This is a genomic window from Pantoea sp. X85 (genome assembly GCF_029623675.1).
Classification (GTDB): domain Bacteria; phylum Pseudomonadota; class Gammaproteobacteria; order Enterobacterales; family Enterobacteriaceae; genus Pantoea; species Pantoea leporis.
The window spans coordinates 575185-631464 of record NZ_CP121109.1; the positions used below are offsets into that span (position 1 = coordinate 575185).

55 protein-coding genes and 2 pseudogenes (2 of these 57 cut by a window edge) are annotated in these 56280 nt (G+C 57.0%); 20 read left to right on the top strand and 37 right to left on the bottom strand.

Annotation, left to right across the window (positions count from 1 at the left end):
* Nucleotides 1-399, bottom strand: the 5' portion of a protein-coding gene (locus P6287_RS22245; RefSeq protein ID WP_277975061.1) for a type II toxin-antitoxin system YhaV family toxin. Its footprint begins 84 nt before the window's first position; the window shows 399 of its 483 coding nt (coding positions 1-399); it begins with the start codon at nt 397-399; its stop codon lies off the left edge, out of view.
* A gap of 17 nt (nt 400-416) precedes the next feature.
* Nucleotides 417-755 carry a type II toxin-antitoxin system PrlF family antitoxin gene (locus tag P6287_RS22250; RefSeq protein WP_277975062.1) on the bottom strand — a complete coding sequence of 113 codons (339 nt, stop codon included), beginning with the start codon at nt 753-755 and terminating at the stop codon, nt 417-419.
* 215 nt (nt 756-970) lie between these two features.
* Here P6287_RS22250 and P6287_RS22255 point away from each other — a divergent pair, with 215 nt between their 5' ends.
* From P6287_RS22255 to yahO, 5 genes are all read left to right on the top strand, one after another.
* Entirely contained in the window at nt 971-1537 is a 567-nt protein-coding gene (locus P6287_RS22255; protein WP_277975063.1) for a peroxiredoxin, read from the top strand.
* A 15-nt stretch (nt 1538-1552) separates the two neighbouring features.
* Entirely contained in the window at nt 1553-2782 is a 1230-nt protein-coding gene (locus P6287_RS22260; RefSeq protein WP_192413167.1) for a thioredoxin family protein, read from the top strand.
* Between the two features lie 17 nt (nt 2783-2799).
* Entirely contained in the window at nt 2800-3357 is a 558-nt protein-coding gene (locus tag P6287_RS22265) for a sigma-70 family RNA polymerase sigma factor (protein ID WP_192413169.1), read from the top strand.
* The gene (locus P6287_RS22270; RefSeq protein WP_277975064.1) at nt 3344-3973 is read left to right on the top strand and encodes an NrsF family protein; all 630 of its coding nucleotides are present in this window, start codon (nt 3344-3346) and stop codon (nt 3971-3973) included. The genes P6287_RS22265 and P6287_RS22270 overlap by 14 nt, the downstream gene beginning before the upstream one ends.
* Before the next feature lie 162 nt (nt 3974-4135).
* Entirely contained in the window at nt 4136-4405 is a 270-nt protein-coding gene (gene yahO / locus P6287_RS22275; protein ID WP_101761698.1) for a DUF1471 family periplasmic protein YahO, read from the top strand.
* Nucleotides 4406-4572: 167 nt separating this feature from the next.
* Here yahO and P6287_RS22280 read toward each other — a convergent pair whose 3' ends face one another.
* Complete coding sequence (locus P6287_RS22280) at nt 4573-5640, bottom strand: SDR family oxidoreductase (protein ID WP_277975065.1); 1068 nt, start codon at nt 5638-5640, stop codon at nt 4573-4575.
* Nucleotides 5641-5740: 100 nt separating this feature from the next.
* Here P6287_RS22280 and P6287_RS22285 point away from each other — a divergent pair, with 100 nt between their 5' ends.
* Nucleotides 5741-6643, top strand: coding sequence for a LysR family transcriptional regulator (locus tag P6287_RS22285; protein WP_217548416.1), 903 nt, complete (start codon nt 5741-5743; stop codon nt 6641-6643).
* A gap of 90 nt (nt 6644-6733) precedes the next feature.
* Here P6287_RS22285 and P6287_RS22290 read toward each other — a convergent pair whose 3' ends face one another.
* The 7 genes from P6287_RS22290 to P6287_RS22320 all read right to left on the bottom strand — a co-directional run bounded on the left by P6287_RS22290 (nt 6734) and on the right by P6287_RS22320 (nt 14820).
* Nucleotides 6734-7384: a methionine ABC transporter permease gene (locus P6287_RS22290; protein ID WP_049851713.1), complete on the bottom strand. Its 651-nt coding sequence runs from the start codon at nt 7382-7384 to the stop codon at nt 6734-6736.
* On the bottom strand, nt 7368-8468 hold the full coding sequence (locus tag P6287_RS22295) for an ATP-binding cassette domain-containing protein (RefSeq protein WP_277975066.1): 1101 nt from the start codon (nt 8466-8468) through the stop codon (nt 7368-7370). The genes P6287_RS22290 and P6287_RS22295 overlap by 17 nt, the downstream gene beginning before the upstream one ends.
* A 2-nt stretch (nt 8469-8470) precedes the next feature.
* The gene (locus P6287_RS22300) at nt 8471-9277 is read right to left on the bottom strand and encodes a MetQ/NlpA family ABC transporter substrate-binding protein (RefSeq protein ID WP_110866772.1); all 807 of its coding nucleotides are present in this window, start codon (nt 9275-9277) and stop codon (nt 8471-8473) included.
* A 20-nt stretch (nt 9278-9297) separates the two neighbouring features.
* Nucleotides 9298-10659 (bottom strand): LLM class flavin-dependent oxidoreductase, encoded by a 1362-nt coding sequence (locus P6287_RS22305; protein WP_277975067.1) that lies wholly within the window; start codon nt 10657-10659, stop codon nt 9298-9300.
* Nucleotides 10656-11858, bottom strand: coding sequence for an SfnB family sulfur acquisition oxidoreductase (locus tag P6287_RS22310; protein ID WP_277975068.1), 1203 nt, complete (start codon nt 11856-11858; stop codon nt 10656-10658). Before P6287_RS22310 ends, P6287_RS22305 begins: the two co-directional genes overlap by 4 nt.
* Before the next feature lie 9 nt (nt 11859-11867).
* On the bottom strand, nt 11868-13073 hold the full coding sequence (locus P6287_RS22315) for an SfnB family sulfur acquisition oxidoreductase (RefSeq protein ID WP_277975069.1): 1206 nt from the start codon (nt 13071-13073) through the stop codon (nt 11868-11870).
* Nucleotides 13074-13389: 316 nt separating this feature from the next.
* Entirely contained in the window at nt 13390-14820 is a 1431-nt protein-coding gene (locus tag P6287_RS22320; RefSeq protein ID WP_277975070.1) for a hypothetical protein, read from the bottom strand.
* 275 nt (nt 14821-15095) lie between these two features.
* Between P6287_RS22320 and P6287_RS22325 the strand changes: the two genes are divergently transcribed.
* On the top strand, nt 15096-16490 hold the full coding sequence (locus tag P6287_RS22325) for an amidase (RefSeq protein WP_277975071.1): 1395 nt from the start codon (nt 15096-15098) through the stop codon (nt 16488-16490).
* A 118-nt stretch (nt 16491-16608) separates the two neighbouring features.
* On the top strand, nt 16609-17556 hold the full coding sequence (locus tag P6287_RS22330; RefSeq protein WP_192413196.1) for a helix-turn-helix domain-containing protein: 948 nt from the start codon (nt 16609-16611) through the stop codon (nt 17554-17556).
* On the opposite strand, the gene P6287_RS22335 is transcribed toward P6287_RS22330, so the two are convergent.
* From P6287_RS22335 to P6287_RS22365, 7 genes are all read right to left on the bottom strand, one after another.
* Nucleotides 17545-18123, bottom strand: coding sequence for an ANTAR domain-containing protein (locus P6287_RS22335; protein ID WP_277975072.1), 579 nt, complete (start codon nt 18121-18123; stop codon nt 17545-17547). The two genes, P6287_RS22330 and P6287_RS22335, sit on opposite strands and share 12 nt — an antisense overlap.
* A 155-nt stretch (nt 18124-18278) precedes the next feature.
* Entirely contained in the window at nt 18279-18983 is a 705-nt protein-coding gene (locus P6287_RS22340; RefSeq protein ID WP_192413198.1) for an ABC transporter ATP-binding protein, read from the bottom strand.
* Nucleotides 18976-19707 (bottom strand): ATP-binding cassette domain-containing protein, encoded by a 732-nt coding sequence (locus tag P6287_RS22345; RefSeq protein WP_137387268.1) that lies wholly within the window; start codon nt 19705-19707, stop codon nt 18976-18978. Before P6287_RS22345 ends, P6287_RS22340 begins: the two co-directional genes overlap by 8 nt.
* Nucleotides 19704-20732: a branched-chain amino acid ABC transporter permease gene (locus P6287_RS22350; RefSeq protein ID WP_277975073.1), complete on the bottom strand. Its 1029-nt coding sequence runs from the start codon at nt 20730-20732 to the stop codon at nt 19704-19706. The genes P6287_RS22345 and P6287_RS22350 overlap by 4 nt, the downstream gene beginning before the upstream one ends.
* Complete coding sequence (locus tag P6287_RS22355; RefSeq protein WP_192234635.1) at nt 20732-21601, bottom strand: branched-chain amino acid ABC transporter permease; 870 nt, start codon at nt 21599-21601, stop codon at nt 20732-20734. The genes P6287_RS22350 and P6287_RS22355 overlap by 1 nt, the downstream gene beginning before the upstream one ends.
* An 11-nt stretch (nt 21602-21612) precedes the next feature.
* Nucleotides 21613-22854, bottom strand: a complete 1242-nt coding sequence (locus P6287_RS22360) for an ABC transporter substrate-binding protein (RefSeq protein ID WP_110866760.1) — start codon at nt 22852-22854, stop codon at nt 21613-21615.
* A gap of 291 nt (nt 22855-23145) precedes the next feature.
* Nucleotides 23146-24366, bottom strand: coding sequence for a lactonase family protein (locus P6287_RS22365; RefSeq protein ID WP_277975074.1), 1221 nt, complete (start codon nt 24364-24366; stop codon nt 23146-23148).
* A 280-nt stretch (nt 24367-24646) separates the two neighbouring features.
* Between P6287_RS22365 and P6287_RS22370 the strand changes: the two genes are divergently transcribed.
* Nucleotides 24647-25285 (top strand): LysE family transporter, encoded by a 639-nt coding sequence (locus tag P6287_RS22370; protein WP_192413203.1) that lies wholly within the window; start codon nt 24647-24649, stop codon nt 25283-25285.
* A gap of 36 nt (nt 25286-25321) precedes the next feature.
* On the opposite strand, the gene P6287_RS22375 is transcribed toward P6287_RS22370, so the two are convergent.
* From P6287_RS22375 to P6287_RS22390, 4 genes are all read right to left on the bottom strand, one after another.
* Nucleotides 25322-26122 (bottom strand): inositol monophosphatase family protein, encoded by an 801-nt coding sequence (locus tag P6287_RS22375; protein WP_101761717.1) that lies wholly within the window; start codon nt 26120-26122, stop codon nt 25322-25324.
* 14 nt (nt 26123-26136) lie between these two features.
* Nucleotides 26137-27198: an ABC transporter ATP-binding protein gene (locus P6287_RS22380; protein WP_061719127.1), complete on the bottom strand. Its 1062-nt coding sequence runs from the start codon at nt 27196-27198 to the stop codon at nt 26137-26139.
* Nucleotides 27195-29417 (bottom strand): iron ABC transporter permease, encoded by a 2223-nt coding sequence (locus tag P6287_RS22385; protein WP_277975075.1) that lies wholly within the window; start codon nt 29415-29417, stop codon nt 27195-27197. Before P6287_RS22385 ends, P6287_RS22380 begins: the two co-directional genes overlap by 4 nt.
* A 140-nt stretch (nt 29418-29557) precedes the next feature.
* Nucleotides 29558-30586 (bottom strand): ABC transporter substrate-binding protein, encoded by a 1029-nt coding sequence (locus P6287_RS22390; RefSeq protein ID WP_101761718.1) that lies wholly within the window; start codon nt 30584-30586, stop codon nt 29558-29560.
* A 217-nt stretch (nt 30587-30803) separates the two neighbouring features.
* Between P6287_RS22390 and P6287_RS22395 the strand changes: the two genes are divergently transcribed.
* Nucleotides 30804-31838 (top strand): LacI family DNA-binding transcriptional regulator, encoded by a 1035-nt coding sequence (locus tag P6287_RS22395; protein WP_277975076.1) that lies wholly within the window; start codon nt 30804-30806, stop codon nt 31836-31838.
* Here P6287_RS22395 and P6287_RS22400 read toward each other — a convergent pair.
* Complete coding sequence (locus P6287_RS22400; protein WP_277975077.1) at nt 31796-32731, bottom strand: LysR family transcriptional regulator; 936 nt, start codon at nt 32729-32731, stop codon at nt 31796-31798. The genes P6287_RS22395 and P6287_RS22400 overlap by 43 nt on opposite strands.
* Before the next feature lie 132 nt (nt 32732-32863).
* Between P6287_RS22400 and P6287_RS22405 the strand changes: the two genes are divergently transcribed.
* Nucleotides 32864-33544: an SDR family NAD(P)-dependent oxidoreductase gene (locus P6287_RS22405; RefSeq protein WP_192413207.1), complete on the top strand. Its 681-nt coding sequence runs from the start codon at nt 32864-32866 to the stop codon at nt 33542-33544.
* Nucleotides 33545-33574: 30 nt separating this feature from the next.
* On the opposite strand, the pseudogene P6287_RS22410 reads toward P6287_RS22405, so the two are convergent.
* Nucleotides 33575-34046 (bottom strand): annotated as a pseudogene (locus P6287_RS22410) (LysR family transcriptional regulator).
* Nucleotides 34047-34128: 82 nt separating this feature from the next.
* Here P6287_RS22410 and P6287_RS22415 point away from each other — a divergent pair.
* Both P6287_RS22415 and P6287_RS22420 read left to right on the top strand, forming a co-directional pair.
* Nucleotides 34129-34950: an MBL fold metallo-hydrolase gene (locus P6287_RS22415; RefSeq protein ID WP_277975078.1), complete on the top strand. Its 822-nt coding sequence runs from the start codon at nt 34129-34131 to the stop codon at nt 34948-34950.
* A gap of 4 nt (nt 34951-34954) precedes the next feature.
* Nucleotides 34955-36277 carry an amidase gene (locus P6287_RS22420; protein ID WP_277975079.1) on the top strand — a complete coding sequence of 441 codons (1323 nt, stop codon included), beginning with the start codon at nt 34955-34957 and terminating at the stop codon, nt 36275-36277.
* A 63-nt stretch (nt 36278-36340) separates the two neighbouring features.
* On the opposite strand, the gene P6287_RS22425 is transcribed toward P6287_RS22420, so the two are convergent.
* Genes P6287_RS22425 through P6287_RS22440 form a run of 4 tightly spaced genes read right to left on the bottom strand, consistent with a single transcriptional unit; the run spans nt 36341 to nt 39918 of the window.
* A complete protein-coding gene (locus P6287_RS22425; RefSeq protein WP_277975080.1) occupies nt 36341-36748 on the bottom strand; it encodes a DUF2000 family protein in 408 nt (135 codons plus the stop codon).
* A 34-nt stretch (nt 36749-36782) separates the two neighbouring features.
* Complete coding sequence (locus tag P6287_RS22430) at nt 36783-37640, bottom strand: AraC family transcriptional regulator (protein WP_101761724.1); 858 nt, start codon at nt 37638-37640, stop codon at nt 36783-36785.
* A 21-nt stretch (nt 37641-37661) separates the two neighbouring features.
* Nucleotides 37662-38960: an SLC13 family permease gene (locus P6287_RS22435; protein ID WP_277975081.1), complete on the bottom strand. Its 1299-nt coding sequence runs from the start codon at nt 38958-38960 to the stop codon at nt 37662-37664.
* Between the two features lie 58 nt (nt 38961-39018).
* The gene (locus P6287_RS22440) at nt 39019-39918 is read right to left on the bottom strand and encodes a LysR substrate-binding domain-containing protein (RefSeq protein WP_277975082.1); all 900 of its coding nucleotides are present in this window, start codon (nt 39916-39918) and stop codon (nt 39019-39021) included.
* Between the two features lie 99 nt (nt 39919-40017).
* On the opposite strand from P6287_RS22440, the gene P6287_RS22445 reads away from it, so the two are divergent.
* On the top strand, nt 40018-40788 hold the full coding sequence (locus P6287_RS22445; protein WP_110866747.1) for a 2OG-Fe(II) oxygenase: 771 nt from the start codon (nt 40018-40020) through the stop codon (nt 40786-40788).
* On the opposite strand, the pseudogene P6287_RS22450 reads toward P6287_RS22445, so the two are convergent.
* From P6287_RS22450 to P6287_RS22465, 4 genes and pseudogenes are all read right to left on the bottom strand, one after another.
* Nucleotides 40783-41843: pseudogene (locus P6287_RS22450) on the bottom strand (DUF2817 domain-containing protein). The gene P6287_RS22445 and the pseudogene P6287_RS22450 sit on opposite strands and share 6 nt — an antisense overlap.
* Before the next feature lie 73 nt (nt 41844-41916).
* Nucleotides 41917-42687, bottom strand: a complete 771-nt coding sequence (locus P6287_RS22455) for a transporter substrate-binding domain-containing protein (protein WP_277975083.1) — start codon at nt 42685-42687, stop codon at nt 41917-41919.
* 277 nt (nt 42688-42964) lie between these two features.
* Entirely contained in the window at nt 42965-43618 is a 654-nt protein-coding gene (nfsB, locus tag P6287_RS22460) for an oxygen-insensitive NAD(P)H nitroreductase (RefSeq protein WP_277975084.1), read from the bottom strand.
* A 115-nt stretch (nt 43619-43733) separates the two neighbouring features.
* Complete coding sequence (locus tag P6287_RS22465) at nt 43734-44735, bottom strand: zinc-binding alcohol dehydrogenase family protein (RefSeq protein WP_277975085.1); 1002 nt, start codon at nt 44733-44735, stop codon at nt 43734-43736.
* A 142-nt stretch (nt 44736-44877) separates the two neighbouring features.
* On the opposite strand from P6287_RS22465, the gene P6287_RS22470 reads away from it, so the two are divergent.
* From P6287_RS22470 to P6287_RS22480, 3 genes are all read left to right on the top strand, one after another.
* Nucleotides 44878-45798: a LysR family transcriptional regulator gene (locus P6287_RS22470; protein WP_277975349.1), complete on the top strand. Its 921-nt coding sequence runs from the start codon at nt 44878-44880 to the stop codon at nt 45796-45798.
* A gap of 149 nt (nt 45799-45947) precedes the next feature.
* Nucleotides 45948-46361: a type II toxin-antitoxin system RelE/ParE family toxin gene (locus P6287_RS22475; RefSeq protein WP_137387249.1), complete on the top strand. Its 414-nt coding sequence runs from the start codon at nt 45948-45950 to the stop codon at nt 46359-46361.
* Complete coding sequence (locus P6287_RS22480; RefSeq protein WP_222234281.1) at nt 46303-46602, top strand: helix-turn-helix domain-containing protein; 300 nt, start codon at nt 46303-46305, stop codon at nt 46600-46602. Before P6287_RS22475 ends, P6287_RS22480 begins: the two co-directional genes overlap by 59 nt.
* Before the next feature lie 110 nt (nt 46603-46712).
* Here P6287_RS22480 and P6287_RS22485 read toward each other — a convergent pair whose 3' ends face one another.
* From P6287_RS22485 to P6287_RS22500, 4 genes are all read right to left on the bottom strand, one after another.
* Nucleotides 46713-47486, bottom strand: coding sequence for an FCD domain-containing protein (locus P6287_RS22485; protein ID WP_036650080.1), 774 nt, complete (start codon nt 47484-47486; stop codon nt 46713-46715).
* 78 nt (nt 47487-47564) lie between these two features.
* Entirely contained in the window at nt 47565-47882 is a 318-nt protein-coding gene (locus P6287_RS22490) for a PTS sugar transporter subunit IIB (protein WP_008110135.1), read from the bottom strand.
* A 9-nt stretch (nt 47883-47891) separates the two neighbouring features.
* Nucleotides 47892-49319, bottom strand: a complete 1428-nt coding sequence (locus P6287_RS22495; RefSeq protein ID WP_277975086.1) for a glycoside hydrolase family 1 protein — start codon at nt 49317-49319, stop codon at nt 47892-47894.
* Nucleotides 49320-49328: 9 nt separating this feature from the next.
* Complete coding sequence (locus P6287_RS22500; RefSeq protein WP_277975087.1) at nt 49329-50663, bottom strand: PTS transporter subunit EIIC; 1335 nt, start codon at nt 50661-50663, stop codon at nt 49329-49331.
* 168 nt (nt 50664-50831) lie between these two features.
* Here P6287_RS22500 and P6287_RS22505 point away from each other — a divergent pair, with 168 nt between their 5' ends.
* A complete protein-coding gene (locus P6287_RS22505; protein ID WP_277975088.1) occupies nt 50832-51143 on the top strand; it encodes a PTS lactose/cellobiose transporter subunit IIA in 312 nt (103 codons plus the stop codon).
* Nucleotides 51144-51236: 93 nt separating this feature from the next.
* Nucleotides 51237-51866, top strand: a complete 630-nt coding sequence (locus P6287_RS22510) for a LysE family translocator (RefSeq protein ID WP_277975089.1) — start codon at nt 51237-51239, stop codon at nt 51864-51866.
* Between the two features lie 69 nt (nt 51867-51935).
* Here P6287_RS22510 and P6287_RS22515 read toward each other — a convergent pair whose 3' ends face one another.
* Together P6287_RS22515 and P6287_RS22520 are read right to left on the bottom strand one after the other, a co-directional pair.
* Nucleotides 51936-52421, bottom strand: a complete 486-nt coding sequence (locus P6287_RS22515) for a hypothetical protein (RefSeq protein WP_101761737.1) — start codon at nt 52419-52421, stop codon at nt 51936-51938.
* A gap of 173 nt (nt 52422-52594) precedes the next feature.
* Nucleotides 52595-54781, bottom strand: coding sequence for a TonB-dependent siderophore receptor (locus P6287_RS22520; RefSeq protein ID WP_277975090.1), 2187 nt, complete (start codon nt 54779-54781; stop codon nt 52595-52597).
* A gap of 278 nt (nt 54782-55059) precedes the next feature.
* Here P6287_RS22520 and fes point away from each other — a divergent pair, with 278 nt between their 5' ends.
* On the top strand, nt 55060-56280 hold the 5' portion of the coding sequence (gene fes / locus P6287_RS22525) for an enterochelin esterase (RefSeq protein ID WP_277975091.1). 138 nt of this gene lie beyond the right edge of the window; only the first 1221 of its 1359 coding nucleotides appear in the window; its start codon is at nt 55060-55062; the stop codon falls past the right edge of the window.

Below are 56280 nucleotides of genomic sequence, written 5' to 3' on the forward strand. Positions count from 1 at the left end.
GGCATCCAACATCCTCTTAAATGTTTTGTACGCATCAGTCTTACTTTCGTAAGCGCGTAATGTGCCAAAATCATTCACCCAGCCAAGAATGATGGTTTTACTCTGTTCGCTACAGCGGAAAAACAATCGAAACTGCTGCAAAAATTTCGCGCGAAACCAATATCGATTTTCATCCCCTAAAGTTCCCCCTTGTCGAAACTGAGGATTCAGCGGATCTCGCGCAATAACTTCTGTAACGACCTTATAAATTGCTGCCAGCAATTTCGTCTGTTTCTTTTTATGGTATTCATGCGGTTTTTCAACTCTAAGCTGCAACACTTCCTGCGCTAAAGACGTTACCTGAGCACTAAAACAAGCGTGGAAATAAAATTTCCATCCGTTGATTTCCATGTAATCCACACCCTTTCTCCCGCAGTTTAGTCATCCGTGAGCGGAGCATCTAAATCAACATCAATTCCAGCGACCAAATTTTCCAGACCTGACCACAATTCGACAGGAACTGAGTGAATATGCTGGGGATTACTCACCATATCTCGTTCGAGAAAAGTCAGAAAATGCTGTACGGCGGGATCATCCTGCTCGTCATTTTGCTTAGACATGATGACCTTGCCGCCAGACAACAGGGAATATTCGATAATTTCACCCGGTTTAAGCTGTAGAGCATCGCGAATTGCCGCTGGAATAGTTGTTTGACTCCGTTCTGTCAGCCTCGACTCTGCACGGAGTGATACATCCACTAGATCAAATTTGAACACTTCTTTCTCCTCAGCCGCTCACAAAGCAACATCGCTTATAAAGCCGCCTATCCGCCAAGATGCCCCACAGTAATGCATTTGCATTGTGCAATGCAAATGCATTACTGCACCTTTTTAAATTATTTTTCCCAGCACCGAAACTTTCCTCCCTGCCCCAGCGAACTGAACTAATGAGATATCCAAATCGGAACTCCCATACATCGCAGGAGCAGAAAATGAAACGCATCAAATCCCTCGTTTGTACCCTGACCATGACCGCAGCGCTGGGTCTTTCGGCCGTTAACGCCAGTGCCGCATTGCCGGTGGGCGCGAAAGCGCCGAACTTCGAACTGCAGGGCGCGTTGGCCGGTAAGCCGTTGACCTTCTCGCTGGAAAAGGCGCTGCAAAAAGGTCCGGTGGTGCTCTATTTCTTCCCGGCGGCATTTAGCGCGGGTTGTACCATTGAAGCGCACGATTTTGCTGAAGCCACAGACAGCTTCAGCAAAATGGGTGCCACGGTAATTGGCGTGACCGCGGGCAATACCGATCAGGTCAGCGATTTCTCTAAACTCGAGTGCCGCGATAAATTCACCGTCGCCGCCGATCCGGGTGCAAAAGTGGCGGCGCAGTATCAAACCACCATGCAGATGAAAGGCAAAATCCTGTCCGATCGCACCTCTTACGTGATCGCGCCCGATGGCGATATTCTGCTGAGTTACACTGACAGAAATCCGGACACACATATCGAGAAAGCGCTTGCCGCCGTTAAGCAGTACGACGCTTCTCACCCACAAACTCATTAAGTAAAGAGGCCAGCGATGTTAACCGCCATGCTGGCCGCCTTCATCGGCGGCATCATTCTGAACTTAATGCCCTGCGTGTTTCCGGTGATCTCGCTGAAAGCGCTCGGCCTGTTGCGCCATACCGATAACGCCGCCAGCGCGCGTCGCGAAGGCTTGGGCTTTTTACTCGGCGTTGTGGTGACCATGATGGCGCTGGCGGGCATCCTGCTGGCGGCACGCGCTGGTGGTGCGGCGGTTGGCTGGGGTTTCCAGCTGCAATCGCCGTTGGTGATCGCCTTGCTGTCGCTGGTGATCCTCGCCGCCGCGCTCAATTTGCTCGGCGTGTTTGAAGTGGGCTTATCCGTGCAGCGCGTCGGCTCGGTTGATGTTGGTCGCGGTGCCTTTACGCGTTCGGCGTTGACCGGTGCGCTGGCGATCGTCGTCGCCACGCCGTGCGCCGCACCCTTTATGGCGAGCGCCATTGGTTATGCGTTGGTGCAGCCGCCTGCCGTCGCCTTAGTGATCTTCTTTGCGCTGGCCATCGGCTTCGCCGCACCGTTCACGCTAGTTTCACTGTTCCCGGCGCTGGCGAAATTCCTGCCGCGTCCCGGCGCATGGATGGATGTATTGAAACGCGGTCTGGCGTTCCCGATGTTTGGCGCGTATGCCTGGCTGGTGTGGGTGCTGGCGCAGCAAGCGGGAAGCGCGGCGCTGGCCACCTTGCTGGCCGCTTCCGTGGTGGTCGCCTTCGCCGGCTGGTTGTACGGCATGGCGCAACATCGCCACTTTGCCGGTAAAAGTCATAAGGTGCTGTTTGCCGTTACTGCGCTGCTGATTATCGCGGTGATCGCCCCGTTGCCAACGCTGATCAAACCCGGCGCAGGCCTGGCGGGCGATCAGTTGACGGCGGAAGTGACCAAAGCCAAATGGACGCCGCAGGCGGTTGAAGCGCAGCGCGGTCACGGGAAAGCGATCTTTGTCGATTTCACCGCATCCTGGTGCATCACCTGTCAGGTGAACGAGAAAACCTCGCTCTCAACCCAGGCGGTTAAAGAGGCCATCGCTAAAACCGGCACGCTGTACATGGTGGCAGATTCCACTAAATTTAACCCGGACGTGGATGACACCATGAGTGAGTTTGGTCAGGGCGGATTACCGATGTATCTGGTCTATCCTGCCGACGGCGGACCGCCCAAAGTGCTGCCGCAGGTGCTGACACCGAGTATTGTGGTGAACGCACTGAACCAGGCGAGCAAGAAGGCGTAAGAACAACAAGGCGGATTATGCAAACAAGCGATAGCGCGCGTGAAGGTTGGCCCGCGCTAATGGAACAGGCGCAGGCGGGCGATCAGCTCGCCTATACCCGACTGCTGAAAGCGCTGGTGCCGGTGATTCGTTCGCAAACACGCAAACAGATCGCCGATGATGCACTGGTAGAAGATGTGATTCAGGATGTGCTGCTAACGGTGCATCGGGTGCGTCACACCTATGATCCTGCCTACCCTTTTTTACCCTGGCTGATGGCGATTATCTCGGCGCGCGCGATTGATGCGCTGCGGCGACGTGGCCGCCATCAGCAGTGGGAAGTTAACAACGATATCGTGCCGGAAGCCGTCAGTGCGCCAGACGCACCGCAGCAGGACTCGCAGGAAGAGTTGGCCGGATATCTGCGTCAGCTCCCTTCGCGTCAGCGCGAAATTGTCGAACATGTGCATCTGCGCGAAATGAGCCTGACGGAAGCGGCCGCGCATAACAATCTGAGTGTGGCCGCGGTGAAATCGCTGCTGCATCGCGCGCTGACCAATCTGCGCCGCTTTGGAGCCAATCATGACCGATCATGACCTGTTAATTGAAAAACTCGGGCGCGAGATGCGACCGGTTAAACCGCCGCGCTCCACTAGCTGGCGCGTTATCACCTGGCTACTGCTGGCATTGCCATGCGGCATTGCCGCCAGCTTCCTGGTGCAGCGCAGTGTCACAGACTGGGCGCAGCCGGGCGCACTGCAGGCCATCCTGCAGCTGGTGCTGGCCTTTGTACTCGGCACGCTGGCAATCCGCAGCGCCTTCAACATGAGCATCGCCGGACGCCGCAGTATCAGCTGGAAAGCGCTGCTGCCGATTGGCCTGCTGTGGCTCGGCATGAGCATCAGCCAGATTCCCGGTGAAGTGCCAATCGAACATGACAATGACAGCGCACGCTGCTTTACCTTTCTGCTAGTGGTCAGCACGCCAATGATGGTGCTGATGATCGCCAGCCTACGCCGCACCCGCGCATTGCATCCGGTGCGCAGCCTGGCAATGGCCGGTTTGGGCGTCTCCTGCATGGCGGTCACGCTGCTGGCATTTTGCCATCCGGTGCATCTGCATCCGCTGGATTTTGTCATGCATCTGGCGGCGATAGCGACGATTGTGGCGATGACGGTGCTGGTGGGGAAACGTTGGGTGACGTTGAAGTGAGTCGAGTGAAAGAGTGCAATGGTTAAGTTAATTCGTTGGTGTGATATTTCCGCGAAAAAGATTAAAAATCAGCTCACTCACATTGTAAATACGCTATTTCTAAACTATAGAATAATAGCAATATAATTCCATTCCCATCAATTACCTCATTCAAGGATACGTATGAAAAAGTTAATTTTCGTATTATTAGCAAGCTCGGTATCTTTCAGCTCACTCGCCGCAGACCTGATGAGCAAAGTTGAGTTTGAAAAGGTAAAAGATCAATATGTAGAGGTAGGGAACATTTCCACCTCAGGCGAAACGGATCCCGCCAGCGCCAGAGAGGAACTGTCTAAATTGGCTGAAGAAAAAGGCGGCGATATCTTTGTCGTAACCTCCGCGAATACCAATAACAAAATACATGGTACCGCCATCGTTTATAAGAAAAAGTAAGTTTCCATTTTGCCTCAGTATAAGCTTAAAAACCTGGCTTATGCTGGGGCATTATTTTCAATAAATTAAATTGTCTATCCGGTTGCCTGACAATAAAGCGGATAGTGAGTCGCTATATTTTAATTATGCAAAAGCGGCCCCTATGAGCCGCCCTTTTCAATCAAAATTTACTGCGGAATCACTTTCTCCGCTTTCAGTCGATCAAATAACTGCGTAAATGCATCCAGCGTTGAACGATAACCGGTGAAGCCCGCTTTGCGGCTCTTGCTCATATCGGTGAACGCTTCCATCGGGCGTCCCAAATCCGCGTCGGTATGCCACCAGGATGCCAGTTTAGTGATGTCCGCTTCACGCAATTGATAACGTGCCGCCACCTCGCGCCACGTTTCAGCCGCATCCTGCATGCGTCCTTCCAGTGGCATCATCTGCGCCGGATACTCCGCCGCTTCCACACCAAAGTAAGCCGCCAGACGTGGCCACAACCAGTTCCAGCGGAACACATCGCCGTTCACCGCGTTGAAGTCCTGATTGGCCGCTTCTGCCGCAGTTGCGGCCCACAGCAGCTGTTCCGCCAGCAAACCCGCATCGGTTACGTCGGACACACCGTTCCACTGCTCTGGCGAACCCGGGAAGATAAACGGCAAACCTTGCTCGCGGCACAGCGTGGCATACACCGCCAGCGTCTGGCCCATATTCATCGCGTTACCCAGCGCAAAGCCCACAATCGAGTGCGGACGATGTACGCTCCAGCGATAGCCATATTTCTCCGCACCGGCAAACACTTCGTCTTCCTGCGCGTAATAGAAGTTATCGACCGGCTGGCGTCCCTGCTCTTCGCGGAATGGCGTCACCGGCACTGCGCCTTTACCGTAGGCTTCGAACGGGCCGAGGTAATGCTTCAGGCCGGTCACCAGCGCCACATGCGATCCCTTCAGACGCTCGCCCAGCGCTTCGATGACGTTACGCACCATACCGCCATTGACGCGGATATTCTCTTTCTCATTTTCCTGGCGCGACCAGACGCTGAAGAACAGCGCATCCGGCTGCTCTTCTGCCAGCGCAGCACGCACTGCGTCTGCATCCGTCAGATCGGCGGTCAGGCTGCGGCAACCTTCCGGCACTGCGCCACGTCCGCGCGATAAACCGCTGACCTGCCAACCTTCGCGCTGCAATTTTTCCGCCAGCGCACGTCCAATCACACCGCTGATGCCTACAATCAATGCCTGCTTTTGCATTTCAATTCTCCTCGGTTTCAGTAATGATGAGTTTAATAGAGAATTTAATTCCTATCATTGGCATTAATTCACGGCATTCATAACCTGAGTTCACGAATCCATGCACGATCAGCGCCTGAAAGATATCGTTCCTTTTGTTGCCAGCGTCGAGGGCGGCAGCTTTGCCGCCGCCGCTGAGCGCCTGCATCTCACGGGTTCGGCGGTGAGCAAAAGCGTGACGCGGCTGGAAACCCGCCTGGGTTCGCGCCTGCTGGAGCGTACCACCCGCAGCCTGAAACTCACCGACGCCGGAAACGCCTATTACCAAACCTGTTTACGCATCATGGAGGAGCTGGCAGAAGCCGAAGCGGTGCTGGCGGCGCAGCGCACCATTCCTTCCGGGCGCTTGCGATTAGCGGTGCCGAACACCTATGGACGCCTCGGCGTGATGCCGCTGCTGATTCCGTTTTGCCACCAGCATCCGGATGTGGAGCTCAATCTGACTTTTTCCGATCGCTTTATCGATCTGTTTGATGAAGGGATTGATGTTGCGGTGCGCATTGGTGGATCGCCGGATCTGCCCGCCTCGCTGGGCTGTCGCCAGATGGGCCGCGAACGCATGGTGTTTTGCGCATCACCCGATTATCTGGCGCGCGTGGGTCGGCCCAGCAGCGAAGCCGAATTGTTGCAGCATCAGGCGATCATGTATGAACGCGTCGATGGCAGCACCAAGCCGTGGCTGTTCACCACTGAAGATGGCTATCCGCACTGGCGTAACCTGCCGCACCGCATGGCGCTGGGTGATGTGGATGCGCAGATGCAGGCGCTGTGTGCCGGATTAGGCGTAGCGCAGATGCCATCGTGGCTGGTGCGGGAGCCGCTGGCGCGCGGCGAGCTGGAGATTATTCTGCCCGAGCAGCAGCCGGATGGCTTGGCCTTAACCCTGATTTGGCCGCGCCGCAAGCAGCTGTTACCCAAAGTGGATGCGTTGCTGGCGGCGTTAGAGGGATTGCAGATCAGATAGAAACATAAGATCAAAAGCGCGCGATGAATTGCGCCGCTATCCCTCTGAACACCTGGCGTAGCGGCGCAATTTATTGCGCTTTTCTTGATATCAACGGTGATTCAACCGGCGCGACAACCTGTCGCCAAAGAACTGCAGCACCGTCACCAATGCCACCAGCACCACAATCACCGTCAGCATCACCTGCATATCAAAACGCTGATAACCATAACGATACGCCAAATCGCCCAAGCCGCCCGCACCAATCGCGCCGGCCATCGCCGAGGCGTTAATCATCGTCACCAGCGTAATGGTAAACCCGCTCACAATGCCGGGCCGCGCTTCGGGTAGCAGCACATGCCAGATAATATGCCAGCGATGAAAACCCATCGCCTGCGCCGCTTCGGTCAGCCCTTTATCCACTTCGCGCAGGCTCACTTCGGCGATACGCGCAAAGAACGGCGTCGCCGCCAGCGTCAGCGGCACCACCGCCGCCCACACGCCGTAGGTGGTGCCGACGATCCAGCGGGTAAAAGGAATCAGCGCCACCATCAGAATCAAAAACGGGATCGAGCGGAACAGGTTCACCACCCAGCCCAGCACGCGATTCAGCAGCGGACTGGGAAACAGATCGCCGCGTCCGGTTACCACCAGAATCACCGCCATCGGCAAACCCAGCGCCAGCGCCAGCAGCGACGACACGCCCACCATCAGCAGCGTATCCAGCAGCCCAACCCATAAACGATCAATAGCCAGTGACATAACCCGGTATCTCCAGTTGATCCGCAATCGGGGTTAAAAGCGTCCGCGCGGCATCAGCGTCATGCTGCGCATCAAGCAGCAGCAACATTTGCCCGGTCGGTTTGCTGTCCACCCACTCCACCGCGCCATAAATTAACGTCAGTTCCCCGCCAACTCGTGCGCTTAGCGCCGCCAAATCCGGCTGTGCGCCCTGTCCGGTGTAGCGCAACCGCACCAGCAGACGTGAATCGCCACGCTCGCGCGTCGGCGTCAGCAGCGGTTGAATCGCTTCCGGCAGCGCGCTGAACTGCGGATTGAGCAGCTGCCGCGTAGTCTCTTGCTGCGGATCGCTATACACCTGCCACACCGGCCCGCGCTCAATGATTTCGCCCTGATCGATCACCGCCACCTGATGGCAGAGATCGTGCACCACGTCCATTTCATGGGTAATCAGCACAATGGTGATGTGACGCTGTTGATTGATCTTCTTCAGCAGCGCCAGTATCGAGCGCGTGGTTTCCGGATCGAGTGCCGAGGTGGCTTCATCACACAGCAGCAATTCCGGATCGTGCACCAGCGCGCGCGCAATGCCTACGCGCTGCTTCTGCCCGCCGGACAATTGCGCGGGCCAGGCGTGCTGGCGCTGCTCAAGGCCCACCAGCGCCAGCAGTTCATCCACTTTGCGCCGCCGCTCCGCCGCAGGCACGCCCGCCACTTTCATCGGCAGCTCGATGTTTTCCCGTACCGTTTTCGCCGACAGCAAATTGAAGTGCTGGAAAATCATGCCGGTACCGCGTCGCCAATCCACCAGCTGACGATCGCTCAGCGTACCGAGGTCAATCCCGTCAATCACCACCTGACCGCGAGTAGGCTTTTCCAGCCGATTAAGGCAGCGGATCAGCGTCGATTTACCGGCCCCGCTACGGCCAATGATGCCGAAAATCTCGCCGCGCTTAACCTGCAGATCGACCTCTTTCAGCGCATCCTGGGCTTGGCCGGGATAGCGTTTACTCAAGCCACGAATCTGCACGTGGATTTTCCCTGCCGTCTCGGCCGTCGGTGACAGCAACGCATCGCGCTCGCCGGGTAGCGTCAGGCTCACCATGCTTACTGGCTCCAGCCCGGCTGATACAGCTTGCCGTAAAAGTCATCCAGCTTGGCGCGCACCACCGGCGAATGCTGGTAGATATCAACGAACTTCGCCAGGCGCGGATCGTTCTGATGACCGTCGCGGATCACGAACTGAATTACGTATTCCGGATGTTCCAGGCCATCGAACAGCAGCGCGTTGTTCGGATCGATGGTCTTCGACAGGCGCAGATAGTGCGGATAACCCTGCGCTAAATCGACTTCATCCAGCGAACGCGACAGCTGCACCGCTTCCACTTCGATAATCTTCAGATGCTTTGGATTACTGACAATGTCATCCACGGTAGATTTGAGGCCCGCGCCCGGTTTTAAGCTAATCAGCCTGGCTTTTTGCAGCAGCAGCAGGCCGCGCGCGCCGTTAATCGGATCGTTGGCAATCGCCACCGTGCCGCCATCGGGAATCTGGTCAATCGCGGTATGTTTCTTCGAATAGAGCCCGATGTTATTGATGATCGCCGGCGCGTACGGCACCAGATGGAATCCGCCCTGCTGATTGGCGTTTTCCAGGAACGGTTTGTGCTGGAACAGGTTCACATCGATATCGCCATTTTCCACGCTTACGTTCGGCGCGGTCCAGTCGGTGAACTCCACCAGCTCAACGTTCAAACCCTGTTTTTTCGCCTCAGCCACCGCGGTTTCCAGCGGCGGCGCAAAGGCTGCTGTAGTACCGACTTTCAGCGGCCCGCTGTAGTTTTCGGCGGCGACGGCGCTAAACGCCAGCAGTGCGACGCTGGCAGCCAGCGCAAAATGACGTGCAATGTTCATATCAGATCCCTGAGGTTAAATTAACGAAGGTTAACGCCGTCGCGCCAGCGCGCCGCCGGATGGCGATCGGGCAAGCGGTCCTGCTGTTGAAAAATTTTCTGCCGTAACGAACCGGGCTGATACGCGGTCTTGAAGCGGCCGCGCTGCTGTAATTCCGGCACCACCAGATCGATAAAATCGCGGTAGCTCTGCGGATTAAGGATGCGCGTCAGGTTAAAGCCGTCGATATCGCCTTCATCGATCCACTTAATCAGCGCATCCGCGACCTGGCTCGGATTGCCGACGATCAGCGGATAGCGGCTGCCCATCGCGTGCTGCTCCAGCAAACGACGCCGCGTCCAGCCGCTGAAGGCTTTGCTCACCGATTCTATGGCGCGCGTGTCGCCGGTCTGAATTGGCTCATCGAGTTCGAATGCCGCCAGATCGAGGCCAATCGAGCTGGAGAAGTGCGCGATGCCGGCTTCCGGGCTGGCGTAGGCGAGGTAGCTTTGATGCTTCTCCTGCGCTTCACGTTCGGTAGGCGCGACAATCACGCTGACGCCCATAAAAATGCGCAGATCGTCAGGATGGCGTCCGGCCTCCACCGCCGCCAGGCGCAAGCGCGTCGATTGCTCGCGCATCGCTGCTAGTGACGCAGCATTCACAAAGCTGCACTCGGCGTGACGTCCGGCGAACTGTACGCCGCGCGCCGAGGAACCAGCCTGGAACAGCAGCGGCGTGCGCTGCGGCGACGGGCTGCTCAGGTGATAACCCTGCACCTGATAGAACTCGCCCTGATGATTGATTTGGCGGATTTTATTGGCATCGGCGTAGCGACGATTGGCTTTATCCTGCACCAGTGCATCATCCTGCCAGCTGCCTTCCCACAGCTTGTAGGTGACATCGAGAAACTCATCGGCCTGATCGTAGCGGCGATCGTGCGCCAGCAGCTGTTGCTGGCCCATGGCACGCGCGGCGCTATCAAGATAACCGGTGACGATGTTCCAGCCGAGGCGCCCTTTGGTCAGGTGATCGAGCGTGGAAAGGCGGCGCGCGAACGGATACGGCGCTTCATAACTCAGATTGGCGGTGACGCCAAAACCCAGATGCTGCGTAACGCTGGCCATGCCGGAAATCAGCATCAGCGGATCGTTCACCGGCAGCTGAATCGACTCTTTGGCGGTCAGACCAATGCCTTGCTGATAGACGTCATATACGCCGAGAATATCGGCGATAAACAGCCCATCAAACAGCCCGCGCTCCAGCAAACGCGCCAGATCCAGCCAGTAATCCAGCGAGTTGAAATCCACTGAACGATCCTGTGGATGCGTCCACATACCGTGATGAATGTGCCCAACGCAGTTCATATTGAAGGCGTTAAGCAGAATCTGTTTTTGACTCATATTGTCCCCCGACGCGGCGGCAACACGCCATTCAGCAGGTAGTTGCCGATGGCCGGATATTTCCAGCGCACCGGATCGTGCAAGGTGTGGGTACGCGCATTGCGCCAGTGGCGGTCAAAGTTGTGCTCGCGCAGGCTGGATCGCGATCCGCCAAGTTCAAACAGCAGGTTGCTGGCCTCCAGCGACACGTCCGTGGTCCAGGCGCGCGCTTTGGCGACGTCTACCGACGCCAGCGCCACGTTTTCGGCGCTGGGATCGCGCTGCGCCACGTCAACCGCATCACCCGCAATCGCCAGCAACGCATCGCCGGCGCTCAAACGTGCGGCCAGACGACCGGTGCGATCAAGCGTCAGCGGATCGTCGCTCGCACGGTCGACGCCGCTGTCCGGCCACGGCCGCGCGCGCTGACGCAGGAAATCGAGCATGTCGTCAAACGCCGCCCGTGCAATGCCCTGATCGATAGCCGCATGCATAATCTGCGCAAAGGGCCCAACGGTGCTCGGACGCTCAAACGCCGTCTGGAACGGCACCACATCTTCCGGCGCAATCGCTACGTCGCGGAATTGCACGCTGCCGCTGCCGGTGGTGCGCTGACCGAAGCCGCTCCAGTCATCAATCACGTTGACACCGTGCTGATGACGCGGCACAAACACCAGCTGCTCCTTGCCATCATCGGCTATCGCCAGCGTCGGAATGCGATCGGCATACAGCGCGCCGGTGCAGTAAAACTTATTGCCGTTGAGGCGCAATCCTTCCGCCTGCTGCGAAACTGCCGTAGAACGCTGATGCGCGGCGGGCGAACTGAATTCCGCCAGCGCGTTGCCGTGATGCACGCCTGCCAGCACTTCGGCATAGAGCCGCTGTTTCTGCGCCTCGCTGCCGTTGATGCGCAGCACTTCCAGCGCGTAAAAATGGTTCTGCGGCACCTGACCAATCGAACCGTCGGCGGCGCTCAAAAGCACGAAAATCTCTGCCAGTTCGGCAGTTGAAATCTCAATGCCGCCAAAGTCACGCGGTACGGTGATGGCGCCGAGCCCGGATTGAAAAAGCTGCTGTAACTCGGTGTGCGGCAGTTCACGTTCGCGGTCGCGCTGGGCAGAACCGGCACGAAAACGCTCCGCCAGCTCTTGCGCGACCTGCAACGCCTGCTGGGCATTCTCAATGCGCGTCGCGCGCTGTTTAGGCGATACCTGCGTCATGGTTGCTCCTTAAATCCACGCATGACGCGCAGGCAGCGCATCATTGAGGTAATAGTTGCCGATGGCATGAGTTTTCCAGCGCACCGGATCGTGCAACGTGTGGGTACGCGCATTGCGCCAGTGACGATCGAGACCGTGGCGCAGCAAGGTGCCGCGACTGCCGCCCCATTCCAGCAGCTTCTCACTGGCACGCAGCGCCACTTCGGTGGTCAGCACTTTGGCTTCCGCTACCGCAATCGATGCGCGTGCGCAGTTTTCAGCCGTCAGCGCCTGTTGATCGATGCTATCGAGTATCCGGGCAGCACGAGCCAGCAGCGCATTGGCGGCGCTCAGTTCGGTGCTGATGCGACCCACATCGGCGAGGATGTAGGGATCGTCGGCATTGCGGCTGACATTGGCATCCACCCAGGGTCGCGAGCTGCTGCGCACAAACTCCAGCGCCTCATCCAGCGCACCTTGCGCAATGCCCGCATCAATCGCCGCCTGAATCAACTGGGAAACTGCGCCGCGCAGCGTCGGCTTTTCAGCGGGAGGCAACGACATCAATAACGCGGGATCAACCACAACCTGATGCAACTTCACCGTACCGCTAGCGGTAGTGCGCTGGCCAATACCGGACCAGTCATCCACAATTTCCACGCCCGCCGTCGGCAGCGGAATAAAGGCCATTTTCGGCTGCTGATCGTGCATCGCCGTGGTGACCAGAATGTCGGCGAACAGCGCGCCGGTAGAGTAAAACTTCTCGCCGGTGAGCTGCACGCTGTGTGACGTTGTCACTAGCTGCGCCTGTACGTCTCGCGTATGTTTGGTGTTTTTCTCCGGTCCGCCGTTACCCAGACGTTTGCCCTGCACCACCGCGCTCAGCAGCCGCTGCTGTTGCGCGGCAGAACCTTCGCCAAGGATGAACTGGATCAGACCAAAGTGGTTTTGCGGCATTTGCCCCAGCGACGGATCGCTGGCGGAGATCAGACGAAACACTTCGGCCATGGTCTGGTACGACAAACCCGCACCACCCAATTCACGCGGCACGCTGATGCTGCCAAGTCCCAACGCGGTGAACTGGTTGAGCAGCGCGATGGGGTAAATGCGCTGCTGGTCGCGCTCGACTGCGCCGCCTTTCGCCTGCCCGGCCAGATGGCGTGCGGCGGCGATGGCTTCTTCATCGCTGTTTAATACCGCTGCGCGGTTAATAATCTCGTCACTGTTTTGCGTCATAGCTGATTTCACTTTTACTACACAGCGAAGTGTAAGCCTGCACTGAAAAACTCAGTAGGCCGTGGAATGAATAACGAATTGAAAGCGATGATAATCAGCGGGGTTAAAGCAAGTAAATAGCGCGGTTATGCTATATCCGGCAATGCGTTGCCATTATTAAGCTATGGATTTATTGAAGCACAACAATAGGCTAGCGGCGGCGCTGCAGGCAATTAGCAAGTATAAAAAAGCGGCGAGTAATTCTTAAGATCAAATAACGCTAAGAAAAGTTTAATTCCGCAAATAATGTAGCGGAATTTAAAAGCGGCGCGAAATATTAATTATTTAATTGCGCATCAAACTGCGCGGCAGCGAAACTGCGGGTGGATTCGCTCTTCACACTATGCGGAATCTGCACGCTATCGATCAACTTCGCCAACTGATAGGTTTTCACCGTCTCATTTTGCGTTAGCTGCTGCGCATAATTCGCGGTCAAATCCCCTTTCTTATTCTGCGTCACCGAGGTCTGGCTGCGCTCTTCATCATCGATCAAATGATACTTATAGTTTTGCGACGACTTCTGTTCGGTCAGCTTCGCCGCTGAGACAGAATCCAGCGCGGTGTGGAAGCTGGCCTTGAGTTTAAACAGCGTTTGCTGGGTCAAATCCTGGGTATCACCATGCGTTTGCGTAGCGGTTTTTTGCGCCACGTTCAGGGAGAAGGTGTCTTGCTCTTCCGGCTTATACGGATTACCGGAAACCGGCGTCTGCTGATAGCTCGCCGAGAAGTCCGCCAGTCCACTGATTGCGCCGTTCTTCGCCGCATTGGCATCAATCGACTTCACACGCTGCGTGTTGATGCTTTCAGCCGCTTTGCCTTCGGTGGTATTGAGCGCGCGGAAGCTGGCTTTAAACAGCGTCAACATGTCGCTATCGCCGTGACCGCGCGAAGCGGCCTGATCAAATTTGCTGCTCCACTGATCCAGCGCCGCTGCCTGCTGTGCCGCGCTGCCCGCCTGCGTCAGTTTCGAAACATCGGTATCGAGTTTGATGCTGACATCGCCGTTGTGGAAGCCGAGCCAGCGCGCCTGATCGTCGGCATGCAAGTTCAGCGACTGCGTGACGTTATTGCCATTACGCAGATCGGTCTTCAAATCGACGCTTTTCAACACTGAAGTGTCGAAGTTCATCAGATCGCGGATATCGAGTTTGGTGGTGCTGCCATCCAGGCCATCCAGCGCCTTCTGCAAACCGGCGGATAGCTGACCCATCGCCGCCGCTTCAACGTTGTTAAGCTGGCCGCCGCTGGTTTTCAGCTCCACTACCAGGCCGCCCTGTTGACGCGTCATCTGCAAACTCACCTGCACACCAGATTGGGTAGTGATGGTCAGCGCCAGCGCACTTTGGCTGCTGCTCTGCGCGCCGTTCAGCGCTTGCGTCGCTGGCACGCTTAAGGTTACGTCGCCGCGATGGCTGGCCAGATTACTCAATAAGGTGCTGCCGAGACCGTTCATGCCGACGCCGCTGGCGTGCGCGGCACCGTTGAGCTGCGCTTGCAAGCTGCTGGTGACATCGACGGAACTCTTGACCTGCGCGGGCTCGATTTTGTAGATCGCGGCGATGGCATCACTCGCCTCGCTGAAGGTGACTTTGGTCGACGCTTCCGCCGTCAGGGCGTTTTGCGCGGATTTGTTGTTCCCCGCCGGCGTCACCACCGCATTCGATGCGATTAAATTTCTCAGTACGCTGCTGCCAATCCCATTTAGCATGAAAATAATCCTCGTTGTGTACTATTCCTGAGAGTTATCGGCGAAATGTTCAGCGGCTTTAATGGTTTTTGCCCTCACCTAACCCTCTCCCATAAACGGGTGAGGGAACCGATTGTGCACCGTCTGCTCTCTCTCCCGCCTGCAGAAGAGGGCTGGGGTGAGGGAAATGTATTGGCAGTTCTGACATAACATCTGTCCGCCTAAACACAGCCGTACTTTGCGCAGTGACTTAGGTTATTCATCAACACATCTCTCACTCACGAGGTAAGGTCACGATGAATAACCTGCATTACAAAAGCTTGCTGGAAATTGGCCGCTTGATTCAGTCGGGCGAAATCTCTTCGGTAGACGTCACGCAAACCCTGCTGACGCGCATTGATACGCTCGATCGCGACTTACACAGCTACTTCTACGTGATGCGCGACAGTGCACTGCAACAGGCGGCTGAAGCCGATGCTGAAATAGCCCAAGGCAAAATGCGCGGTCCACTGCACGGCGTGCCAATCGCACTGAAAGATCTGATCTGGACCAAAGACGCGCCCACCAGCCACGGCATGATCATCCACAAAGATCGTTACCCTTCAGAAGACTCCACCGTGGTGGAGCGCTTCCGCGCGGCGGGTGCGGTGATTCTCGGCAAGCTGACGCAAACCGAAAGCGCCTTCGCCGATCACCATCCCGACATCACCCGGCCGAATAATCCGTGGGGCAGCGCGCTGTGGACCGGCGTCTCCTCCAGCGGATCCGGCGTCGCCACCGCCGCAGGGTTATGCTTCGGCTCAATTGGCACCGATACCGGCGGATCGATTCGTTTTCCCTCCAACGCCAACGGCCTGACCGGCATTAAACCGACGTGGGGCCGCGTCACGCGTCACGGCGCCTGTGAACTGGCGGCATCACTGGATCATATCGGCCCGATGGCACGTAACGCCGCCGATGCCGCCGCCATGTTGCAGGCGATTGCCGGTCGCGATGATAAAGATTCCACCTCCAGCAGCGAGCCGGTGCCCGATTATCTGGCGCTGATGACGCGCGGCATTAGCAAGATGCGCATCGGCGTAGATAAAAGCTGGGCGCTGGAGAAAGTCGACGAGGAGACGCGCGCTGCGCTGCAATCGGCGATCGCCACCTTGAGTTCGCTCGGCGCGACGCTGGTAGATATCACCTTGCCCGATACCGAAAAAGCCGCCGCCGAGTGGAGCGCACTCTGCGCCGTGGAAACTGCGCTGGCGCATGAAGACACTTATCCGGCGCAGAAAGATCACTACGGTCCGGGCCTGGCTGGTCTGCTCGATCTCGGTCACAGCGTTACCGCGCTGGAGTATCAACGTTTGCTGCTCAGCCGTGCGGCGCTGCGCGGCGATATCTCCGCGCTCTTTACTCAGGTTGATCTGATTCTGGCACCGGCTACCGCGTATGCCGGATTGACCTGGGACACCATGACCCGTTTTGGTACCGATCAGGCACTGTTTAACGGCGTGCTGCGCTATACCAGTGCATTCGATGCCAGCGGTCATCCCACCATCACCCTGCCGTGCGGCAAAACCGCAGGCGGCGCGCCGATTGGCTTCCAGTTGGTGGCAGCACATTTCGCCGAAACCACCATGATTCAGGGCGCGTGGGCCTTCCAGCAGGTCACCGACTGGCATAATCAGCATCCTGCGTTATAAATCTGCGTTGTTTGCCGCCCCGATAGCTTCGGGGCGGTCATTTCACCCGCTCATGGCCTGAAACTTGCTTCAACTTCCTGACTTCCGCCCTTTTTCGCCATGTTTAGGGGATGCTGATATGAAAGAGCTTTTCACCACCGACGATCTCGATAACCGTCATCGCTTCGATGCCTGGCGTGATGCGGTGTGCTCGCGTCTGATCAACGCCCAAGCGCGACAGATGCATTCAGGCACTTTTTCCGGCAGCTTTGCCTATTCGACGCTCGGTCACATGGATATTGCCAATCACGTATCGCATACCGCGCTGATGTGGCAACGCACAGCAGAATGCATCCGCCGCCATCCTAATCACGATTTCTATCTGGGCTATGTCTGCGCCGGCAGCGGCACGCTGCGGCAGAATGGCCATCAATCACGCGTCAGCGCCGGCGATGTGGTGATTTACGATGCTGCCACGCCGTTTGATTTTGCGATGGAAAAGGTGGCGATCAATATCGTGCATCTGCCACGTCACATCATGGAGAAGGAAGCGCCTGCCACCGCCAAACTGGCAGGCAAAACGCTGGATCTCACGCGCCCCGGCATGGCATCGCTCAAGCTGCTGCTGCAGGAAGCGTTCGTGTTTAATCCCGACCGCGAGAACCCGTTTCTGGCCGAGCAGTTTGCTAACACGCTGCTGAATATGATTTCGGTGAGCGTCAATTTGCAGCACAGCGAAGAGGCGCTGAAGCCGGATCTCTACTCACGCGTGGTGAGTTTTCTGCGTCACAACCTGCAGGAGCCAGAGTTGTCGGTGGCGCAGATCGCCAATGCGCATCATGTCTCGCCGCGCACCATCAGCCGGGTGTTTGCCGCGCACGGCACCACGCCGATGAACTTTCTCTGGCAGGAGCGTTTACAGGCGTGTCATCGCATTCTCGCCGAAGGCAAAGCGCGCAATATCACCCAAGTGGCGTTGGATCACGGCTTTAGCGATATGTCGCACTTCAGCCTGGCGTTCCGCAAAACCTTTGGTTATACGCCCAGCAGCCTGTTACGGCAGCCGGACGCGCCGCTACTTTTGTAGCGTGGTGATCACGCGCTCGGCGGTGTATTCCATGCTGCTGCGCGTGTTCATCGCTTCACTGCGCATCAAGCGGTACGCCCCCGATTCATCCAGCCCGAAGGTTTGCATCAGCACGCTTTTGGCCTGCGCCAGTCGCTCACTACGCGCTTGACGCGCCTGCTGTACCGCACGCAACCGCTGCTGGTGACGCACGGTCTTTAGCGTGCCAATCATTTGCACAATCAAGGCAAACGGATTGAGTTCACGCGCAGCGATGGCATTCGGCTGGAGTTGCAGCAGTAGCGGAAACAGCCGCGCGTTGTGGCTATCCGCCATCGCGATGATGGGAATATCCCTTTCGCGCGCGCTGATAAACAGCGAGGTTAACAGTGGCTGCTGATGCATATCGATCGCCACCAGCAGCAGCTGCGTATCCGTGGAGAGTGACGCGGCAGGCGGCCAGCTGTGCTGCGCGTGACAGCCCAGCTGCGTCAGCGAGACGCAAAACGCGCGCACGCTCTGTGAATCAGGATGGAAAATATGCAGCCGGACACCAGAAAGCGTTGCCAGTAATGATTGTTCAGTCATGGTTCACCCTATGCGCATCCCGAATGAGGAAAGCTCACAGTAAGCGAGCGGATGGGTTAACGCTGTGCTGATGCTGCCGGGTGCTGTGTCAGGGCGGACAAGGATGAGGAACGGTTTTGTAGGGTGCGCATTCATGCGCACCTTTTAAATGATGCTCAAACATGAAACCCCAAAAACGGCTCCGCCACGCTGGCGCTCGACTGGGTTTTCGGATCGATCTTCTGCACAATCTGCCCCTTTTCAATCACATGAATCTGGTCAGAAAGAGCGTAAAGAAACTCAATATCCTGCTCCACCAGAATGATTGAAATATCCATCTCATGGCGCAGCCGCCGCAATGTCTCGATAATCTCCTCGCAGATATTCGGTTGAATCCCTTCCGTTGGCTCATCCAGCAGCACCAGCTGCGGCTGGCCGCACAGGCAGCGCGCCAGCGCCAATAGCTGCTGCTCGCCGCCTGATAGCGCACCGCCGGGCTGCGCCAGCAGGCGTTTCAGGCGCGGAAAATACGCCAGCATCTGCTCGATAATCTCTCCGGCGCGGGAAAAATGTTTCACGCAGCCCATGCGCAGATTTTCCTCCACCGTCAGCTGCGGGAAAATCTGTCGCCCTTGCGGTACAAAACCGATGCCCGCCACCGCCCGCTGGTGCGCCTGATAACGGGTAATATCGATGCCGTTCAACGCGATCTGGCCTTGCCAGGCCGGCAGTTCGCCCATAATGGTGCGCAGCAGCGTGGTTTTGCCCATGCCGTTGCGGCCCAGCACGCCGGTAAACGACTTCGCGCCGACAAACAGCTCGGATAAGTTCAGCACCGGAATCTTGTTGTAACCCGAGACCATCTCTTTAATTTCAAGCATGTTTAATCTCCAGATTGCCGAGATACGCCTCTTTCACCCGCGGATTTTGCGTCACCTCGCGGAAGCTGCCTTCCGCCAGCACCGCGCCCTGGTTAAACACCGTCACCTGCTGCGCAATCATGCTGATGAACTCCATGTCATGCTCCACCACCACCACCGTGCTCTGCTGATTAATCGCCTTGATCAGCTGCGCGGTTTTGCGCACTTCCTGATGCGTCATACCCGCCGCCGGTTCATCCAGCAGCACCAGCTGCGGTTTGGAGATCAGGATCATCCCCAGCTCCACCCACTGCCGCTGACCATGCGCCAGTTCCGAGAGCACCGCATGTTGCAGATCGACCAGACCGATATCCTCCAGCACCTGTTCTATGGCCGCCGGCAGCGCCGCTTTCGCCAGCTTATTCGCTGCCGCCTGCCACAGGTTTTCCCGCACGCTTAAGCCTTCGAACACGCTCGGCACCTGAGTTTTAATGCCAATCCCCAAACGCGCGATTTCCCATGGCCGTTTGCCGGAGATCACCTGTTCGCGATAGCGGCACTCGCCGCGCGTCGGCGTGACCTGGCCGCTCAGCATCTTGAAGAAAGTGCTTTTGCCTGCGCCGTTAGGGCCGATCAGGCAGCGCAACTCACCTTCACGTAGGGTGAAATCCACCTCTTTCACCGCATGCACGCCGCCAAAACTGACGCCCATTTTGCGGGTTTCCAGTAACACGTTGGCCGTCATGGTTTCACCTCACTGACCTGCGCGCGGCTGGCGGGCGCGGCGGGACGCTTGCGCCGCCACAGACGCTGCAACCTTGGCAGAATGCCGCCCGGAATCAGCAACACAAACACCGCCAGAATCACGCCGAGCACTAAATTGACATCCACGGTTTGCTGCGCGCCCAACCGCGTCACCATCCACTGCAACAGCACGCAGCTGATCACCGGACCCAGCAGCGTGCCGCGGCCACCGACAATCACCCAGATGATGATCTGCGCCGACTGGCTGATGCTAAAAACGCCGGGACTAACAAAGGCGCCCCAGTTGACGTACAAACAGCCCGCCAGTCCGGCAATGGCCGCGCCGATGGCGAAGGTTGCCAATTTATGCGCCGGCACGTTGTAGCCGAGCAATCCGGCGCGCTGCTCGTTCTCACGAATTGCCACCACGGTTTTGCCAAAACGGCTCAGCAGCACGAACTTCAGCAAGGCGTAGCACAGCGCCAGACATCCGGCGGTGACCATAAAGATCGCCTCGGGCGATAAAATCGCCTCCGGCTGGAACGGCAGGTTAAGCGTCGGCACCGAAGGAATGCCGTTAAAGCCGCCCAGCAACGCCTCGCCGATGTGGTATTCGCTGCCGGAGGTGGAGTTGACCCAGTTAAACAGCACCAGACTCACCGCCAGCGTGATGGCGCCGAGATAGACATCGCTGACGCCGCCATAAAAAATCACATAGCCGAGCAACAGCGAGAACAACGTGGGCAGCAGCACCGCCATCACCACCGCCCAGGTCGAATCGCCCCAGTTGATAGCGCAAATCGCATAGGTGTAGGCCCCTAAACCGAAAAATGCCGCCTGACCAAAGCACAGGATGCCGCCGTAACCCCAGATGAACGCCAGGCTGAGCGACAACAAACCCATCACCAGAAACACCGTCAGCGACAGCAAGGTGTAGAGCTCAATCGCGCCTGACAGCCACAGCGCCACCAGCACCATCGCCAGTGAGATGACGATAATCTGGATCTTTTCCGAGAACAGTTTCATTACAGCGATCTCCTGAAGAAGCGTCCTGTGATGCCCTGCGGCAGCAAGCGCAGCAGCACAATGGCGCTCAGCAATAGCGCGACGGCACCAAAAACCGGCGTGGAGAAGTACGTCACCAGCTGCGAAATGGTGCCGAATAGCGTCGAGGCGGAGAGCGTTCCGGCGATGATGGCGCTACCACCGCCAATCACCGTGATAAAGGCTTTGGCGATAAAGCTGACGCCAATAGTCGGGATCACGCCGGTAATCGGCGCTAACAGCGCGCCGCCTAAACCCGACAGCGCTGCGCCCAGGCCAAACGTCAGGCTGTAGATTTTGCCCGGATTGCTGCCGAGCGCCGCCGCCATGCGCGCATTCTGCATGGTGGCGCGCGCGCACAAACCTAAAGTGGTGAAGCGCAATAGCAACCACAGCGCGCCGAGCAAGCCGATCGCAAACACAATCATGAACAGCGAATAACCGCTGGTGCTGTAGCTGCCGATGCTGACGCTGGGCAGCGGTGAACTGATGCCCAGCGTGGTGTTGCCGAACAGCATGGTGGCGGCACCAATCAGTGCCAGACTCAGCCCCCATGTCGCCAGCATGGTGTCGATCATCCGCCCGTACAGATGACGGATAATTACGCGCTCGATTACCGCGCCAAACACCCCCACAGTGAGCGGCGCAATCACCAGCATCGAGATCCAGATCGGCACGCCCCACTGATTGGTGGCGAGAATGGCGCTGTAGCCGCCCAGCATCATGAATTCGCCGTGCGCCATATTGACGATTTTCATCATGCCGAACACCACCGCCAGCCCGACGCTCATGATCACCAGCACGGCGATGGCATTGAGCACTTCAATGGCGTAGATAATGAACAGATCCATAGCGGCTCCTGTCACAGCTCAATTTGATACTGTTTGGTATCGCGCGGGTTTTTCTTCAGATCGCACACCATCGCGGTATCCACCGGCGCTTGATCGGTGAAGGTTTGCAGAATTTTCATCTGATGGTTTTCCACTTCGGCGATATGCACATCCAGCGAACAGTGATGCGTCGCCGGATCGACGCTCAGCTTGCCGCTCGGCGAGGTCAGCGTGACGCCGGACTCCAGCGCCTCGATCACCTTCATGCGATCGATATCGCCCGCTTTGCGCACCCCTTCCGCCCAGATCAACATGCCCTGATAAGCGCCCATCGCCAGGTCGCTGATGTAGGGCGTATTGGCGCCGTAGCGCGCATGGAATCGCTCAACGAAAGCTTTGTTTTCCGGCGAAGGGATTTCCTGCATATAGTTGGCGGCAACCAGAATGCCGTTGCTCTCTTCCGGCGACAGAATGATATGTTCATTGCCGCCGCCAAACACCGTGGAGGCAATCGGGATCTTGCCGCTCATACCAGCCGCATGCCACTGGCGATAGAAGGAGATGTGCGCGCCACCGACCAGCGCTGACCACACCATGTCGGGTTTGGCGCTCTGGATTTTAGAGATCGCCGCACCAAAATCGGTAACATCCAGCGGGAAGAATTCAACCGTTACCACTTCACCGCCATTATCGTGCACCGACTTTTTCACCCACGCCGAGACGATTTGGCCGTAGTTATAATCCGCCGCCAGCACGTAGACTTTTTTGCCCCACTTCTTCACCGCGTAAGGCACCAGCTTTTCCACGGTTTGTGCCGGCGTAGAACCGGATGAGAAGTAATTGCGATCGCACACGCCGCCTTCATATTGCGCCGGATAAAAATAGAGTGAACGGAAACGATCCAATACCGGACGAATAACCTCACGCGAGGCCGAGGTAATACCGCCATGCACCACCGCCACTTTATCTTTCAGCGCCGCCTGCTGCGCATATTGCGCATAAAGCTGCATATTGGATTGCGCATCGTAATTAATCACCTGCAACGGTCGACCTAATAAACCACCCGCCGCGTTGATCTCTTCTGCCGCCAGATTAATGGCGTTCGACATCGGCTTACCGTAAATATCGAGCCCGCCGGATAAGTCGAGAATACTGGCGATTTTGATGGCGTCTTTGCTGTCGGCGGCGAAAGAGAATTGAGGCGCAACGCCTGCAGCCAAGCCTAATGCCGAAACGGCTGAACCCTGGATAAATGAACGACGACTAATAGCCATAGCAACCTCTTGAAAAGAGAAGGATCAAACAGGAGTGTTTCCGGGAGGCCGGAGAGAATAAAAGCGATCTACAGACGGCGCTGTCTGCATTGACAAGAGGGTTGCCACATCGTTGGGGCGTTATTTTGTATGAAGCAAGAAGTGGGCCAAATTAATTAGGCTCTGCACATTCACATAGCGGCGCGATTCATTGCGCGATAAATCGCGCCGCTACGACAACGTGCGCACTGTTAAATGGCAATTAGCACCAATTAGGTGCGAGGTCGCCCTTCATGGCGACCTCAATAAAACTCAGTTAAAAAACTTAATATCCGTCGGCGTGGCAATCTTCGCCACTTCACCCGCGGCTTTCAGCACACCGCTCTGTTCATCGAAATGGAACAGGGTGATGTTATTGGTAAACACGTTCGCCACATAAAGGTATTTGCCGCTGGCATCAAAGGCGAAAGCGCGCGGTTCAATGCCATCCGCTTTATAGCGCACCGGCGATCCCAGTGAACCATCCTGCTCAATGCGGAACACCACTAAGCTGTTATCCGATCCGCGATTAGCCGCAATCACAAACTTGCCGTTCGGGCTGAGGATAATGCCGCCGCCGCTGCGATACTCGGCGCTGCTGTTTTCCGTATTCAGTTTGACGCTAGATTGCTGCTGCAGACGATCGTCCTTAACCGCAAACACCACCACTTCACCGGCCATTTCGGTTATGACATAGGCGTGTTTACCATCTGGTGAAAACACCATGTGGCGCGGGCCAGAACCGGCCGGGAAGGCGACATCGCGCGAGGTATCCGCTTGCAGCGGCTGAGCATTGCCGGCGTGATAGGCATAAGCGTGCAGTTTATCGCCGCCGAGATCTGCAGCGTAAAGGTATTTGCCATCATGAGTGAAGGTGGTGGAGTGCGCATGCCCGCTATCCTGACGATCTTTCACTGCCCCGCTGCCGCTGGCGAACGGGAAATTCTGTACCTGCTCGCCGAGCGAACCGTCGTGATGAATCGGGAATACCGCCACGCTGGCACCGCCTTTAGCCACCGAGTAGTTGGCGACAAACAGGAATTTCCCGTCCGGGCTAATGGTGGCATGCGTCGGCTGCTGGCCGTGGCTATCCACCGCGTTAATCACGCGCACTTCGCCGCCGTGATCAATCGCCAGCGCAGTGACGGCACCGGCGTTTTCTTCGTTAGTGGTATAGGCAAAACGTCCATCGTGCGATTTCACAATCCACGATGGGCTTTTCATTTTGATGAAATCGAGCGGCGTCAGCGTGCCGTCGCTATTGACCTTCAAACGGTATAAACCTTCGCTGGGATGACCTGGATTTTGCACTAACGGCGCATCCGGGATGCTGGTCCATGTGCCCACTAAAGCCGTTTGGTTGTGATGTTCCGCTGCAGTTGCCATTGCACTTCCCGCTAATGTGAAAACAGCTAGCGATAATGCCACGCTTAGACGTGACGCCATACCGCCAGACACCGTTTTATTGTGATTTTTCATTGTGGTACCCACCATAATCGGAATGTTCTTTATAAAAATCGTTCGCAGAGTTGGATTTTTTATTGTGATTGCGGCCAATGCTGCAGGCCGCATAACGACTATAGTGGGATTGCTTTGATTCGCGGCGAACAGGCGTGATCGTGTTCACATTATCGGGGATTTATCCGCCGGTAGAGCACGATTACCTCCAAACGTGGCAGCCGGAATAGCACAAATGCGTAATTCTTATTATTACTGCGTTTTCCTGCATGCTTTAATACAGCCCTATTAACATGCCAGGGATGCTGACGTTGCTATGCTGCAGTTTTCAAATGGTTTTCTGCTGAGTTTGTCGTTATGCCTTGATATTGGTCTCGCCAATATCGCCATGATCACGCTGGCGATGCAGCGCGGCTATTTTCACGGTTTTTGGTTGGGGATTGGCACCTGCATTGGTGACTTAGTCTATGCGGTGCTGGCGCTGGCGGGCATGGCGATAGTGCTGCAATTCACCGCCGTGCGCTGGATATTGTGGATTGGCGGCGGTGTGATGCTGCTGTGGTTTGCCGGAAAAATGCTGTATGCGGCGTTGCAAAAGCAGGCTGCACTGCCGGAAACCGAACAACAGCCCTATCGATCGCTGCTGCGCGAGTTCAGTCGTGGCGTAATGCTGGCGATGTCATCGCCGACCGCGATTTTGTGGTTTGCCAGCGTCGGCGGTGCGTTGATTTCCCGCATGGGACACGGCAGCGCGGCGGCAACCTCATCGTTTCTTGGCGGCTTCTTTATCGCGGGCGTGGTGTGGACCTGCGTGCTGTGCCTGGTGGGGAGCATGGGCGGCAAGCTGCTGGGGCAGCGTTTATTGAAGTATTCCTATCTTGCTTCGGCGTTGATTTTTGTTTATTTCGCCATCTATGTGATTTGGTCGGGTTACCGGGAATTTATTCTGGTTTGATAGAAGGTCGCCATTTAATGGCGACCGCAACCAACATCACAATCCGGCAATCCGCTTCAAATCCGCTTCCGCACCTGGCGCAACCGCCAATACCTGTGCGCCTTTCAACAATCGTTCACCTTCGGTATTGAACGGGTGATACCAGCCGCCCGCTTCCTTCACCAGGCAATAACCGGCCAGGCAATCCCACGCATGCATATAGGGTTCGTAATAACCGACCACGCGCCCAGCCGCGACCCACGCCAGCATCAATGCGCCGGACCCAATGCGGATAAAATTCCCACCCGCCGCCAGCAGCGATGCGAGGATTTTTCCTACTTCATCCGGGCTGACGTGGCTGTTGGCACCAAAACCGGTGACGTGGTTTTGCAGCGTGCGCGACGCATCCACCTGCAAGCGCTTGCCGTTGAGCGTGGCACCCTGACCCATCGCCGCCACGTAACACTCCTGATAAGTGGGCGCGAAAATCACGCCAATCACCGGCACGCCGTCATGCAGCACCGCCACGGACACGCACCAGTTCGGCATGCCGTTAAGGAACGGGCTGGTGCCGTCGATCGGATCGACCACCCACGTATAACCCGATGAACCTTCCTGCAATCCGTACTCTTCGCCGAGGAAACCGTCGTCGGCAAACTGCGCGCGAATTTGCTGGTCGATCATCTGCTCCACTTCGCGGTCAGCGCGCGACACCACATCCTGCAAATCGTATTTGGTCTCCACCACCAAGGTTTCACGCTGATGGAAATACTCCAGCGCCTTCGCGCCGCCGGCGCGTGCCACCTTCTCCGCCAGAATCAGGCGCGATAACAGCGGGTCATTGTCTAATTCACTCATCATCCATCCTTACATTAACCGGCAATCAGGGCCAAACCCTGAGGTTTAAAATCAATCGCGACGTTTGAGGCCAGCGGCAACTGCTGCTCCATCTCGGCATCGACAATAAACAGTGAACCCAATTCGGTGGCGACTTCATATTCGATATGGTCGCCGAGCCACGTGCTGTGCGTCACTTCGCCGCGCAGTGCACCTGCGCCTTCTCCGCGCAGAGTGATGAATTGCGGTCGCACCGACAGCTGTGCTGCGCCGGTTTTCAGGCCGTTGCCGCGCACGCGATAGCGCTGGCTGCCGAGTCGCACCAGCGCTTCGCTGCCATCAAGCTGCTCCACTTCGCATGGCAGAATGTTAGCTTCGCCCATAAAGTCGGCGATAAACACCGAGTTCGGCGCGTGATAAAGACTTTCCGGCGCGCCCTGCTGTGCAATATCCCCCTCTTTCATGACAATAATCTTATCGGAGACCGCCAGCGCCTCTTCCTGATCGTGCGTGACGTACACCGCGGTGAAGCCGAGTCGCTGTTGCAGATCGCGGATATCGGTGCGCACCCGGCGACGCAAACGCTCATCGAGATTCGAGAGCGGTTCATCCAGCAGCAGCACCTGCGGCTCCAGCACCAGAGCGCGCGCCACGGCAATGCGCTGTTGCTGCCCGCCGGAGAGCTCAGATGGCAATCGCTGGCCCTGATGTTCGAGGCCCACCAGCTTCAACCCTTCGCGCGCGCGGTCCTGCGCTTCACGCTTATTCATGCCCGACGACTGCAAGCCATACATGATGTTGTCGAGCGCGCTCATGTGCGGGAACAGTGCGTAAGACTGAAACACCATCGCCACGTCGCGCTCGTTGGCGGGCAAGTTGGTGACATCTTTGCCGCCAATCAAAATGCGCCCGGCGCTGGGATGCTCGAGCCCGGCCAGCAGGCGCAGCGTGGTGGTTTTGCCGCAGCCGGATGGACCCAGCAGCGTTACCAGCGTGCCGGGCTCCACCGTCAGCGAGAGATCGGGAATGGCATCAAATCCGGCAAAGCGTTTCGAGACGTGTTCAAACACCACAGATCCAGCGGTTACGCGTGTCATACGGCTCTCTCCTGCGTTAATGAGGTTGTTGCGGGCGGCACCGCAATATCGACCGGACGGGCCACGCGGCGCAGACGCCGTTCGCCCACCAGCCACTGGAACATGCCGATGATCAGCAGCATCACCACAATCAAGACGGTTGAGTAAGCAATCGCCACACCGTATTCGCCGTTTTCCACCAGCCCGACGATGTAAGAGGTTGCCATGTTGTATTGCGCGCTCACGAGGAAGATCACCGCACTGATTGAGGTAATGGCACGCACGAAGGCGTAGACCAGCGCGGCGCTGATGGCGGGTTTAAGCAGCGGCAGTACCACTTTGCGCAGCGTGCGGAAGCTGTTGGCCCCGAGCGTTAATGACGCTTCATCCAGACTTTTATCCAGCTGGCTCATCGCCGCGATGCCGCCGCGCACGCCGACCGGCATGTTGCGGAACACAAAGCAGGCTACAAGGATCATCGCGGTACCGGTGATCTCCAGCGGCGGCAGGTTATAGGCCATCACATAACTCACGCCGATCACCGTGCCGGGAATGGCGAAGCTCAGCATCAGCAGGAACTCGAAGGTCTGACGACCGGCAAACTTCTGTCGCACAATTAGCCATGCGGTGAGCAGGCCGACAATCGCCGTCAGCGGCGCGGCAATCAGCGCGATCTCCAGCGTGGTCCAGAACGAGTTCCACGCCACGCCGCTCCACAGCAGATGCCCGTCGCTGAAGCTGACGCCGAAGGCACGCACGTAATGCTCGATGGTCAGCGCATCATTCAATCCCCACGACTGCACAAAGCCGCCGACCACAATCATGCCGTAGATCACCAGCGTGAACAGGCCCCAGGGAATCACCATGCCGTACACGCCAAAGCGCAGCACGCGCGGCAGCTGCACATGTTTGCCGCCGTCGCCTTTGCCGGTGACGGTGGCGAAGTTTTTACCGCCAAGCCACCAGCGCTGCAGCACAAAGGCCGTCAGCGTGAAGCACAGCAGAATCATCGCCAGCACCGCCGCACGACTTGGATCGTTCTGCGCGCCAACTACCGAGAAGAAGATCTCCGTGGAGAGCACGCCGTGACTGCCGCCAAGCACCATCGGATTACCGAAATCGGCCATGCTTTCAATAAAGCTAATCAGGAAAGCGTTGGCTAAACCCGGCGCCATCAGCGGCAGCGAAACGCGCGTAAAGGTGCGCCAGCGATTGGCACGCAGCGTCTGTGATGCCTCTTCCAGCGACGGACTAACACCTTCCACCACGCCAATCAGCACCAAAAATGCGATCGGCGTAAATGACAGCACCTGCGCGATCCAGATGCCGGTTAAGCCATACAGCCAGCGGCCCGGTTCGATGCCAAACAGCGCCGCCAGATGTTCGGTTACCACGCCGGAGCGACCAAACAGCAGGATCAGCGCCAGACCAATGACAAACGGCGGCGTGATGATCGGCAGAATGGTCAGCATGCGCAGCGCTTTCTTACACGGCAGCGGCGTGCGCGTGGCGGCTAAGGCAAACGCCAAACCGAGCAGCGTTGATCCGGCGGCAGTCATCAGCGCCAGCCACAACGTGCGCCATGCGGTGCCGCAGGTGCCGCCCGACAAACAGGACAAGCTCCAGATCGACGGATCCTGAATGTTGCTGATCAAGCCATCCGGTTTGAAGCTGCCGTCTACGTCCTGCACCGACACCACAAACATGCTCAGCACCGGGTAGAGCACAAAGATGCTCACCAGCGCGGTGAGCAGCACCAGCGACGCCACCACAAAGGCATCACCTTTCATCACGCCGCGTTCGGCCAGCGCAAAGGAGAACAGCAGCAGGAAAGTGGTCAGTAACAGCAGCGCACCTGCGCCCATCGCCGGCTGGCCCGAGGCAAGTGCGCCGAAGCGGTTTTCCAGCCACAGCCAGCTCCAGCCGCTGTAGCCAATGGCGTGACCTTCGATGATGAGGAACAGCACGCCAAGTGCGCTGAACAGCAGCAGCAAACGGCTGCGTGCCGCGCCTGGCAGGAGGCCGCAGCCAGCGCACAGCACAAACAGCGCGATGGCGATGATGAGCCACGGATGTTCGCCCACTTGCCACAACGCAGGCGCGTTGGCGCTATCGCTCCACAGGCTGGTTAACCAGCCGCGGCTGAAGAAACCGGCTTCCAGGCTGAACCACGGCAGCAGCAGTAACGCCACTGCGCCGATGAGCAGCGCGCCTGTCAGACGACGATTATTTGCATTCATCCAATCCCCCAAAACGTCATTGCGTGCACGTATGCGTAGCGGCGCGATTTCTCGCGCGTCTTTGCTTTTCAACATTCGAACCGCATGCACCGACGAACAACGCGCAATAAATTGCGCCGCTACGGTGTGCGCAAATTCTGTTACTGCGCGCTGGCACCAATCTCTTTATCCCAACGTCCCAGTAACGCTTTACGTTTGGCTGAATCGCCGTAGGTCTTGAAGTCGTAATCGATCAATTTGATGTTCTCAAAGCGCGGCGCGTACTCTGAAATCTCCGCGTTGCGGTTCGACGGCAGCTGGAAGGATTTGGCCTCTTTCATATGCGATTGCGCTTCGGCGCTCAGCGCCCAGTCGTACCAGACTTTGGCGTTCGCGAGATTGCGCGCCCCTTTAACAATCGACATTGAGCCAATCTCATAGCCGGTGCCTTCACAGGGCGCGACGGTCTTGATCGGGAAACCGTCGACTTCCATCGCCACCGCATCATGCATAAACACAATGCCAACGGTGGTTTCGCCACGCGCCGCCGATTTCACCGGCGCCGAGCCGGATTTGGTGTACTGTGAAATATTGGCGTTGAGTTTTTTCAGGTAATCAAAGGCCTGATCTTCACCCATGATCTGCACCAGCGTCGCCAGCGTGTTGTAGGCCGTGCCCGACGAGTTCGGGTTGGCGATCTGAATTTCTCCTTTGAAGCTTGGGTCCAGCAGATCGGCCCAGCATTTCGGCTCTTTCAGCTTTTTCGACGCCAGTAATTTGGTGTTGTAACCCCAACCGAGCGCGCCGGCGTATATGCCCACCGTGCGGTAATGGGAGTTTTCCGCCTGCTTCTGCGCCCAATCCTGCTGCTGATCGAGCAGCGGCGATTTGTACGGCTGCGTCAGCCCCTCTTCCGCCGCCTGCATATGCGGATCGCCGGTGCCGGCCCACCAGATATCAGTGCGCGGATTGCGTGCTTCGCTGCGCAGGCGCGCATAAGCTTCGCCCGCCGAGAGGCGCACCATGCTGACTTTGATATCCGGATGTGCCTTGCTGAAGATGTTGGTCATGTGCTCGCACACCACCACATCGGCGGAGCAGACCATGTTCAGATTGCCCGCCGCCGAGGCGGCAAAAGGTATGGCAGTGCAACAGAGGGATAGCGCGATGGCCATTGAGGTGACTCGCATAGTGTTCTCCTGGATTGTAGGGTTGGTGCTTCATTGGCACCTTTTCTTGCACGTGTGTGCAAAGTAGTAATGAACAAGAAATGTCCTGTCAAACACCACGCTGCGCAATTGTTAGGCGATGTCACAAAAATGCAACAAATGAGATCTAAAGCGGTTTGCACAGCTTTGCAATCTGAGGCAGACTCAGTTTCAGCCAGATTGTGAAGAGGTGTTGAACATGCAGCATGAGAAAGCGGTGGTGAGCGCGCAGGATGTCGCTGAACGCGCGGGCGTATCGCGCTCAGCGGTGTCGCGCGCGTTTACGCCGGGCGCCAGCGTGTCACCGGCAACGCGAGAACGGGTGATGAAGGCGGCGGAAGAGTTGGGGTATCACGTCAATCATCTGGCGCGCGGTCTGGTGCGCAATCGCAGCAGCATTGTCTGCCTGATCGTCTCGGAAATCGCCACGCCCTATCGCGCCAGTCTGGTACGCTGGCTGACGCAGTTTTTGCAGGAAGCAGGCAAAGTGGCGATGCTGATCAACACCGACCGCTCAGATAACAGCGTTTCGGCGGCGCTGCAGCAGGCGATTAATTTCCGCGCAGATGCCTCAATCATTCTCTCCGGCATGCCGGATCGCACCATCACGCGCCAATGCTATAAACACGGCCAGCGCATCATTTTGATCAACCGCGATGAAGCGTTGCCGGGCTCGCTTAGCATCAATCTCGATGCCGAAAGCGCCGCGCAAACGGCGGTAATGGCGTTTCAGCGCGCCGGTTGTCAGCATCTGGCATTTGCCAATTCGCTGGCGGGCACGCCGAGCCTGAAAAAGCGCGAAGACGCCTTTGTGCTGGCGGCCGAACGGGCGGGATTAACCGTGACCATCGAACGTTTTGGTACCACCTCGTACGAGAGTGGGCAGATTCTGGCGCACCGCTTGCTAACGCGTCATCAGCGACCGGACGGCGTGTTTTGCGTCACCGATTTGGTGGCCTGCGGCTTTATGGATGAAGCGCGCCACCGCTTTGCGCTGCGCGTGCCGGAAGATCTCTGTTTGATCGGTTACGACAACATCGCGCAGGCCGGCTGGTCATCCTACAATCTCACCACGTTTTCCCAACCGGTTGAGCAGTTTGCACAGGATGCGGTGAAGTGGTTGATACAAACCGAGCAGGAGGAAACCGGCTTCACGCCGCAAGTTGAACAGCAGCACGACAGCCTGCTGTATCAGGCCGATGTAGTGTGGCGTGGTTCGGTGCGCGGCGGTTGACAAACCTTTTTTACCACGCCGCGTAACCAACGATGCGCCGCGTCATTTTCCAGTCTCGGATGCCACAGTTGTGACACTGTCATTTCTGGCGTGGCGAACGGCAGTTCAAACATCGCTAAGCGGGTGCTGTTTTTGATCAACGGATGATGCAGAAACAGCGAACGCGGCACCAAAGCGATGTGATCCGATTCCTGCGCCAGCGCCACCGCGCTGGAGAATGCCGCTACCACCGCCGCCACCTTGCGGGTTAATCCTGCCTGCTTTAGCGCATCGTGAATCGGCCCGCCAAGCTCACCGCGCCGTGACGCCACGATATGACCAAAAGCGGCGAACTGGGTGATATCCCGCTGCTGCGTGAGCGGATGCCCGGCGCGCACCACGCCAACGAAGCTATCGCGGAACAGCGCCTGCAGGCGAATCTCCGGGCCCATATTGCCCAGCACGCCAATCTCCAGATCGATGTTGCCTTCGCGCAAATCGCGCGCGCTTTTCTCCGGCTTGGGCACAAAACTGAGCCACGCGTGCGGCGCCTGGTGCGCCACGGCAGCGATGAGCGCGCTGCCAAAGGCTTCGACGAACCCTTCATTGGTGCGCAGGGTGAAGCAGCGGTCTAGCTGATGCAGATCCAGCGACTGCGCCGTTGGGCTTAACACCGCACGCGCCTCGCGTACCGTGTGATGCGTGCGCTCGCGGATCGCTTCGGCATAAGGTGTCAGCACCATGTTGCGTCCGGCGCGCACTAACAGCGCATCGCCGGTGGTGGCACGTAAGCGTCCCAGCGTGCGGCTCATCGCCGATTCGCTTAAGCCCAAGCGACGCGCAGCGCCAATCACGCTGCCTTCAATCAGCAGCGCATCCAAAGCAATTAACAGATTCAGGTCGGCATCATTCATGCGGTCTATCCTCGCCGATTCAGCGCAGTGAGACAAGGCGTTTGGTGCAGGTTAATACTGCGAGTGCTGCGCGTTCCGCCTGCCCTCGCCCGGCGCTACACTCTTCTTATCGCAAACACCGAGGAGAACAACATGAAGATATTACTGATTGGCGCATCGCGTGGCCTGGGTTTGGCACTGGCGGAAACCATGCTGCAGCGCGGTTATCAGGTGGTCGCCACCGGACGTGAAAACTCGACAGGAAATTTACAACAACTGGCCGATCGCTTCCCCGCAAAGTTGACGGTGGAAAGCGTGGATATCAATGAACCGGAACAGGTCGCAGCGCTGCATACGCGGCTGGCGGATTGGCAGTTCGATATGCTGTTCGTCAACGCAGGGGTGAAAAATGATGACCGCGAAACCATCGCCGATGTTTCCACCGAAGAGTTCACCCGCGTGATGGTGACTAACGCGCTAAGCCCGTTGCGGGTGATTGAAACCTTTAAAGATCGCGTTACGCCCAGCGGCACTATTGCGGTGATGTCATCTGGCCAGGGCAGTTTGACCAACAACACCAACGGTAATTACGAGGTGTATCGCGGCAGCAAAGCGGCGCTAAATATGTTTATGCGCAGCTTCGCCGTACGTAGCGGCGGCGAGCGCACGTTATTGTTGATGGCACCCGGCTGGGTGCGCACCGATATGGGCGGCCCGGAAGCGCGTTTGACCATTGAGGAGAGCATTCCGAACTTGCTGAACACGATGGAAAGCCACGCTGGGCGACGCGGAATTCATTATCTGGATTATTTAGGGCGTGTGGTGCCGTGGTAAACGTGCAGGTCGCCATTTATGGCGACCTCATCAAAGCGGCTTACTCTTTATCAGCCCGCGCAGCCTCTCCCGCAGCCAGCGGCTGGCGGCATCTTCGCTACGCGCGTTATGCCACAGCAGCGACACTTCATAATCCGGCATATTGACCGGCACTGGCGCGGCGCTCAGGTCATACAAATCGCACCAGGATGGCACCAAACCCTGCGGCACCGTAGCGAACAGCGGCAAACGCTTAAGCAGCATCGGCAACGCGGAGAAATTTGGCGTCACATAGCGCACGCGCCGCGCCACACCTTGTTGCTGCAGCTGCCGATCCAGCACGCACAAATAGCGGATCGTCAAACATCTCGCGCAGACGTTTTAACGCCGCGCTCACTGCCGGTTGTCCGAGATAGAGCCGATTTGCCGCTTGCGTGACACTGCGCACCTCGTACATCACCAGCAACACCACCAGCAAATTCAGGTCGATGCGCGAAAAATCATTTTCGTTGATGCTTTGCATGATTCTAATCGATTTAAATAATGATCGTGCCGCCAGTATAGTGAGGCTTCTTCGCTGCCATCAAAAAATTTAGGAGCACCTCATGACGATTCGCGTCGGCGATTGCCTGATTACCAAAGTGAGCGAACAAACCGCCGCCTTCCCGCTGGGCGTGCTGTTTACGCCACATCGCGCGGAAATGAGTGACGAATTAGCTGAGCAGCCCGCCGAAATGTCGATTCATAGCTGGGTGGTGCGCACCGGTGAGCACACCATCATTATCGATACCGCCACCGGCAACGGCCGCAATCGCGATAACAAGCCATTATTTCACCAGCTGAACACGCCGTATGCCGCAAACCTCGCGCAGGCGGGCGTTGATCCGGCGGAAGTGACGCTGGTGCTGATGACGCACATTCATACCGATCACGTTGGCTGGAATACGCATCAGCGTGATGGCGAATGGCTGCCGATGTTCCCGAATGCGCGCTATATCTGCTCGGCGCGGGAACTGGCGCACTGTCAACAGAATCCGGCGGCGCAGGAGCTCTATCGCGACAGTATTCTGCCGCTGATCGGGAGCGGCCAGCTTGAGACTATCAACGTGCAGGATTCACCTTTGTTTGCTGGCGTGCTGCGCTATCTCTCCACGCCCGGTCACAGCGTTGATCATGCATCGATTGTGCTGGAAAGCGCCGGTGAATCGGCGATCTTTGCCGGCGACGTGATGCATAATGCCATTCAGTTTCAGTATCCGTACTGGAACTCACTGTTTTGCGAGGATAAAGCGCTGGCGGTCACTTCACGGCAACGGGTGGTGGACTGGTGCGCACAACATCAGGCAATCTGGTTCAGCACGCACTTTAATGGCAGCTCGTGCGGACGCGTCACGCGCGACGGGCAATGGATTCCGCTGGAGGTTTAACCTGATGCAATACGCTGAATATCTCACCGCTTCGATTAACGAGTTACAGCAGGCGCTGACGCAGTGCACGGTGAGCGCTCGCCAGTTAGCTACCTTCGCGCTGCAGCGCATTGGCGAGGTGGATCAACCGCGCTACAACGCCATCACCTGGCTGTTTGCCGAACAAGCCTTAGCGGCAGCGGACGCCAGCGATGCGCGTCGTCAGCGCGGCGAGGCGGCGGGACCGCTGGAAGGTATTCCGGTGCTGATTAAAGACAATATCGAAGTGCAGGGCTGGCCAACCAGCGCCGGTTCGGTGCTGCTGCGTGAGGTTATTGCCAGCGACGATGCGCCGCTGGTTACCCGACTGAGAAAGGCAGGCGCGATTCTGATCGGCAAAACCGCCATGCATGAGCTGGCGGCGGGCATTACCGGCGCGTCGTCGTTAAGCGGATTTACCCATAATGCGTGGGTTGAAGGCCGCTCGCCGGGCGGATCGAGCAGCGGTTCCGCCGTGGCGGTCGCAGCCGGTTACGTGCCGCTGGCGATCGGCAGCGATACCGCCGGATCGGTGCGCATTCCGGCGGCGTTTAACCATCTTTTTGGCCTGCGCATGACGCGCGGTGCAATCAGCACCGACGGCATTGTGCCGCTGTCGCCAACTCAGGATATTCCCGGCCCGCTGGCGCGGTCGGCGGCGGATTTACGTTTAGCGTCTGAAATTCTTAGCGGACAACAGTTTGCGGAGAGCGATGAGCCGCTGCGCATCGGCATCTGGCTGGAAGGGTTTGCAGCCGATGAAGACGAGATTAATCAGGCGGTTCGCGCGGCGCTGGCGGATTTCGCGCCGCGTGAGGTGAGTTATCCGCAGCTGGAGACGTTGGCCGCCGACGCCAATATCATCGGCTACGAATTTGCCGCTGCGCTGGCGGCGTATCTGGCGGATAAATCGCAGGCGCAGGTCCGCACGCTGGCGGAAGTGGTGGCGTCCGGGCGCTATCATCCTCAGCTGGAAACGGTGTTTACCACGCGGGCCCAGCATCGGGGCGTTGAGAGTGAAGGTTACCGGCGGGTGCAGCAGCGTCAGCGCGATCTGTATTTGCAGCTGGCTGAATTTTTCGCCGCGCAGCAGATCAATCTGTTGGCTTATCCGGTGGTGCGCCGTGCGCCGGTTAAGCACGGTGAGATGCAGGATGGCAGCAACGCGCTGATTTCAGCGGTGACCGGCGCACCGGCGATCAGCATTCCAGCGGGATTCAGCGCCGCAGGTTTGCCGATTGGGCTGGAGCTGCTGGCGCTGCGTGGGCGGGAAGATTTGTTGCTGAGCGCGGCGGATAAGTTTGTTTAGTATTGCCCTCACCCTGGCCCTCTCCCGCCCGCGGGAGAGGGTTAGTGTGAGGGAAAACGTGCTTTACCCGTGCAACGCCAATCCCTTAATCGCCTTATCCACCGCCTTCTTCGGGCCGCGCAGCGCAATGCCGACCAGATTCAAATGATCAGCATCCTCCGTCATAAACACTTCGCGGTTCGCCGCATCGTGACCGGTGGAAAACATCGCTTCCACGTAAGGAATAATGGTTAACTCGCGCTCCAGTCCCTGACGGTGCGCACGCTGCAAACCGGCCAAATCCCCGGCAAACACCAGCATCGGCTGGCCCGCCATGTTGCCGTACTGTCGCGCTTTGGCATCAACATAGGGTTCGCCCATCATCTCGGGGGCGGCGGACGCCACGCCGGTAGCGAGGAACGCCACCACATTCAGGCGCTGCCAGGTGGCTAAATCATCACGTACGATCAGGGCGATTTTGGTATCAAACATCTGCAACAACTCTCCAATGACAACGAAAACCTCATCATCTAAGAGCAGGCGGGGAAGCGTATAGAACGTTTGTGCACTGACGTTGATAAGCGGCGGGCGTCATGCGATAGGCGCGCTGAAACCAACGGCCCAAATGACTTTGATCGGCAAATCCAACCTGCGCCGCCACCTGCACCGGCTCAATGCCCTGCGCCAGCAACGCGCGCGCGCTGCGCAAACGCAAACGCACCAGATAGGCATGCGGCGATTGGCCGAACGCCTGTTTGAACTGGCGCGTGAGGCGAAATCGATCAATGCCGGAAAGGCGCGACAGCTCATCCAGACCAATATCCTGCGCCATAAAATCGTGCAGATAGTCGCGCAGCAGCTGCATCTGACGCATCGCTTCGCTGTGCTGCAGGCTGGGTTTGGTATCCAGATGGCGTGACAGCAGGGTGAGCAAATGATCGAGGCTTTGATCGCGGGCCAACCGCCCTTCGCCCTGATGCACGGCAAACCAGGCTTGCTGAATGGCGCTGGCTAACAGCGCATCGTCAGTTAACGTGTGGCGGAAAGCGCCTTCGATATTCGACACATCACCCAACCCGCGACGCTGCATCATCTCCGCCACCCAGCTTTGCGGCAGATAGAGCATCACGTAAGTGAAACCCTCGGCGTCCGGCGCATGGCCATCGTGGACCGCGCCCGGCTCGATCAAAATCGCCCGGCCCGGCGTGCTGGTGTGCAGTGAACGATGGCAGTTAAAACGTTGTAAACCTTGTTGCGTCACGCCCACCAGCAGTTCGTCGTGATCGTGCGGATCATAAGCGTGTCCGCGAAAGTGCGCGTTGACGCTTTCAATTCCGGTCTCATCATCACGACGAAAATCAACCCAATCATTATTGGCTGGCATAGGCAATCTCTGGCAAAGACATCAGGCATAGCCTAGCAGCCGAAACCACAGATAATCCAGCGGTAACAGCAACACCGCGCTAAGCAGAAAAATCAGTGCGCACAGCTGTAAACCGGCCTTCGCCGGAACGTTGCCGAGTCCCATCGCCACCACCACCGGCGATGCCTGATACGGCAGCAGCGGCGTAGCGTAGGCAAACACCTGCAACATGATCACGGTGAGTAGCGGAAAGCCAGACGCGTTCGCCAGTTCTTGCGCCATCGGCGTCACCATCGCCGGTACGCCGTTGGCGGTGAGCACAAAATTCAGTAGTGACACCAACGCATTGAGCACCGCGAAATTGCTGAAGGATGGGTGTTCGTGCAGCGGCAACACGTTAAGCAGAGTATTGGCGATCATCCGTCCCAGGCCTGAATCCACTACCAGCGTGGCGACGCCAAGAATCCCGGCAATGTAGATGCAGGTGCGGAAATTTACCCCGCTGGCAAAGTCCTCGCTGGAGATAAAACCTACGTGCGGCAATAAACAGATACAGGCCGCCGCCAATCCCACCCACGCAGCCGGTAAGCCGTGTACGCTGTCGGTCATCCACAGCAGCAAGGTGATCGCCAGCAGGCCAATCAAGCGCCACTCGCTGCGGCTAAGTGCGGTTAAGCTGTCGCGCTTCTGCACCGCTTTGGGCTGCGCGCGAAACAGAAACAGCAGGCAACCTATCAACAACAAGCCTTTAGCGATGCCCACCACCGGCATATGCAGCAACCACCACGGCAACCATTGCAGATGTAGCTGATACGCGCTTTCCGCCGCGCCGCTCAGCACCAGATTCGGCACATTGGCGGGCAAAATACTGGCGGAGAGCTGGAAGGTGCCAAATCCCACTGCCAGCGCCAGGCCAATACTGCCGCAGCTGCCCGCTTTGATTCCTGCGCGTTCGCCCATCGCCAGCACCACCGGCATCAGCAGCGCGATGCGTCCCATATTTGAGGGCATAACAAACGCCAGCAGATAAGTCAGCAGCACGGTGCCCGCAATCATACGCGGCCAGCTTTGGCTAAGCGGCACCACCAGCCAGTTCGCCCAGCGCTGCGCCAGACCAACTTTGCGGATCGCCGCGCCCAGCACAAATCCGCTGAGCACCAGCCAAAACGCCGACGAGGCAAAACCGCTGAATATGCTGCTGGCAGGAGCCAACTTTAGCAACATCGCCGCCGTGAAAAACAGCAAAGCGGTAACGTATTCCGGCAAACGCGCGCTGGCCCATAGCAAAATGGTGGTGCCCACCACCAGCGCGGTGAGCCAGAAGTTGAGATCTGCGGTCATTGATGAACTCCCTTTCTTTTCCAGGTCGCCATAAAGGGCGATGCTACGAATGGGTATATTATCCCGCCAGCTGCGTGAGCCAGTGGATTAGCGCAGCGCTGCCCGGCTGGCTGAGCGAGCGCTGCGGCCAGGCGAGGAAATAGTGTTTGCTGAGCGGCAAGCTAAGCGGATCGACAACCACCAACTCGCCGCGCGCCAGTTCGTTGGCAATCAAACGCCGCTGACCGAGCAGCAAGCCCGCGCCTGCCACGGCGGCATCAATCGCCAGCGAGGTAAGATTGAAACTGAACGACGGCTGCGGTGGCGCATCGTCAATGCCTTTGGCCTGAAACCAGCTGCGCCAGTCAGGTAAGAAACGCCCTTCATTGCCCCAGTCGAGGTGAATCAGCGGCGCGTGCTGCAACACCTTCTGACCGGCAAAACGATGCAGTAGCGCTGGGCTCGCCACCGGCAACACCTCATCGAGAAACAGCAGCTGCTTGTCCAGCTGCGGATAGCGATCTTCGCCGAAACAGATGACAAAATCGGCCGGCGTGGCGTTAAAATCTACCTGCGTATGGGTGCCGTGCAGCGATAAATCGATTTCCGGACAGTGCGCGCGCCACTGCGCGATGTTCGGCAGCAGCCATTTTGAGGCCAGCGCCGGCAGCGAATAAAGCGTTAATCGCGGTGCCGACGCCGCATGGCGCAGGTTTTGCTGGCCGAGGTGCAGAATGTCGAACGCCTCAGTGACATAACGCAGATACTCTTTGCCCATCTCCGTCAGCATCACGCCGCTTTGTGTGCGCACAAACAGCGTGCTGCCCAACTGCTCTTCCAGCTGGCGAATTTGCTGGCTCACGGCGGCGGGCGTTAACGCCAGCTGCGCAGCCGCTTTCGCCAGGCTGCCCAGTTCCGCCGCCACTTTGAAGGATTGAATGACGCTGATTTTGGGCAAACGCGGTGATGGCGCGGGCATTAAGGTTTCCTTAGCAAGGTGTTAAATTTTTATCGTTACGTATTAACATATCAGCGAGTTACAGTCTTTACACACCTGTAACACATGAGAAGTAAAACTATGTCTGCCTTGATTCGTTTCGATCTGCATCCGCTGGCCGATGCCGACTGGCGTCGCACCTGCCGTGAGCAACTTAATCAGCACGGCGCTTTAGTTTTGCGTCAGTTCCTGCAGCCTGCTGCGCTGCAGGCCATCATTGCCGAAGGCGATGCGCAGCGCCATCTGGCGTATCACACCGCCAGCAAACATAACGTTTATCTGATGAAAAAAGATGAGGCTTTCAGCGCCGATCATCCGCGTAATCGCGATGTCATTAGCACCAAAGGCTGCATCACCGATGATGTGATTGCCGCCGACTCGCCGCTGCGCCAGCTCTACAACGATGAACTGTTCAAAAGCTTCCTGTGCGATGTGCTGGGTGAAGAGGCGCTCTATCCGTATGCCGATCCGCTTTCGTCGATCAATCTGCACTACGCGCCCGACGGCCAGGAACTGGGCTGGCACTTTGATAACTCGTCGTTCGCCATCACGCTGCTGGTGCAGAAACCGCGCGCCGGCGCCGTGTTCCAGTATGTGAAAGATCTGCGCGATGCCGATGCCGGTGAGATGAATTTCGACGGTGTGGCGGCGGTGCTGGATCAGCGCCAGCCGGTGGAAGCGCTGGCGATTGATGCCGGGGATTTGGTGCTGTTCCGTGGCCGCAATTCGCTGCATCGCGTTACGCCAACCGAAGGCGATATCACCCGCATGCTGGCGGTGCTGGCGTATAACACCGAGCCAGGCATTGCCCTGTCGGAAACCGCCCGCATGACGTTTTACGGACGCTTATAAATCGATTAGCGCCCGCCAGCCACGCACAAAAATCTGCTGGGTGCGAAAAGCCACCAGCGCGCGCCAGTCAGCGTCGGCGGGCCAGAATCCTTCCACCAGTTCCTGCTTAATCGCCCGCCCGCTTTCACTGGCTGGATCGCCTTGCAGATGCAGCCAGTGATCGTCACGCACGCGGCGCCAGGATAGGTGCCGCACTCCACCACCAGCGGCAAAATCTGCGTTTCCGGTAGCGACGTCAGCAGAAATTGCGACACATAGCCGGTAGCCGTCGCGGTCACGCCGGTTTCGCTGTCGCGCCCTGCGCCGGTGAATAGCAGCGTTAACCATTCTCCATAAATCTCCTTGCCCCAGTCATGTGCGGCAAAACGTTGCTCGGCAATCGACAGCAGCATCGGATGTCCCCACGCGCCCGCGCCGGTGTGCAGATCGAAGCTGATGATGGTTTTGGCGTGCGACAAGTGATCGGCGATGATGGTTTGCAGCGTGCGGTACGACCAGCCTGGCTGTTGGCCGCCGAAGAAGAAACCGTCCGCCGCGCCATATTGCCCCGCTTCCACCACGCGTTTTATCGCCGGCCAACCGGCGCTGTTTAGCGCGTCAGCTAACCGCTTATCGGCGCTGGCGCGGTCGCCGTGATAAATGCCATGCCACGCGGCGTAATCGGGATTGGCAGGTGTGGGCTGTGAAAAATCGATAAAGTTGCGATTGAGGTCGATGTTGTCTTCATTGACGCGGCGTAAATGCGCCGCGCCCCACGGATTGAGCAGATGCAGCATCACGATAGCAGTATCCGCCGGCAGCGCCGTGAGGTTGAAGGTATCCAGCCAGGCGATCTGGCAATCGGAGCCGTAATAGCCTTCTACGCCGTGCGTGCCGGAGATCACCAGCATCAGCCGTGATGCGTTGACATCGCCGATTACCGCGACATCAGTGAAAAGTTCCTCACCCTGCGGACCGGGTAACGGATGCGCGTAGGACGTTAATGCGCCGTTTTGCCGTTTGACGGCGGCGAGAAAGCGGGCGCGTTGAGTTGGGTAGTGCGGTAAGTTCGTCATGATTTTTGAGTGAGTGTGGGTGCGGTTGGTGGGCAAGGTCGTCATCAATGGCGACCTTGCGTGCATATGAATTTTACGGATAGACCTTGAATTTGAAGTACTTCTTCGCCAGTTGATCGTAAGTGCCGTTGCTGTGCAGTTCGGCCAGCGCGTTGTTGATCAACTTCAGATTGGCCGCATCGTCTTTACGCAATCCAATGCCCACGCCATTGCCCAATACCTCTTTATCCACCAGCGTGGCGCTGATGACGTAGTCTTTGCCGGCTGGCGTGTTAAGAAAACCTTGTTCTGCCGAAACCGCATTGGCCAGGCTGGCGTCGAGCCGTCCCGCCACCAAGTCAGGATAGATCTCCATCTGATTAGGGTAAGAAACCACACTCACGCCCTTGGTTGCCCACTGCGCTTTGGCGTAGGTTTCCTGAATGGTGCCCTGCGCGACGCCGATTCTTTTGCCGCGCAGCGCGTTAATGTCTCCCGTTAGCGGCGCTTTCGCGGGTGTGAGCAATGCGCTCGGCGTGACGTAAAGCATGTCGCTGAAGGCGACCTGCTCGCGGCGTTTCTCCGTCATCGACATCGCCGAAAGAATCGCATCAAACTTTCTCGCCTGCAGCGCCGGAATGCTGCCATCAAAACCAATCTGCACCCATTGGCACGTCACTTTGGCCTGGGCGCAGATCGCGTTGCCGAGGTCGATATCAAAGCCCTGCAAAGAACCGTCGCTGGCTTTGGATTCAAACGGCGGGAACGTCGGATCAACGCCGAAGCGCAAGGTTTGCTGGGCAAATGAAGCGTGGCTGAAAGCACTCAGCGAAAGCAGTAAGGCGAAAGAGAGATTCTTCTTCATTATTAACTCCGGCAGGCAGAAATGTTCACAAAGGGATGCAGAGTTAATAACATGGTGGACAGGTTGTCACTACAGAAATTACGGATTTTGAGTAGAGCAAATACTTATAATAGTTAATAAGTTAGCTTTTATTTATGCCCCATTAAGTTTTACTTAATGCTCGTCGGTCAAGATATGAAAACCGCTAATACCGAGAGCACACATTGTAGCGGCGCAATTCATTGCGCGATAAATCGCGCCGCTACGAAAGTGTGCGAATTTGCAGCAACGGAATTGATTAAATAAAGGTAAAAATCTCGTCACGCGGCAAACGTGATTTCGGCAGCGCGGCGTTGAAATCCGCATCGCTGCGATAGCCCAGCGACACCAGCACCACGCTGGTAAAGCCTTTTTCACGCAGGCCCAGCGCCTGATCCAGCGCACGCTGGTCAAAACCTTCCATCGGTGTGGCATCAATGCCCAACATCGCTGCGCCCAGCAACAATCCACCCAGCGCCAGATAAACCTGCTTTTCCATCCACTGCGGCACATCGCGTGATTCATAGCGATGCATATCGACATAGCTGCGACGCACCACGTCATTGTTCGCTTTGCTTTCCGGCCTGGCGTAACGGCCATCAGCATCTTCCTGATCGAGCACGTTCTGCAAATGCGCTTCATCCAGATCGGTGCGCATGCACAGCGCGATAACGTGCGAGGCATTGCGCACTTTCGGGCTGTTATAGGCAAAGGCGCCATCAGTGGATGCGGCGATTTGCTCGCGACCCGCTTCGGTAGACGCCACCACAAAATGCCAAGGCTGGGAGTTCACGGATGACGGGCTGTTGCGCAGCACGTTCAGCAGGGTTTCGATTTCATCCTGCGGCAGGCTTTTACCTTGTTCAAAGGCTTTTACAGTGTGACGACGAGCGACTGCATCATTGAGTGTCATGGCCTATTCCTTTTTCTTTGTAGCGCGATAAATCGCGCCGCTACAGAAGCTTGCGGATATCCGTAGCGGCGCAATTTATTGCGCGTGGTTTGCATGATTTATTGCGTTAATTTGGTTAAAACCCGCTCAATACGATCTTACCGCGTGCACGACCGCTTTCGATCAGCGCATGCGCCTTGCGCAAATTGGCGGCATTAATAATGCCGTGATGTTCGCCGGCGGTGGTTTGCAGCGTTTGGTCATCAATCAGCTGGCTCACGCGCTGCAGAATCTCATGTTGGCGCTGCATATCGGCGGTATGGAACAGCGAGCGCGTAAACATCAATTCCCAGTGCAGTGAAATCGCTTTGCGCTTCAGCGGCACCGCATCCAGTGTCTCGGGATCGTCGATCAACGCCAGCTTGCCCTGCGGCGCGAGCGCATCAATCAGCTGATCGTAATAGCTGTCGGTATGCGTCAGCGAGGCGACATAGCGCACCTCTTTATGTCCAATCGCCGCCAGCTGTTCGCCCAGCGGTTGAGAATGATCAATCACATGGTGCGCACCGAGTGAACGCACCCAATCCGCCGTTTCCGGGCGGGAAGCGGTGCCGATCACCGTCAATTTGGTTAGCTTGCTGGCGAGTTGCGTCAATATGGAACCGACGCCGCCACCTGCGCCAATAATCAGCAGCGCGGCGTTGTCATCGGCTTGTACCTCAAGACGATCAAACAGCAGTTCCCACGCAGTCAGCGAGGTCAGCGGCAGCGCGGCGGCATCGGCGTCATTCAGTGAACGCGGTTTGTGCCCGGCGAGGCGTTCATCCACCAGCCCATATTCGGCATAGCTGCCAGCGCGCGTGATATCACCAGCATAAAACACCTCGTCGCCCGGCTGGAACAGCGTGACGTCTGCGCCCACTGCTTCCACCACGCCTACCGCATCCCAACCGAGAATGCGCGGCTGATCGGTTGGCGCACCGGCGCGTACTTTGGTGTCCACCGGGTTCACCGCAATGGCGTGAATTTTTACCAGCAGATCGCGCGCGCCCGGCGCTGGCTTATCAACCTCAAGCTCATACAGCGCATTTTCATTGGAAATCGGTAAACCGTTTTGGCTATAAACAATGGCTTTCATCAGGCAGATCCTTATTCATCAGCAGGTTTGGTGAAGTAAATTCAGCATAGCGGTCCGCAGCGCAATGAAAAATGCCAGTTGCAGGTGAACACTTTCACTCTTAGAGTGAAAATCCCTGCTGACTACCACGATGAATAAGAAGATGATCCGACTGGAAGATGTCACTCTGTTTGTGCGTTCAGCCGCACTCGGCAGCTTTTCACGCGCGGCGCGCGAGGTGAATTTACTGCCCGGACAGGTCAGCGCGGCAATTCAGCGGCTGGAGCGGGAATTGGATCGCCGCTTGTTCGCCCGTTCTACCCGCAGCCTGCGCTTAACCGCCGAAGGAGAAAAGTATCTGCCCTTTGCGCAGGAGATGCTGGCGCTGATGCATGCCGGTGCCGACAGCTTGCAGAGCGATGAAGATGCGCTGAGCGGCGAGCTAAAAATCGCGCTGCCGTCGGATATTGGTCGCAATATTTTGCTGCCGTTGATCACTGACTTTTGCCGCGCGCATCCGGCGCTGGCGGTGCGGCTCTCCTTTTCCGACCAGATCAGCGATGTGTTCCGCGATCCGGTGGATATCGCCATTCGCTACGGCAAGCTGGAAGACAGCAGCTACGTGGCGTTGCCGCTGGCGGAGGACAATCGCCGCGTGATGGTGGCGTCGCCGGATTACCTTGATCGTCACGGTCGCCCGCAACAGCTGGAGGAGATCGCCCAGCAGCATCATGGCCTGCTGTTTATGATGGGCGGCCACGTTTACGACAAATGGACCTTTCCGCAGGAAGGCATGCGCCGCCAGATCACGGTGAAAAGCCGCATGCTGTGTGATGATGCCGAAGTGGCGCGCCGCTGGGCCATCGCCGGTATGGGCATCGCTTATAAATCGTGGATTGATGTCTGTGACGATGTGCTGTCCGGCAGGCTGGAGCGCGTAATGCCGGAGATGCCGGGCGAAAGCACGCCGCTGCACCTTATCTGCCCGCATCGCAAACAGTTTTCCCCCGCGATTCGCGCGCTGCATGAGGTGCTGCGTACGCCGCTGCGTGCGTTAACCGCGAAGCTCACCCAGCATGAGTAGCGTCGCGATTTATCGCCCAAGCTGGTCAATGAACTTTGCGCGCTGGATTCAGGAACCGCAATAATCTCTATACAAAGCAATTATCACGCATTATTTCTTGATAGACTGCAGCCTATAAAATAGACTGTAACCTATCAAGGACGAATACCGTGTGGAATGTTGAAGCTACGGATCGATTTTGGCAATGGCTCACAATGCAAGATGAAGCGCTGCGCATTGATATGCTCGCTGCATTGAAATTACTGTCCCAGGAAGGCCCGCACTTGGGTCGTCCGTATGTTGACACGCTCTATTTTTCAAAGATTTCCAATATGAAAGAACTGCGTGTTCAAAGCAATGGGCGCCCGATTCGTGGCTTCTTTGTCTTCGATCCGCATCGCAAAGCCATTGTGCTCTGTGCGGGAAACAAAGCAGGAAAGAACAAAAAACGATTCTACAAAGAGATGCTCAATCTTGCTGAGCATGAATACCAACTTCATCTGAACTCACTCAAGAAGAGTCACCATGAAAACGTTAAAAGAGATGCTGGCGACGCTGACGCCGGAACAGCAGCAAAAGGTTGATGAGCGTGTTACGCAGATGCGACTGGAAAGTCAGCTGTATAAGTTACGCGAACAGTTACAGCGCACCCAGCGCCAGCAAGCGGAAGCTATGAATATTGCACAATCCTCTGTGGCAGCGATGGAGTCGCGCGGTGCTGAGCTGAAAATCTCTACACTGAAACGCTACGTTGAAGCGCTGGGCGGCGAACTAACACTGGGTGTAAAAATGCCGGGCGGCGAACACGTTGATTTGATAGTTTGATTTTATACCTCGCAGTCACTCAAGCATTAAAATGCATAGGTATGCAGGTGCGCATGAATGCGCACCCTACGACAGCGGGTCCCGGGGTCACTCCATGAATGGCGACCTCATCACATCAACTTACCCTGGAAAATCGGCACCGATTCGAACAGATAGCCATCAAAGTCTGGCGCATCGGCATCGGATAACTCCAGTAGCGTATTCTTGACGTTTTCCAGGTGCTGCCACATCGCCTGCCAGGAACCCATGACATCACGGCGGCGCAGCGCGGCCAGAATCGTTTGATGATCGCCCAGCCACTTCAGGCGATAGGCGCGGGTTTCATACTGCGGACGCAGTTGCTGCCAGAGCGGGCTGGCTTCGTGATGACGCCAGACGCTGGTAACGGTATCGAGCAGCATCTGATTTTGCGTCGCGCCTGCCAGTAGCAGATGAAATAACTTGTCGTTATCCTGGCTGCTGTCGTTGAGTGCGATGGCGCGCTGCTCTTGCTCCAGCGTGCGGCGCAGGTTTTCAATATCGGCTTTGGTGGCCATTTTGGCGGCGAAGGCCGCGATGTTGCTCTCCAGCAGCTGACGCGCCTGCAACATCTCGAACGGGCCGACATCGCTGCGGAAAAAGGCCTCTTCCGCATCCTCGCTTTCCGAAGGAATGCGCATCACGTAAACGCCAGAACTTTGACGGATATCCACCGTGCCTTCCAGCTCCAGCATTAGCAACGCTTCACGCACAATGGTGCGGCTCACGCCCCAGGTTTCGGCCAACTGCCGCTCTGGCGGCAGTCGTGATCCAACCGGATAATGACCATCAAGGATTTGCTGACGCAGATGCTGACCAATTTCCTGATACTGCTTTTTCTCTTGTGGCGCTTCGGCTTTTTCCACGCTCTCACCCTTTTGCATCATGGTGCATTCGGCCCGGCCGCGTCCTGTGCGAGCCGGAGCCTGACTGCTATCTGGGCGCTAGTGTACCAAAGCCAGTGCCTGATCGAGTACCTTTGCACCATTCAACGTGCCGTAAGCCACGGTATCGATCACCGCAATCGGCAGTTGATAGCTGTCGGTCAGCTTTTTATTCTCCTCCAGCTTAAAGCGCACCTGCGGTCCCAGCAGCACCACCACCACGTCCTGACCGTAGTTTTGTAACTCTTCACGCAGGTTTTGTTCCGGAATAGCGTAGATCTGATACTCAAGACCGCGTGCTACCGCCTCTTTCTCAATGCGGGTGACTAACATCGAAGTCGACATGCCTGCCGCGCAGGCCAGAATAATGCGTTTCATTGGTGGTCCTTATTTGGCTTCATCGTCAATGTTGAGGGTCAATTGCTGGGTGTCACGCAACTGACGGAACCAGTGCGCGGATTTCTTCATCCGCCGCTGCCGCTGGTTGTCGAGGTCGATCTCGATCAGTCCGTAGCGGTTTTTGAAGGCGTTCATTGGTGAAACGTTGTCGGTGAACGCCCACAGCATGTAGCCCTGACAGTTGCTGCCCGCTTCACGCGCACGCACCGCCTGGTAGAGATGTTCAGCAATAAAGTTGATGCGGTAGTCGTCCTGAATTTCGCCCTGCGCATCCTTAAACTGCGCTTCGTTCTCGATGCCCATGCCGCTCTCGGCCACAAACCACGGCAAATTGCCGTACTCCTGTTTCATGCGCTGCGCCATGTCGAAAACAATGCGTGGCTGAATCTCCCAGCCGCGCGAACTGTTCATGCGGCGGCCCGGCAGCTCAAAATGTTCGTAGTAAAAAGCGGGATGGAACGGCGTCTCCGGATGCCAGCCGCGTGATGGCGCTTTAACACGATGCGGATAGTAAAGATTCAGCCCCACTTCATCGACGGTGTTGGCGGCGATGATCGCCAGCTCTTCCTCGGTGACATCCCACTGCACCTCATGTTTATCCAGCAGTTGCAGCAGTTCCGCTGGATAGACGCCTTTGATCGCCGGATCAAGAAACACCCGGTTGTAAAACAGATCGTAGATTTTTGCGGCTTTAACATCGTGCGCCGCCGAAGAGCGCGGATAGGTCACTTCCGGATTGAGAATGGTGCCCACCGTGCCGGCATAACCCTGCTGGCGGAACAGCTTAACCACCTTCGCCGTGGCGAGATTTTTATGATGATTCCACTGCATCCACTTATGGGTGTTCTGTTCATACGGCCAGCGCAGCGCATCAAGATAGACGCGCGTCTGCACCACAATCGGCTCATTGAAAACAAACCAGCGCGTCACTTTTCCGGCGTAGCGGGCAAACACCTTCTCGGCATAGCGAGTAAAAAGCTCAACCACATGTTTTGATTGCCAGCCGCCGTACTCTTCCAGCAACTGTAGCGGCAGTTCGTAATGTTCGAGACACAACATCAGTTCAATACCCTGACGCTGCATCTCATCAATCAACTGGTCGTAATAGGCCGCATACTCCTCATCAACCACCGCGTTTTCATAGTCGGTGAGAAAACGCGACCAGTTGATTGAGGTGCGATAATGCGTCAGCCCCGCCGCTTTCATCAGCGCCACGTCTTCGCGGAAGCGGTTGATGAAATCCGTTGCTACCGCCGGTCCATAGCCGTTATGCCAGACGTGGCGATCCTGCTGATACCAGGCATCCAGATACGAATCCTGCCCGGCTTTTTTGCCGCTCCAGCCTTCGGTTTGCCAGGCCGATGCCGCCGCGCCGAGAATAAAACCCTGCGGCAGCGCAATAGTGTGCTTACTCATAGATCCTCCTTAATTTTGTGCCAGTTCGGCCTGCAGATTTTTCGCTTCCGCCGCTTCAGCGCGACGCGCAGCCACTTTGACAAAAGGCAGATAAATCAACACCGAAACTACGATGCAGATGATTTGCGTCACCACCGCGCCCATCGAACCGGCGGTAGAAAGCCACGCATTGATGATCGGCGGCGTAGTCCAGGGAACCATCACCACCGCTTTACCGGCAAAGCCCATCACCGTGGCGAAATAGCCAATCGAACCGGTGACCAGCGGCGTGATGATGAAGGGAATGGCGAGAATGGGGTTAAGCATGATCGGCATACCAAAAATCACCGGCTCATTGATGTTGAATAAGCCAGGTCCAAACGACAGTTTGGCGATTTCACGCATCTCTTTGCGTTTGGTGGCGATCATCACGGCGGTTAACAGTCCGATAGTCAGACCGGAACCGCCGATGCTCATATACACGTCCCAGAACGGCATGGTGATGATGTTTGGCGCTTCCTTACCCTGCTCGAAGGCGTTCATGTTGACCAGAATCGCCCCCAGCAGCAGCGGCTCTCGAATCGGTTTCACCATCTGGTTGCCGTGAATACCAATCACCCAGAACAGCTGGGCAACAAACATCAGCAGCAGAATGCCCCACAAGCTCTGCACCACCGATTCCAGCGGCTGCTGCACCACTTTGTACACCGCGTCGTACAGGTACATGCCGGTGATCTGATGGAAGATAAAGCCAAAGGTGGCGACCAGCGTGACGGTGATGATCGACGGAATCAGCGCAGAAAATGACGCGGCAACGTTCGGCGGCACGGTATCCGGCATTTTGATTTTCAGCTGTTCAACCTGCTCCAGCCGGCAGTAAATCTCCACCGACAGAATGGCGATAAACATGCCGAGGAACAGACTTTTGGTATCGGAGAACTGTTTCGCCAGCACATCGGTTACCACGTGCATCTGGCCATCCACCAGCATTTGCAGCGTGGTGGGCGTCACCGAGATGAAGCAGATGATCGCCAGCAGGCCGGGAAACAGCGTTTTAATGCCGTTAATGCGGCCCAGTTCGATACCAATCAGAAACACCGCGCCGATATTCAGAAAGCTCAGCGTGGCGTAGTTAATGCTGCTGGTGATCGGTTTCAGATCGGCGAGAAACGACAGCGCAGAGAAACTGGCGAGGCCATTTTTCGGGTCCAGCACCATGTTGGAAATCAGCACCGAAAACGCGCCGACGATGATCACCGGCATCAGCGTAATAAACGAGGCTTTGATCGCCATGATGTAGCGGTAGCTGTTGAAGCGCGTGGCAAAGCTACCCAGTGAATCGATAAGACGTTCCTGTAGAGACATTGGTCAACCCTCAGCGGTTTTAGGTGTTATGCATCAGCTTGATGGTTCGTGGCATACCAAAATGGCGATATTCGCCGTTAATTTCTGTGATCATGCTCGCGGAACTCCTTTTTGGTATTCCGGTAGCATCTTTATTACCAATTTGGCATACCAATAAGTGAGGCGGATATGGATTTTGAACAAACGATGATGGAGTTGCTGATTAATGCCGGTGAGGCGCGATCGCAAGCCATGATGGCGATCCAGCAAGCGCGTAAAGCTGACTGGCAAGCGGCGGACGAGGCTTTAGCGGCATCCGACGAGGCCGCGAAAGCCGCGCATAAAATCCAGACCGCGTTAATTGGTGCCGATGAAGGCAGCGGCAAAGTGCCGGTCACGCTGATTTTGGTGCATGCGCAGGATCATCTGATGACGGCGATGCTGTGCCGCGATTTGGCAGGCGAGTTGGTGCTGTTGCGGAAGGAGTTGCACGGGAAGTAAGGGTGCAGCAAGGATGAATAGTTAAACCATTCTGGAAGAATGCAGCTTCTGGCGATATAACATTGGTTCACTTCCGCCATCGCAGAGGAACCTATGGCGCTGTCACATGAAATGATTCTGATCTACACCACCTATTTCGTCGCTACCGCCAGTCCCGGCCCGAGCAATATGGCGATTATGGGCACGGCGATGAAACAGGGACGCGGCGCGGCACTGGCATTAGCGAGCGGCGTGATTGGCGGTTCAATGATGTGGGCGCTTCTGGCGGCTTGCGGGGTTCTCACCGTGCTGGCCACCTTTGCGCAACTGCTGATTGTGCTGAAGATTGGCGGCGGACTGTATCTGCTGTGGCTGGCGTTCAAGGCGGGGAAATCGGCGCTGCGTCGGCCAGATGCCAGTGAATTCGCACCGGTCAGCGAAAAAGCGCGCTTCGGCAGAATGTTTCGTCAGGGCATTTTGATGCACGTCGGCAATCCTAAAGCGATTTTGACGTGGGTAGCGATCATGTCGGTGGCGTTAAAACCGGGTGCGGCGGCATCAACCTTGCCGATGATTGTTGCAGGCTGCGCGGCAATTTGTGTGCTGGTGTTTGGCGGTTACGCGCTGCTGTTTTCCACTGCGGTGATGACGGCTTTCTACCGCCGCATCCGTCGTGGGCTGGATGCGCTGCTGGCTTGCTGCTTCACAGTTGCGGGATTGAAGCTGGTGTTTAGCCGGAGTTGATGTGGGCAGGTCGCCATCAATGGCGACCTGAAAAAACCATACTGGTGCGCATTTGTGCGCACCCATACATCAGGAATTATTCGGCGGCGTGGCGTCGGTTTCGCTGAACGCGGGCTTCTGGCGCGTTACAGAATAGACCACGTTTTTCGGGCTGTTCGGATCGGTGGTGACATCCACGGATGCGATGGTCACTTTGCCAAAACCAAACAGCGTCTGCACGTAACCACCAATCTGGTGTTTACCTGGCGCAACACGAATTTCTCGTTTTTCACCCTTCTTCAGCAACCCCGCATCCTGACCATCTACCGTCACATAGACAGAAGAACCGTCATCGGTACGCGTCACCAGGTGCGAAACATTAATCACCGTTGGGCCGGTCTCGAATGGAGAAGGCGAATCATTATTGTCGATTGGCGCGCCGGTTGCAGGCTGAGCGGCGGACGCATCCGCAGTCGCAGTGCTGTCATGAGATGTACCAGTAACGGCGGCAAGGCGGGCGCAGCCGGTGAGCATGATTGTTGCCATCAAAGTGGCTAAAGTGAAGCGCGATAACATCGTGACGAAAAACCCCTGCTAAATGAGAAGCGCGTATTTTAACGTGCCTTGCAGAGTGATGACAGTCACACAAATACAGTATTTTCCGAAAACCGCTTAATAAATACCTGGCTGAAAAGCGCGTCGCACGGAATGCGAAACGAAACGGCGGCCACGCAGGCCGCCGGAGGGAATTACCAGCTGTAGCTGACGGAAGCCACAATGGTGCGACCGCTGCCGTAGAAGCAGGCGCTTTCATTACTGCATGACGCCACGTAGTGCTTATCCGCGAGATTATTGACGTTGAGCTGCAGCGTGGTGCCACGCAGCGAGTTCGCCGCTTCGCCCAGCTCATACTTCGCCATCGCATCATACAACGTGTAGTGCGGTACTTTGTCGACGCCAATTTCATCCGCTGGCGCGGTGCCGGTATAACGTACGCCGCTGCCCAGCGTTAAGCCGCTCAGCACGCCATCAAGGAAGGTATAGCTGCCCCACGCCGACGCCGCATGACGCGGAATGCTCGACGGTGAATGGCCGATGCGCTGCGTGATGCTGCTCTCTTTGGTCACCGCATCGGTGTAGGTATAGGCCGCTAACAGTTTGATCTCTGGCGTAATCTGCGCATGCGCTTCGGTTTCGATGCCTTTCGAACGCACTTTACCAATCTGCTCGTTATAACCGGTCACGCTGTTATAAGCAGTGATATTTTTCTGCGTGATATCAAACGCTGACACGGTAAACACCGCATCCCAACCTACCGGCTGATACTTCACGCCCACTTCGGTCTGTTCGCCGGTGGTCGGTTTAAAAGGATCGGTGCCTGGCGCGCCGCTGTTGAGGTTTGGCTCGAACGAGGTGCTGTAGCTGACGTACGGTGAAATGCCGTTATCGAATGCATAAAGCAGACCCGCGCGGCCAGTGAACTTGTTGTCATTCTGCTGGGTTTGGCTGTCGTCGGTGCGATCCTGCGTGCGCACTTCGCTCCAGTCGTGACGTCCGGAGAGCAGCAGGTTCCACTGATTCCACTCCAGCTGATCCTGCAGATAAACACCCACCTGATCGAGCTTCTTGCGCGTGCTGGTAGTGAGTGTCAAATCGCTCTCGTTGATGCTGATGCGCGTCGGATTCGCCCAGTCGAGGATGTACTGATCGCCGCTGTCGCGCCACAGTTTGTTATCGACGTCGCTCCACTTGTAATCGAGCCCGCCGAGCACGGTGTGCGCGATGTTGCCGGTTTCAAAGGTGGCTTTCAGCTGGTTATCAAGACCCAACTCTTTCGACTTGATCTTGTCATGCTGTGGACGACGATTGATGGAGTGATCGTTATCGGCATCAAAGGTATACACCAGATATTTGTACGATTCGTCCATGTTGCTGTAGCGCAGATTCTGCGTGAAGCTGATGTTATCGCTTAAATTGTGCTCGAAGATATAGCCGATCGAAGTCTGTTCGCGCTTGGCTTCGTTGAAGCTCGGATCGCTGACGTTGAAATCGTAAGGGATAAACCCCGCGCTGCTCTCTTTCAACGTACCGCTGGCCGGCAGGAAGTTACGGTATCCCGCTTTCGGCTCGTTCTGATACATCGTCAGCAGCGTAAAGCTGGTGTCCGCGTTTGGCAGCCAGGTTATCGCTGGCGCAATCGCCATGCGCTGCTGCTTATTGTCCTTAACGAACTCATGTTTGGTGCTGGCAATACCGTTCAGGCGGTAAAACAGCGTGTTGTCATCATTCAGCTTGCCGCCAAAATCAAACGCCGCTTCACCCAAATGCTGGTTGCCGGTGCTGAGCTGCACTTTGTGAATGCTCTGCGCGGTCGGGCGCTTGCTGGTCATGGCCACGATACCGCCCGGATTCACCTGGCCGTACAGCACAGAAGCTGGGCCGTGGATCATCTCTACGCGCTCCAGCAACCAGGGATCGATCTGCCCCGCTGCGCCCGCCTGGCCGGATAAACCGTAGCTCAGGCCATCGAGGAATTTCGGCGCATAGCGGAAACCGCGCGCGATGATCTCATCATTACGGTTGGAGTTACCGCGATAGTTGGTCAACACGCCGCTGCTGTAGCTCAGCGCGTCCGCAACGGAAGCCGCAGCCTGATCGTCCATCTGCTCGCGGGTAATTACCGAAATGGATTGCGGGGTTTTGCGCAGCGGCGTCGCGGTTTTGGTGCCTGCCGCGCTCTCTTTCGCCACGTAGCCCTGCAGCGGCGAAGTCACGCTTTCACGCGTGTCGGCGTTGACGGTAAGGGTCTCTTCGGCAGCCACGCTGAAGGCGGCTGGTGTCACCAACAGAATTGAGGCCAGAGAAAGGTACAGAGGATTGAATCTGAACTGCCGTGCCACAGCAGGTATTGCTGAATTTTTAGCGTTAACGGACATAGTTGCCATCTCTATTTCAAACTGCCTTGTAAATGAAATAATCCGTTCAGTCGCCCTCGCCTAACGACAATGGCCGTAACGGATTGAAATATTAATCTCTTGCGTAATTGACGGTCCTAATCTCCCCGCGTGACGTCCTTCACAAAATAATCCACTGAAATTACGAAGGTTTATCAGGCACGAAAAATCATATTGCAAATGTAAATCGTTATCAATAGCATTTGCATTAGCTTTGATTAAGTAAAGACAGTGAACAAAATGTGGAGATGGGTTGCAGGATGTTTCAAACAAGCGCAGAAAATACGACGCAGACGTGGTTGCCCGCCGGAACAGTCGCGCAATGGTTGCAGCAGGCCGAAATAGGAAGCGAAAGCTGGTGGCAGCGGCTGTATGCGGTAGGTACGCCGCTGGTGGAGCGTGACGAAAGCGGTCAAACGACCATGCACTTCTTCTGGCGCGATCCCGAAGGGCATTCCGCACGTTCTTCCACTGAACGGGTTTATGTCGATATTAACGGCGTCACCGATCACCACAGCGAAGCGCCAGAAAGTCTGGTGCGCGTCGGCGACAGCAACGTCTGGCATTGGTCGACCGCCATTGAATCTGACTGGCGCGGCAGTTACAGCCTGATCCCCGCCACCGCGCAGCAGTTACCGCCGCTGTTTTGTGGCGATGATGCCGAATGCCGCGCGCTGCAGCGTAAGTGGTGGATCTCGCTGATGCCGCTGGCGATCCCCGACAAATTCAATCCCACGCCGCCGTTTCTCAGCAGCCGCCGTTTTGCGCTGAGCAACGCGCACATGCCGGATGCGCCGGATCAATCGGCCTGGCGCGCGCTGGATGCCGGCATGGCGGAAACCTGGCCGGATACGCTGCAAACCCTGCAGTGGCACAGCGCGTTGCTCAACGTCACGCGCAATGTCTGGCTTTATAACACCGGAACAGCCGCTCATCCCGAACAGCGTCCGCTGGCAATCCTGCTCGATGGACAAAACTGGGTGTACGGTCAACCGATTTTCAGCGCGCTGGATCAGGTCACCGCCGATGGCGCCCTGCCGCCCGCCTGCTGGCTATTTATCGATGTTATCGACAGCCAGCACCGCGAAGCCGAACTGCCGTGCAATGAAACTTTCTGGCAGGCGGTGCAGCAGGAACTGTTACCGCTGGCACGCCAGCACGCGGCGTTCAGCAGCGACGCCGACCGCACGCTGGTGGCCGGGCAAAGCTATGGCGGACTCGCCGCGCTCTATGCCGGTTTGCACTGGCCGCAGCGTTTTGGCCGCATTCTCACGCAATCCGGCTCCTTCTGGTGGCCGCATCGGCAATACATCCGCGACTACGCCAACCGCGAGCAGCACGCACCCGGCTTGCTACTGGAGCAGCTGCAACAGGGCGATTTACCGCCGGGCAAGCTGAAGATTTTCCAGGAAGTGGGCGATCGCGAGGCGGACATGGTGTACGTCAACCAGCAGATCGTTCCGGCGCTGCAGGCCGCTGGC

Excerpts from the sequence above, each read along its gene's own strand:
- P6287_RS22255 (WP_277975063.1), top strand. The coding sequence starts at position 971 with ATGAAACGCATCAAATCCCTCGTTTGTACCCTGACCATGACCGCAGCG.
- P6287_RS22260 (WP_192413167.1), top strand. The coding sequence starts at position 1,553 with ATGTTAACCGCCATGCTGGCCGCCTTCATCGGCGGCATCATTCTGAAC.
- P6287_RS22265 (WP_192413169.1), top strand. The coding sequence starts at position 2,800 with ATGCAAACAAGCGATAGCGCGCGTGAAGGTTGGCCCGCGCTAATGGAA.
- P6287_RS22270 (WP_277975064.1), top strand. The coding sequence starts at position 3,344 with ATGACCGATCATGACCTGTTAATTGAAAAACTCGGGCGCGAGATGCGA.
- yahO (WP_101761698.1), top strand. The coding sequence starts at position 4,136 with ATGAAAAAGTTAATTTTCGTATTATTAGCAAGCTCGGTATCTTTCAGC.
- P6287_RS22280 (WP_277975065.1), bottom strand. The coding sequence starts at position 5,640 with ATGCAAAAGCAGGCATTGATTGTAGGCATCAGCGGTGTGATTGGACGT.
- P6287_RS22285 (WP_217548416.1), top strand. The coding sequence starts at position 5,741 with ATGCACGATCAGCGCCTGAAAGATATCGTTCCTTTTGTTGCCAGCGTC.
- P6287_RS22290 (WP_049851713.1), bottom strand. The coding sequence starts at position 7,384 with ATGTCACTGGCTATTGATCGTTTATGGGTTGGGCTGCTGGATACGCTG.
- P6287_RS22295 (WP_277975066.1), bottom strand. The coding sequence starts at position 8,468 with ATGGTGAGCCTGACGCTACCCGGCGAGCGCGATGCGTTGCTGTCACCG.
- P6287_RS22300 (WP_110866772.1), bottom strand. The coding sequence starts at position 9,277 with ATGAACATTGCACGTCATTTTGCGCTGGCTGCCAGCGTCGCACTGCTG.
- P6287_RS22305 (WP_277975067.1), bottom strand. The coding sequence starts at position 10,659 with ATGAGTCAAAAACAGATTCTGCTTAACGCCTTCAATATGAACTGCGTT.
- P6287_RS22310 (WP_277975068.1), bottom strand. The coding sequence starts at position 11,858 with ATGACGCAGGTATCGCCTAAACAGCGCGCGACGCGCATTGAGAATGCC.
- P6287_RS22315 (WP_277975069.1), bottom strand. The coding sequence starts at position 13,073 with ATGACGCAAAACAGTGACGAGATTATTAACCGCGCAGCGGTATTAAAC.
- P6287_RS22320 (WP_277975070.1), bottom strand. The coding sequence starts at position 14,820 with ATGCTAAATGGGATTGGCAGCAGCGTACTGAGAAATTTAATCGCATCG.
- P6287_RS22325 (WP_277975071.1), top strand. The coding sequence starts at position 15,096 with ATGAATAACCTGCATTACAAAAGCTTGCTGGAAATTGGCCGCTTGATT.
- P6287_RS22330 (WP_192413196.1), top strand. The coding sequence starts at position 16,609 with ATGAAAGAGCTTTTCACCACCGACGATCTCGATAACCGTCATCGCTTC.
- P6287_RS22335 (WP_277975072.1), bottom strand. The coding sequence starts at position 18,123 with ATGACTGAACAATCATTACTGGCAACGCTTTCTGGTGTCCGGCTGCAT.
- P6287_RS22340 (WP_192413198.1), bottom strand. The coding sequence starts at position 18,983 with ATGCTTGAAATTAAAGAGATGGTCTCGGGTTACAACAAGATTCCGGTG.
- P6287_RS22345 (WP_137387268.1), bottom strand. The coding sequence starts at position 19,707 with ATGACGGCCAACGTGTTACTGGAAACCCGCAAAATGGGCGTCAGTTTT.
- P6287_RS22350 (WP_277975073.1), bottom strand. The coding sequence starts at position 20,732 with ATGAAACTGTTCTCGGAAAAGATCCAGATTATCGTCATCTCACTGGCG.
- P6287_RS22355 (WP_192234635.1), bottom strand. The coding sequence starts at position 21,601 with ATGGATCTGTTCATTATCTACGCCATTGAAGTGCTCAATGCCATCGCC.
- P6287_RS22360 (WP_110866760.1), bottom strand. The coding sequence starts at position 22,854 with ATGGCTATTAGTCGTCGTTCATTTATCCAGGGTTCAGCCGTTTCGGCA.
- P6287_RS22365 (WP_277975074.1), bottom strand. The coding sequence starts at position 24,366 with ATGGTGGGTACCACAATGAAAAATCACAATAAAACGGTGTCTGGCGGT.
- P6287_RS22370 (WP_192413203.1), top strand. The coding sequence starts at position 24,647 with ATGCTGCAGTTTTCAAATGGTTTTCTGCTGAGTTTGTCGTTATGCCTT.
- P6287_RS22375 (WP_101761717.1), bottom strand. The coding sequence starts at position 26,122 with ATGAGTGAATTAGACAATGACCCGCTGTTATCGCGCCTGATTCTGGCG.
- P6287_RS22380 (WP_061719127.1), bottom strand. The coding sequence starts at position 27,198 with ATGACACGCGTAACCGCTGGATCTGTGGTGTTTGAACACGTCTCGAAA.
- P6287_RS22385 (WP_277975075.1), bottom strand. The coding sequence starts at position 29,417 with ATGAATGCAAATAATCGTCGTCTGACAGGCGCGCTGCTCATCGGCGCA.
- P6287_RS22390 (WP_101761718.1), bottom strand. The coding sequence starts at position 30,586 with ATGCGAGTCACCTCAATGGCCATCGCGCTATCCCTCTGTTGCACTGCC.
- P6287_RS22395 (WP_277975076.1), top strand. The coding sequence starts at position 30,804 with ATGCAGCATGAGAAAGCGGTGGTGAGCGCGCAGGATGTCGCTGAACGC.
- P6287_RS22400 (WP_277975077.1), bottom strand. The coding sequence starts at position 32,731 with ATGAATGATGCCGACCTGAATCTGTTAATTGCTTTGGATGCGCTGCTG.
- P6287_RS22405 (WP_192413207.1), top strand. The coding sequence starts at position 32,864 with ATGAAGATATTACTGATTGGCGCATCGCGTGGCCTGGGTTTGGCACTG.
- P6287_RS22415 (WP_277975078.1), top strand. The coding sequence starts at position 34,129 with ATGACGATTCGCGTCGGCGATTGCCTGATTACCAAAGTGAGCGAACAA.
- P6287_RS22420 (WP_277975079.1), top strand. The coding sequence starts at position 34,955 with ATGCAATACGCTGAATATCTCACCGCTTCGATTAACGAGTTACAGCAG.
- P6287_RS22425 (WP_277975080.1), bottom strand. The coding sequence starts at position 36,748 with ATGTTTGATACCAAAATCGCCCTGATCGTACGTGATGATTTAGCCACC.
- P6287_RS22430 (WP_101761724.1), bottom strand. The coding sequence starts at position 37,640 with ATGCCAGCCAATAATGATTGGGTTGATTTTCGTCGTGATGATGAGACC.
- P6287_RS22435 (WP_277975081.1), bottom strand. The coding sequence starts at position 38,960 with ATGACCGCAGATCTCAACTTCTGGCTCACCGCGCTGGTGGTGGGCACC.
- P6287_RS22440 (WP_277975082.1), bottom strand. The coding sequence starts at position 39,918 with ATGCCCGCGCCATCACCGCGTTTGCCCAAAATCAGCGTCATTCAATCC.
- P6287_RS22445 (WP_110866747.1), top strand. The coding sequence starts at position 40,018 with ATGTCTGCCTTGATTCGTTTCGATCTGCATCCGCTGGCCGATGCCGAC.
- P6287_RS22455 (WP_277975083.1), bottom strand. The coding sequence starts at position 42,687 with ATGAAGAAGAATCTCTCTTTCGCCTTACTGCTTTCGCTGAGTGCTTTC.
- nfsB (WP_277975084.1), bottom strand. The coding sequence starts at position 43,618 with ATGACACTCAATGATGCAGTCGCTCGTCGTCACACTGTAAAAGCCTTT.
- P6287_RS22465 (WP_277975085.1), bottom strand. The coding sequence starts at position 44,735 with ATGAAAGCCATTGTTTATAGCCAAAACGGTTTACCGATTTCCAATGAA.
- P6287_RS22470 (WP_277975349.1), top strand. The coding sequence starts at position 44,878 with ATGATCCGACTGGAAGATGTCACTCTGTTTGTGCGTTCAGCCGCACTC.
- P6287_RS22480 (WP_222234281.1), top strand. The coding sequence starts at position 46,303 with ATGAAAACGTTAAAAGAGATGCTGGCGACGCTGACGCCGGAACAGCAG.
- P6287_RS22490 (WP_008110135.1), bottom strand. The coding sequence starts at position 47,882 with ATGAAACGCATTATTCTGGCCTGCGCGGCAGGCATGTCGACTTCGATG.
- P6287_RS22495 (WP_277975086.1), bottom strand. The coding sequence starts at position 49,319 with ATGAGTAAGCACACTATTGCGCTGCCGCAGGGTTTTATTCTCGGCGCG.
- P6287_RS22500 (WP_277975087.1), bottom strand. The coding sequence starts at position 50,663 with ATGTCTCTACAGGAACGTCTTATCGATTCACTGGGTAGCTTTGCCACG.
- P6287_RS22505 (WP_277975088.1), top strand. The coding sequence starts at position 50,832 with ATGGATTTTGAACAAACGATGATGGAGTTGCTGATTAATGCCGGTGAG.
- P6287_RS22510 (WP_277975089.1), top strand. The coding sequence starts at position 51,237 with ATGGCGCTGTCACATGAAATGATTCTGATCTACACCACCTATTTCGTC.
- P6287_RS22515 (WP_101761737.1), bottom strand. The coding sequence starts at position 52,421 with ATGTTATCGCGCTTCACTTTAGCCACTTTGATGGCAACAATCATGCTC.
- P6287_RS22520 (WP_277975090.1), bottom strand. The coding sequence starts at position 54,781 with ATGTCCGTTAACGCTAAAAATTCAGCAATACCTGCTGTGGCACGGCAG.